65 protein-coding genes and 1 pseudogene (2 of these 66 cut by a window edge) are annotated in these 54,400 nt (G+C 61.4%); 47 read left to right on the top strand and 19 right to left on the bottom strand.

The annotated features are described in order from the left end of the window. From JYG32_RS20465 to JYG32_RS20455, 3 genes are all read right to left on the bottom strand, one after another. A protein-coding gene (locus JYG32_RS20465) for a hypothetical protein (protein ID WP_213266742.1) crosses the window boundary here: on the bottom strand, window positions 1-130 show its beginning. It extends 305 nt beyond the left edge of the window; only the first 130 of its 435 coding nucleotides appear in the window; its start codon is at window positions 128-130; the stop codon falls past the left edge of the window. A gap of 45 nt (window positions 131-175) precedes the next feature. Then, a complete protein-coding gene (locus tag JYG32_RS20460) occupies window positions 176-1,360 on the bottom strand; it encodes a hypothetical protein (RefSeq protein WP_213266741.1) in 1,185 nt (394 codons plus the stop codon). A 128-nt stretch (window positions 1,361-1,488) separates the two neighbouring features. Further along, window positions 1,489-2,316: a hypothetical protein gene (locus tag JYG32_RS20455; RefSeq protein ID WP_213266740.1), complete on the bottom strand. Its 828-nt coding sequence runs from the start codon at window positions 2,314-2,316 to the stop codon at window positions 1,489-1,491. Window positions 2,317-2,974: 658 nt separating this feature from the next. Between JYG32_RS20455 and JYG32_RS20450 the strand changes: the two genes are divergently transcribed. Continuing rightward, window positions 2,975-3,784, top strand: a complete 810-nt coding sequence (locus tag JYG32_RS20450) for a hypothetical protein (protein WP_213266739.1) — start codon at window positions 2,975-2,977, stop codon at window positions 3,782-3,784. A gap of 431 nt (window positions 3,785-4,215) precedes the next feature. Here the strand turns inward: JYG32_RS20450 and JYG32_RS20445 are convergent, their stop codons facing one another. After that, window positions 4,216-4,554 (bottom strand): DUF3693 domain-containing protein, encoded by a 339-nt coding sequence (locus tag JYG32_RS20445; protein ID WP_122169584.1) that lies wholly within the window; start codon window positions 4,552-4,554, stop codon window positions 4,216-4,218. Between the two features lie 388 nt (window positions 4,555-4,942). Here JYG32_RS20445 and JYG32_RS20440 point away from each other — a divergent pair, with 388 nt between their 5' ends. The 13 genes from JYG32_RS20440 to JYG32_RS20380 all read left to right on the top strand — a co-directional run bounded on the left by JYG32_RS20440 (window position 4,943) and on the right by JYG32_RS20380 (window position 12,688). Then, window positions 4,943-5,641 (top strand): hypothetical protein, encoded by a 699-nt coding sequence (locus JYG32_RS20440; RefSeq protein WP_249744838.1) that lies wholly within the window; start codon window positions 4,943-4,945, stop codon window positions 5,639-5,641. 210 nt (window positions 5,642-5,851) lie between these two features. Next, complete coding sequence (locus JYG32_RS20435) at window positions 5,852-6,031, top strand: hypothetical protein (protein ID WP_213266738.1); 180 nt, start codon at window positions 5,852-5,854, stop codon at window positions 6,029-6,031. Next, window positions 6,028-6,258 (top strand): hypothetical protein, encoded by a 231-nt coding sequence (locus tag JYG32_RS20430; protein ID WP_213266737.1) that lies wholly within the window; start codon window positions 6,028-6,030, stop codon window positions 6,256-6,258. Before JYG32_RS20435 ends, JYG32_RS20430 begins: the two co-directional genes overlap by 4 nt. Next, window positions 6,255-7,160: a DNA adenine methylase gene (locus JYG32_RS20425; RefSeq protein ID WP_213266736.1), complete on the top strand. Its 906-nt coding sequence runs from the start codon at window positions 6,255-6,257 to the stop codon at window positions 7,158-7,160. The genes JYG32_RS20430 and JYG32_RS20425 overlap by 4 nt, the downstream gene beginning before the upstream one ends. Before the next feature lies 1 nt (window position 7,161). Further along, the gene (locus JYG32_RS20420; RefSeq protein WP_213266735.1) at window positions 7,162-7,377 is read left to right on the top strand and encodes a hypothetical protein; all 216 of its coding nucleotides are present in this window, start codon (window positions 7,162-7,164) and stop codon (window positions 7,375-7,377) included. 18 nt (window positions 7,378-7,395) lie between these two features. Next, window positions 7,396-7,539, top strand: a complete 144-nt coding sequence (locus tag JYG32_RS20415; RefSeq protein WP_213266734.1) for a hypothetical protein — start codon at window positions 7,396-7,398, stop codon at window positions 7,537-7,539. A 10-nt stretch (window positions 7,540-7,549) separates the two neighbouring features. Next, window positions 7,550-8,497 carry a DNA cytosine methyltransferase gene (locus JYG32_RS20410; RefSeq protein ID WP_213266733.1) on the top strand — a complete coding sequence of 316 codons (948 nt, stop codon included), beginning with the start codon at window positions 7,550-7,552 and terminating at the stop codon, window positions 8,495-8,497. Window positions 8,498-8,959: 462 nt separating this feature from the next. Next, complete coding sequence (locus JYG32_RS20405) at window positions 8,960-10,411, top strand: replication endonuclease (protein ID WP_349631820.1); 1,452 nt, start codon at window positions 8,960-8,962, stop codon at window positions 10,409-10,411. Then, window positions 10,408-10,686, top strand: coding sequence for an ogr/Delta-like zinc finger family protein (locus JYG32_RS20400; RefSeq protein ID WP_213266731.1), 279 nt, complete (start codon window positions 10,408-10,410; stop codon window positions 10,684-10,686). The genes JYG32_RS20405 and JYG32_RS20400 overlap by 4 nt, the downstream gene beginning before the upstream one ends. 1 nt (window position 10,687) lies before the next feature. Beyond that, entirely contained in the window at window positions 10,688-10,969 is a 282-nt protein-coding gene (locus tag JYG32_RS20395; protein WP_213266730.1) for an ogr/Delta-like zinc finger family protein, read from the top strand. Next, window positions 10,966-11,892: a ParB/RepB/Spo0J family partition protein gene (locus JYG32_RS20390; RefSeq protein WP_213266729.1), complete on the top strand. Its 927-nt coding sequence runs from the start codon at window positions 10,966-10,968 to the stop codon at window positions 11,890-11,892. The genes JYG32_RS20395 and JYG32_RS20390 overlap by 4 nt, the downstream gene beginning before the upstream one ends. Continuing rightward, window positions 11,889-12,407, top strand: a complete 519-nt coding sequence (locus JYG32_RS20385) for a hypothetical protein (RefSeq protein ID WP_213266728.1) — start codon at window positions 11,889-11,891, stop codon at window positions 12,405-12,407. Before JYG32_RS20390 ends, JYG32_RS20385 begins: the two co-directional genes overlap by 4 nt. Window positions 12,408-12,418: 11 nt before the next feature. Next, window positions 12,419-12,688 carry a hypothetical protein gene (locus tag JYG32_RS20380; protein ID WP_213266727.1) on the top strand — a complete coding sequence of 90 codons (270 nt, stop codon included), beginning with the start codon at window positions 12,419-12,421 and terminating at the stop codon, window positions 12,686-12,688. Window positions 12,689-12,691: 3 nt separating this feature from the next. Here JYG32_RS20380 and JYG32_RS20375 read toward each other — a convergent pair whose 3' ends face one another. After that, window positions 12,692-13,081, bottom strand: a complete 390-nt coding sequence (locus JYG32_RS20375; RefSeq protein ID WP_213266726.1) for a type II toxin-antitoxin system HicB family antitoxin — start codon at window positions 13,079-13,081, stop codon at window positions 12,692-12,694. Then, window positions 13,078-13,332, bottom strand: a complete 255-nt coding sequence (locus tag JYG32_RS20370) for a type II toxin-antitoxin system HicA family toxin (RefSeq protein ID WP_015875749.1) — start codon at window positions 13,330-13,332, stop codon at window positions 13,078-13,080. The genes JYG32_RS20375 and JYG32_RS20370 overlap by 4 nt, the downstream gene beginning before the upstream one ends. A 492-nt stretch (window positions 13,333-13,824) precedes the next feature. On the opposite strand from JYG32_RS20370, the gene JYG32_RS20365 reads away from it, so the two are divergent. Next, the gene (locus JYG32_RS20365; protein ID WP_213266725.1) at window positions 13,825-14,769 is read left to right on the top strand and encodes a DUF5677 domain-containing protein; all 945 of its coding nucleotides are present in this window, start codon (window positions 13,825-13,827) and stop codon (window positions 14,767-14,769) included. A gap of 19 nt (window positions 14,770-14,788) precedes the next feature. On the opposite strand, the gene JYG32_RS20360 is transcribed toward JYG32_RS20365, so the two are convergent. Together JYG32_RS20360 and JYG32_RS20355 are read right to left on the bottom strand one after the other, a co-directional pair. Continuing rightward, window positions 14,789-15,850 carry a phage portal protein gene (locus JYG32_RS20360; protein WP_213266724.1) on the bottom strand — a complete coding sequence of 354 codons (1,062 nt, stop codon included), beginning with the start codon at window positions 15,848-15,850 and terminating at the stop codon, window positions 14,789-14,791. Beyond that, complete coding sequence (locus JYG32_RS20355) at window positions 15,850-17,667, bottom strand: terminase large subunit domain-containing protein (RefSeq protein ID WP_249744836.1); 1,818 nt, start codon at window positions 17,665-17,667, stop codon at window positions 15,850-15,852. The genes JYG32_RS20360 and JYG32_RS20355 overlap by 1 nt, the downstream gene beginning before the upstream one ends. Before the next feature lie 154 nt (window positions 17,668-17,821). On the opposite strand from JYG32_RS20355, the gene JYG32_RS20350 reads away from it, so the two are divergent. From JYG32_RS20350 to JYG32_RS20220, 28 genes are all read left to right on the top strand, one after another. After that, window positions 17,822-18,688, top strand: coding sequence for a GPO family capsid scaffolding protein (locus JYG32_RS20350; protein WP_213266723.1), 867 nt, complete (start codon window positions 17,822-17,824; stop codon window positions 18,686-18,688). 45 nt (window positions 18,689-18,733) lie between these two features. Next, window positions 18,734-19,771, top strand: a complete 1,038-nt coding sequence (locus JYG32_RS20345) for a phage major capsid protein, P2 family (protein WP_213266722.1) — start codon at window positions 18,734-18,736, stop codon at window positions 19,769-19,771. Window positions 19,772-19,780: 9 nt separating this feature from the next. Beyond that, the gene (gpM, locus tag JYG32_RS20340; protein WP_213266721.1) at window positions 19,781-20,479 is read left to right on the top strand and encodes a phage terminase small subunit; all 699 of its coding nucleotides are present in this window, start codon (window positions 19,781-19,783) and stop codon (window positions 20,477-20,479) included. A 95-nt stretch (window positions 20,480-20,574) separates the two neighbouring features. Continuing rightward, window positions 20,575-21,075 (top strand): head completion/stabilization protein, encoded by a 501-nt coding sequence (locus JYG32_RS20335; protein ID WP_213266720.1) that lies wholly within the window; start codon window positions 20,575-20,577, stop codon window positions 21,073-21,075. Beyond that, window positions 21,075-21,281: a tail protein X gene (locus JYG32_RS20330; RefSeq protein ID WP_060336527.1), complete on the top strand. Its 207-nt coding sequence runs from the start codon at window positions 21,075-21,077 to the stop codon at window positions 21,279-21,281. Before JYG32_RS20335 ends, JYG32_RS20330 begins: the two co-directional genes overlap by 1 nt. 7 nt (window positions 21,282-21,288) lie before the next feature. Continuing rightward, window positions 21,289-21,732 (top strand): hypothetical protein, encoded by a 444-nt coding sequence (locus JYG32_RS20325; RefSeq protein WP_213266719.1) that lies wholly within the window; start codon window positions 21,289-21,291, stop codon window positions 21,730-21,732. After that, window positions 21,720-22,124 (top strand): phage holin family protein, encoded by a 405-nt coding sequence (locus tag JYG32_RS20320; protein WP_015875760.1) that lies wholly within the window; start codon window positions 21,720-21,722, stop codon window positions 22,122-22,124. Before JYG32_RS20325 ends, JYG32_RS20320 begins: the two co-directional genes overlap by 13 nt. Window positions 22,125-22,159: 35 nt before the next feature. Continuing rightward, the gene (locus tag JYG32_RS20315; protein WP_213266718.1) at window positions 22,160-22,609 is read left to right on the top strand and encodes a D-Ala-D-Ala carboxypeptidase family metallohydrolase; all 450 of its coding nucleotides are present in this window, start codon (window positions 22,160-22,162) and stop codon (window positions 22,607-22,609) included. Further along, on the top strand, window positions 22,606-23,046 hold the full coding sequence (locus JYG32_RS38990) for a protein lysB (protein ID WP_249744835.1): 441 nt from the start codon (window positions 22,606-22,608) through the stop codon (window positions 23,044-23,046). The genes JYG32_RS20315 and JYG32_RS38990 overlap by 4 nt, the downstream gene beginning before the upstream one ends. Next, window positions 22,934-23,176 carry an Rz1-like lysis system protein LysC gene (gene lysC / locus JYG32_RS20310; RefSeq protein WP_249744834.1) on the top strand — a complete coding sequence of 81 codons (243 nt, stop codon included), beginning with the start codon at window positions 22,934-22,936 and terminating at the stop codon, window positions 23,174-23,176. The genes JYG32_RS38990 and lysC overlap by 113 nt, the downstream gene beginning before the upstream one ends. Then, a complete protein-coding gene (locus JYG32_RS20305; protein ID WP_213266716.1) occupies window positions 23,173-23,649 on the top strand; it encodes a phage tail protein in 477 nt (158 codons plus the stop codon). The genes lysC and JYG32_RS20305 overlap by 4 nt, the downstream gene beginning before the upstream one ends. Continuing rightward, window positions 23,646-24,119, top strand: a complete 474-nt coding sequence (locus JYG32_RS20300; RefSeq protein WP_213266715.1) for a phage virion morphogenesis protein — start codon at window positions 23,646-23,648, stop codon at window positions 24,117-24,119. The genes JYG32_RS20305 and JYG32_RS20300 overlap by 4 nt, the downstream gene beginning before the upstream one ends. Window positions 24,120-24,251: 132 nt before the next feature. Next, entirely contained in the window at window positions 24,252-24,968 is a 717-nt protein-coding gene (locus JYG32_RS20295) for a phage baseplate assembly protein V (protein WP_213266714.1), read from the top strand. Beyond that, window positions 24,968-25,342 (top strand): GPW/gp25 family protein, encoded by a 375-nt coding sequence (locus JYG32_RS20290; protein WP_213266713.1) that lies wholly within the window; start codon window positions 24,968-24,970, stop codon window positions 25,340-25,342. The genes JYG32_RS20295 and JYG32_RS20290 overlap by 1 nt, the downstream gene beginning before the upstream one ends. Continuing rightward, the gene (locus JYG32_RS20285; protein WP_213266712.1) at window positions 25,339-26,247 is read left to right on the top strand and encodes a baseplate assembly protein; all 909 of its coding nucleotides are present in this window, start codon (window positions 25,339-25,341) and stop codon (window positions 26,245-26,247) included. The genes JYG32_RS20290 and JYG32_RS20285 overlap by 4 nt, the downstream gene beginning before the upstream one ends. Beyond that, entirely contained in the window at window positions 26,237-26,782 is a 546-nt protein-coding gene (locus JYG32_RS20280) for a phage tail protein I (protein WP_213266711.1), read from the top strand. The genes JYG32_RS20285 and JYG32_RS20280 overlap by 11 nt, the downstream gene beginning before the upstream one ends. Window position 26,783: 1 nt before the next feature. Beyond that, window positions 26,784-30,221 (top strand): phage tail protein, encoded by a 3,438-nt coding sequence (locus JYG32_RS20275; protein ID WP_213266710.1) that lies wholly within the window; start codon window positions 26,784-26,786, stop codon window positions 30,219-30,221. Between the two features lie 11 nt (window positions 30,222-30,232). After that, a complete protein-coding gene (locus JYG32_RS20270; RefSeq protein WP_249744833.1) occupies window positions 30,233-30,643 on the top strand; it encodes a tail fiber assembly protein in 411 nt (136 codons plus the stop codon). Between the two features lie 50 nt (window positions 30,644-30,693). Beyond that, on the top strand, window positions 30,694-31,026 hold the full coding sequence (locus JYG32_RS20265) for a hypothetical protein (RefSeq protein ID WP_119337303.1): 333 nt from the start codon (window positions 30,694-30,696) through the stop codon (window positions 31,024-31,026). Window positions 31,027-31,093: 67 nt separating this feature from the next. Continuing rightward, window positions 31,094-32,281 carry a phage tail sheath protein gene (locus tag JYG32_RS20260; RefSeq protein WP_213266708.1) on the top strand — a complete coding sequence of 396 codons (1,188 nt, stop codon included), beginning with the start codon at window positions 31,094-31,096 and terminating at the stop codon, window positions 32,279-32,281. Window positions 32,282-32,336: 55 nt separating this feature from the next. After that, window positions 32,337-32,846 (top strand): phage major tail tube protein, encoded by a 510-nt coding sequence (locus JYG32_RS20255; RefSeq protein WP_213266707.1) that lies wholly within the window; start codon window positions 32,337-32,339, stop codon window positions 32,844-32,846. Between the two features lie 52 nt (window positions 32,847-32,898). Then, window positions 32,899-33,204, top strand: a complete 306-nt coding sequence (locus tag JYG32_RS20250; RefSeq protein ID WP_015875774.1) for a phage tail assembly protein — start codon at window positions 32,899-32,901, stop codon at window positions 33,202-33,204. Window positions 33,205-33,215: 11 nt separating this feature from the next. Beyond that, window positions 33,216-33,332, top strand: coding sequence for a GpE family phage tail protein (locus JYG32_RS20245; protein ID WP_213266706.1), 117 nt, complete (start codon window positions 33,216-33,218; stop codon window positions 33,330-33,332). Continuing rightward, window positions 33,325-36,240 (top strand): phage tail tape measure protein, encoded by a 2,916-nt coding sequence (locus JYG32_RS20240; RefSeq protein ID WP_213266705.1) that lies wholly within the window; start codon window positions 33,325-33,327, stop codon window positions 36,238-36,240. Before JYG32_RS20245 ends, JYG32_RS20240 begins: the two co-directional genes overlap by 8 nt. Before the next feature lie 7 nt (window positions 36,241-36,247). After that, entirely contained in the window at window positions 36,248-36,754 is a 507-nt protein-coding gene (locus JYG32_RS20235) for a phage tail protein (RefSeq protein WP_213266704.1), read from the top strand. Window positions 36,755-36,758: 4 nt separating this feature from the next. Beyond that, complete coding sequence (locus tag JYG32_RS20230; RefSeq protein ID WP_213267431.1) at window positions 36,759-37,844, top strand: phage late control D family protein; 1,086 nt, start codon at window positions 36,759-36,761, stop codon at window positions 37,842-37,844. A 331-nt stretch (window positions 37,845-38,175) separates the two neighbouring features. Further along, window positions 38,176-39,078: an MBL fold metallo-hydrolase gene (locus JYG32_RS20225; RefSeq protein WP_213266703.1), complete on the top strand. Its 903-nt coding sequence runs from the start codon at window positions 38,176-38,178 to the stop codon at window positions 39,076-39,078. Between the two features lie 33 nt (window positions 39,079-39,111). Further along, window positions 39,112-40,209, top strand: coding sequence for a patatin-like phospholipase family protein (locus tag JYG32_RS20220; protein ID WP_213266702.1), 1,098 nt, complete (start codon window positions 39,112-39,114; stop codon window positions 40,207-40,209). 101 nt (window positions 40,210-40,310) lie between these two features. Here the strand turns inward: JYG32_RS20220 and JYG32_RS20215 are convergent, their stop codons facing one another. The 5 genes from JYG32_RS20215 to JYG32_RS20195 form a co-directional block, all read right to left on the bottom strand. Beyond that, window positions 40,311-40,604, bottom strand: coding sequence for a hypothetical protein (locus tag JYG32_RS20215; protein ID WP_249744832.1), 294 nt, complete (start codon window positions 40,602-40,604; stop codon window positions 40,311-40,313). Window positions 40,605-40,648: 44 nt separating this feature from the next. Then, window positions 40,649-41,269, bottom strand: a complete 621-nt coding sequence (locus tag JYG32_RS20210) for a type VI secretion system amidase effector protein Tae4 (protein ID WP_213266700.1) — start codon at window positions 41,267-41,269, stop codon at window positions 40,649-40,651. Between the two features lie 3 nt (window positions 41,270-41,272). Further along, a complete protein-coding gene (locus JYG32_RS20205) occupies window positions 41,273-41,827 on the bottom strand; it encodes a PAAR domain-containing protein (protein ID WP_213266699.1) in 555 nt (184 codons plus the stop codon). Between the two features lie 104 nt (window positions 41,828-41,931). Continuing rightward, window positions 41,932-42,255 carry a hypothetical protein gene (locus JYG32_RS20200; RefSeq protein ID WP_249744831.1) on the bottom strand — a complete coding sequence of 108 codons (324 nt, stop codon included), beginning with the start codon at window positions 42,253-42,255 and terminating at the stop codon, window positions 41,932-41,934. 94 nt (window positions 42,256-42,349) lie between these two features. After that, window positions 42,350-42,874 (bottom strand): IS21 family transposase, encoded by a 525-nt coding sequence (locus tag JYG32_RS20195; protein WP_213266698.1) that lies wholly within the window; start codon window positions 42,872-42,874, stop codon window positions 42,350-42,352. A gap of 230 nt (window positions 42,875-43,104) precedes the next feature. Between JYG32_RS20195 and JYG32_RS20190 the strand changes: the two genes are divergently transcribed. After that, a complete protein-coding gene (locus tag JYG32_RS20190) occupies window positions 43,105-44,589 on the top strand; it encodes an ISNCY family transposase (RefSeq protein ID WP_213264851.1) in 1,485 nt (494 codons plus the stop codon). A gap of 642 nt (window positions 44,590-45,231) precedes the next feature. Here JYG32_RS20190 and JYG32_RS20185 read toward each other — a convergent pair. The 3 genes from JYG32_RS20185 to JYG32_RS20175 all read right to left on the bottom strand — a co-directional run bounded on the left by JYG32_RS20185 (window position 45,232) and on the right by JYG32_RS20175 (window position 48,070). Further along, complete coding sequence (locus tag JYG32_RS20185) at window positions 45,232-46,101, bottom strand: S66 peptidase family protein (RefSeq protein WP_213266697.1); 870 nt, start codon at window positions 46,099-46,101, stop codon at window positions 45,232-45,234. 60 nt (window positions 46,102-46,161) lie between these two features. Next, window positions 46,162-46,437 carry a hypothetical protein gene (locus tag JYG32_RS20180; protein WP_174381363.1) on the bottom strand — a complete coding sequence of 92 codons (276 nt, stop codon included), beginning with the start codon at window positions 46,435-46,437 and terminating at the stop codon, window positions 46,162-46,164. Window positions 46,438-47,026: 589 nt separating this feature from the next. Then, on the bottom strand, window positions 47,027-48,070 hold the full coding sequence (locus JYG32_RS20175; protein ID WP_213266696.1) for an IS110 family transposase: 1,044 nt from the start codon (window positions 48,068-48,070) through the stop codon (window positions 47,027-47,029). Between the two features lie 144 nt (window positions 48,071-48,214). Here JYG32_RS20175 and JYG32_RS20170 point away from each other — a divergent pair. Further along, window positions 48,215-49,041 (top strand): annotated as a pseudogene (locus JYG32_RS20170) (ISNCY family transposase); the annotation flags it as partial. Between the two features lie 264 nt (window positions 49,042-49,305). Here JYG32_RS20170 and JYG32_RS20165 read toward each other — a convergent pair. The 3 genes from JYG32_RS20165 to JYG32_RS20155 all read right to left on the bottom strand — a co-directional run bounded on the left by JYG32_RS20165 (window position 49,306) and on the right by JYG32_RS20155 (window position 53,013). Beyond that, window positions 49,306-51,006 (bottom strand): MAC/perforin domain-containing protein, encoded by a 1,701-nt coding sequence (locus tag JYG32_RS20165; protein WP_213266695.1) that lies wholly within the window; start codon window positions 51,004-51,006, stop codon window positions 49,306-49,308. A 311-nt stretch (window positions 51,007-51,317) separates the two neighbouring features. Beyond that, complete coding sequence (locus JYG32_RS20160) at window positions 51,318-52,292, bottom strand: AraC family transcriptional regulator (protein ID WP_213266694.1); 975 nt, start codon at window positions 52,290-52,292, stop codon at window positions 51,318-51,320. 247 nt (window positions 52,293-52,539) lie between these two features. Further along, window positions 52,540-53,013 carry a hypothetical protein gene (locus tag JYG32_RS20155; protein ID WP_213266693.1) on the bottom strand — a complete coding sequence of 158 codons (474 nt, stop codon included), beginning with the start codon at window positions 53,011-53,013 and terminating at the stop codon, window positions 52,540-52,542. Between the two features lie 294 nt (window positions 53,014-53,307). Between JYG32_RS20155 and JYG32_RS20150 the strand changes: the two genes are divergently transcribed. Then, window positions 53,308-53,745 carry a hypothetical protein gene (locus JYG32_RS20150; RefSeq protein ID WP_249744830.1) on the top strand — a complete coding sequence of 146 codons (438 nt, stop codon included), beginning with the start codon at window positions 53,308-53,310 and terminating at the stop codon, window positions 53,743-53,745. A 344-nt stretch (window positions 53,746-54,089) separates the two neighbouring features. Next, window positions 54,090-54,400 carry the 5' portion of a cation:proton antiporter gene (locus JYG32_RS20145; protein WP_213266692.1) on the top strand. The gene runs 934 nt beyond the window's last position, so the window shows 311 of its 1,245 coding nt (coding positions 1-311); it begins with the start codon at window positions 54,090-54,092; the stop codon falls past the right edge of the window.

The following is a 54,400-nucleotide window of genomic DNA, read 5'->3' as shown; positions in this document are numbered from 1 at the left end:
TGTGTTCGATCGAGTGCAGCGGCTCCGCCGCGAGCGCGAAGGTGGGGGTGAACGAATCGATCGGCGTGATCGTTTTGGTCTGGTTGTTTGCCGTATAGGACACGGCCAGCCGGGTGTTCCAGTCGGGCATGTTGGGCTCCTCTTCGGGTAGGAAGCGCGGTAGCGAAGCGGTCGGTCAGAAACTCGGCGCCAGCGTGACGCGGAGCTGATGTACCGCCGGGCCATAGGTGATCGACACGAACACGTCGACGGTCCGGTTCGCGCGCGCCGTCACGACCAGCGAGCTGTCGGTCGCGCTCCAGGCCGATTCCGGCGTCATCAGGATGTTCAGCACGGGGATCGTGGTCGAGTAGTCGTCGATCACGGCGGCGTTGAGCAGCGGCCCGAGGATCGAATCGATGCGCACCTTGACCTGCGTGAGGCCCGCCTTGGTGATGCGCGAATCGCCGATCAAACCGATCAGCCCAGCCTTGAGCCGAAAGTCGATGTCGTCGAGCACGCGCACGATGTCAATGTAGAGCTGGCTGGCGTCGGTGGTGTAGCAGCGGCCCTCGCCGAAGTAGAAGCCGCCGCCGACGATCAGCGAGGGCTGGATGATCGGCACGATGCCGGCCTCCGAGAGCCCCTTGATCTCGCTCGGCCCGTACTGGCTGGCAGTCGGCACGCTGACGCCGCGCACCTGCTTGAGCACCATCGAGACCTGCGGCGCATAGCCGGCAATTGCGCCGGTGGCAGCCGAGGCGACGTCGACCGTCGCGCCGCGCGCGGCCACGAGCACCATGCGGCTGGAGTCGCTCTTTAGCGGCGTGGCTGTGGCGTCGACGTCATGGACGTAAGTCGGCGACTTGACGGTCACCGGATTGACCATCGCCACGCCGAGCCGCTTCTGGCCTTGCGACGACATGGTCTCGACGTGCGCCTTGAGCGCCAGCAGGTTGGTCGGCGGATTCCCGCCGCCGGCCGCCACGCCGACGTCGGTCTCGTTGGCGAGGCAGACGAAGTCGACGTCGTCGGCGGCTTCGAGCGACGCCAGCGCGCCGGCGTAGTCGGTGCCGTTCACCTTGACGCCGTAAATTTTGGAGGGAGCCGGGTTTTGCAGCATCGCGAGCTTGAGCGACGTCGAAAGCGTCGTATCGGCCACGCTGCCATCGGCATTGATCTTCGCGAAGTGCTGCGACACGTCGGACGCCGTGTCGACAACGGTAGGCATGTCGAATGCCGCATCGCCGCCGTCTGCTCCGGCGGGGGTCTTGCCGACGATGGCGATCACGCCAGGCGAGCGCTGCGCGATGGGCATCAACGCAGACGTATCGATGTTGACCAGGATGAAGGGAAACGCCGCAGGGACGGTTGCTGACATAAGTTGCTCCTTTGATGCCAGTTCTGAACACGAAACGGGCGATCCGTGCAGGCCAGGGAAAATTTCGTAATGCCAGGTTTAGGCCGGGTTTAGATCGCTAGTGACCACTCAATCGATGAGCCTGGTCCTCAGACGACGGCGAGGCCGATGCCCTGGAGCACCAGCCAGCCCGCGGCCGCCGTGCGCCGCGCGGTTCGCGCGGCATCGGCCGCCATGCCTGCGGCGGCGCCCGGCCAGCCGGTGTCGTCGAACGCCGCGGCCGGCACGATCCACGTGATCGGCAGCGGCTCGCGAACCGGCAGCTTCGTGTCCACCGCGCGCGTGAGCCCCATCGGCCCGAGCTGCTGACGAACGATTTTTGATTCCGTGAGCAAGTCGCCGACCGAAAAGCCCACGTCCCGGATCAGCAGCGCGCTGCCGATCGGCAGCGGCGCGGGTAGCGACGAGACGTCGTTCGGCGGCGAAAAAGTGATCTGCAGGGGATTGGCGTAGACCACGCCGCGCAAGTTCGTGATCAGGTCGCCCACTGACGACGCACCGTTTTCGCGCAGCCACTGGTCGAGCAGATCGCCGGTCATCAGATCGGGCTGGGCGAACGCCGCGCGCAGATGCGTCAACAGGCGCGTGCGCCGCTCGTTCTCGAGTGCGGCCGGATCGACAGGCAGCGCGCCGAGCGCGGTCACGATCTCCGCATCGATCTGTCCTGCATCGACGACGTTGCCGCGTGCGGCGCTCACATGTCCGGTAGGCGGTGTCGAGCGAGCGATGATCGCGCCGCGCCAGAATGCGTCCACGCGGATCGAGCTCTCGCCGAACCCCGACAGCGTGAATTGCGAGTCGGTGCGCTCGCCCGTTGTCGCGCGTCCCCAGTAGCCTTCGAGGGTGGCGATGCGCGGGACTGCGAGGCCGAGCTGGATATCGTCGAAGACCGCGCTGTACGGTCCTTGAATGAGCATCGTACTGGTGTCGTAAACCGTCGATGCAATTTGCGCGAGGCTGTCGCTGTCGAAAACGCCATTGCGCGCCGCCGGGTCAGCGAGCCTGATGAGGATCGTATCGACGAAGTTCACGCTGGCATCCTTTCTTCGCTAGCCTGCAGACAATCGTGGCACTACGATGAAAACAGACAGCACTGTTTTGAATTGAAATTCAAAAGGCTTTGCCGTGCATTGAGCGTAGACGATGGCTGAATCTTGTCAAGAAACGGCGTGATGGCGCATTGCCCATTCCCCAAGTCATGACATGCCACGCGTACGAATCTCTCGTTGGAAATTATTTAAGCATTTCAGTATCGAATGTTTATTCACCTGCGAATGCATCATGCTCTCCGGCGCCGACGGCTCGCTTGACTACACTGATTGCGTCGATCTCGAAAACGGGCTGCGCCGCTCGCCACGCAAGGTACCTGTCCAACGCGCAGCCGGATATCCGGGAGAAATCCATGCCAGCCGTAGATCAGCTATGGGGTACTTTTGCCGTCGACGACCATTTGCGGAAAAGAGCATTCGTGGCGGAAGCACTTCTATTCGATCATTTGATCGTGCCAGTTCCAGCCTTGGATGAGAAACAGGCATTCACGAATTGGGAGAAAAAATTTGGAATCCGAAGCATGCGATGGAAACCGTTGAAGTGTTAGGCGACCTTGTAACCCCGATTTCGTGGGATAAGGAACTAAGAGACCGATATCGCGAACGTTATGGGCGTTCGTTACTAAACGAACATGCGGCCTTTGACATCGGAAATACCAGGCAGATGCCCAAGGATGGCTTCGCAAAGCATGCGACACGGGTACTGCTGGCGGATCGCGCGAGCGACGAGGCGGATGAAGCGTACTACCGCCGGATCAAATCCATCGACCTCGATCCTGCGGCGACCGTTGAAATCGTCGCCGGCTATGGATCGTACGGACAGCTTCAGGCCGACGCTCCGCTGGAAACGACTGGCGATTTTTCAGATGGCGCGGAGGGCGCAACGCTGTTGTTCAGCTGGGAGTTCGTCGTTCCCGAGGAATCCGGGCTCAGTTGTCGCGTGCTTCTTGAACGTGCCGTCAAGCTCGCTGAAAGAAAGGATTTTATCGAGAGCCGCCGGGAGTTTCACGAATGGCGGCGCAAGCTGATTGCGAATCACGTAGGCCCGGAGAAAGCACGATCGGAAATGCTGCGATGTCTGATCGAATTCAACGACATTGTCGATAAGTCCCGTACGCGCTCGCGAGTGCTCACCGCGCTACAGGTGGGCGCCGCTGCCGTGCCACTGGCCGACTTCGCCATTCCGGGGCTCGGAATAGGGAGCGCGGTAATGCTGGCTCTGGGCGCGTTTGTGTTCGACAAAACTGTTCCCGACCTGCGTCCCGGCAGCCGCGAAAGAATTGCGGCTTTGGTGCATGACAGCCGGGAGGCGTTCGGATGGCCGCGCACGGGCTAGCCAGATTGCGCAATCGGTTATAGATCGTTTTTTCCAGGTTGTCCCAGGTGTGCCACGGAACGGATTGCGTCGGTCCGTGGTGGGCAACCATTTATGTAATCCTGTATGGGTGTAGCGTATTAGTGAATGCATTGCTGATATTGGGTAGGGGGTGTGACGCGGAGAATACAGTGTTGCGTTTTTTTGAAACCGCTTCTCACTAAAAATTGCATATACGCTGCCGTGCCAGCCTTCGGAGTGGTGGCTAGCTGCAGCAGGGTTATAAGGGTTCTTGCGGCCGCCACAAGATCGCTCGAACATTCGAGATACTCGCCCAGACGACAGACGTCACCAGGAACAAATTTATGCAAACCGGCGCATCAAGGGGTGGCGAGCGAGGATGATTTTCAATTTTACATAACGTGAAGAAGGGTCGCTAACTAAAGCTGGCGTTACACCTGTGGGACCAAAGCCCCACAAGCGTTAGCGGGTAGCGCCAGCCACCGAAAACCCTGAAGGCCCTTGGAAAAAACTTCCAAAGCATGCACCCAAATTGCCTTCGTGCGATCGTCGCGCGAGCTTTCGGCGTGCGCAGCGGCGATCACTTCGAACGGATCGACGCCCAGAATTTCCGCGACGCGGATCGCCGTTTTTTCATCGAACACTGATTGCTGGTTGCGGTACTTGCTGACCGCACCACGCGTCACGCCCAGCACTTTCGCTGCGGCGTAGTCGGAGGGAAGGTCGAGGCGGGCTTTCACCGCGTCGAGCCAATCGACTGTCGTTTTCATAGACAACCCCTATCAAATCAAATCAACCCGGCGTCAAAGGTACTGCGACGCTTCAACAGATGCAACAGTCTCCGAAGATGATACGTATCAGCTATTGACACGTTTCATTAGATGAGACTATTCTCCGACCCGTCACCCCGGCACCGGTTCTCAACCCCGCCGGTCTTGAGCTAGCTACTCAGGCGCCGGGGTGATGTTTCTCGCTGCATCCGTTCAAGGGGTTGAATAGGGGAAGTCAAATGCACGTTTCGCTGCAACAAACGCTTACACCTTCGGCGCCGATGCGCCAATCGCTCACGCCGCATTTCCGTGCGTGGATGGATGCAATGATTGCTTTGGTCCGCAAATGGACTGAATTCAACGGCGCTCCGTGCGCAGGGTGGGTGGCATGAAAACCATCGTCAACGAACTGCGCGCCGAGTTGAGCTCCGCACACGTCATCATCCGCAACGCGCTCGGCGTCGCAACGTTCGACCAGAAAATTGAGTGGGGCAACGCGAACGAGCGGGATGGTGTGATCGGCGAGGGCGTTACTTGCGCTCACGAGCGCCATACGGCAATCGCTTCCGGCGTCGGGCTCGCGCTGTTGACCGAACTGGAGCGCGCCGATCGGATCATTGCCAACGTTGCCGCGCTCTTGTCGGCGCATCAACGCGAACTGCTGCTGATTGCGAATCGGCAGGATGGCGTCAACGTCTCTTTCGGTCAGCAGTTCCGGCAAATCGAGCGCGCCGTGCTGCTTAGGCGCGCAGTGGAAGTCGATTTGCGCGATCTGCTGCGTATCAATGGGGCGGCCGATCAGGCGCAAGTCGCGCCCGATTACGCGGGCCGGGGGTGGGTGCGGCGGATACGTACACGCCGCGACAGGGTGCGTGATTTCGAGGCAGCGTTGCTGTTGTTGCAGTCAGGTTACGTCGGGGAAGACCTTGTGCGGGTTGTCGAGCAGTTCCCCAATGACGCCGTCCATTATCTGAACACTGAACATCGGCGACTCCTTCGCAAGCTCGTTGCCGACTGCCTTGAGCGCCTCGATCAATTGATCGAGGCTGGCCTGATCGGTCACGGGGTTGCGGAGAAAGACCGGTAGAACACGGCTGATGACTTGACCAGTCATGAATAGACCGGCATTGGTGTATTGCTGCACGTCGCCAATTGTTGCCGGGGTGTTGGAAGAAACTTTTCTGTTCATGTCTGCCCTCTGTCCTTGCGGTGCGGTTGCCGATATGCGGGGCGTAAGTATAGCCCGCGCCGGAAGCCGATTTTCCTGATAGTGCGAACACCAACTGCGGGTGAGTAAATGGCAACTGTCTATAGCATTCCTAATCATCGTGACGCGGAAACGCTCGCTATTCGGCGGGTGATTCGCGCGAGCAACGCGGAGCAAATGGCACGTCGTCGCGCAACTGACGAGGCAGACCGTCAGGCGATGACGCTGCGCAACGTCGAGCGTGCTTTCGCGATCGTGAGGTCGGTATGACGCTCGCGGAGATTCAAGCAGTGGCACCGCGCCAGGTCGAGCCCGGTATCGTTGAAAGCGGACCCTACTACGAGCGCGGATCGAGGGGCGGCTACTTCGCGGTGCGCGGCTCGGAATTTCACTGGTACGAGGAACGCGGCGCCGCCCCGGCATGCTGCATGTCGCGCGATGACGCGCTGCGCGCAGCGCGTGAAAGCCGTCGAACGATCTACGCGGAGGCTGCGTGACCGTAACGGCTCCCCTGATCAGCTACTTCGGCAGCAAGTTTCGCGTCGCGCCGTGGGTGCTCTCGCACCTGCCGCCGCACGAAATCTACGTCGAACCGTTCGGTGGCTCGGCCGCCGTTCTTCTGCAAAAGCCGCGAAGCCGTATCGAGATTTACAACGATCTGGACGGCGAAATCGTGAACCTGTTCCGTGTGGTGCGTGATGACGCGCTGCGGGCGCATTTGATCGATGCATTGAATGCGACGCCATACGCTCGGGCCGAGTTCGAGGCAGCGTGGCAGGTTGCAGACGAGCCAATCGAGCGCGCGCGCCGCTTGTGCATTCGTGCGCAGATGGGTTTCGGCGCGACTGGCTCGACGCGCCCGCTGCATTCGCCGATCGGCTTCGCCGCCGACGTTTGGTCTGATGGGCCGGGCCAGTGGTTGCGGTACCCGGCGCGCCTCGCGGCAGTCGGCGCCCGCCTGCGCGGAACCATGATCGAGCATATGCCCGCCGTTGAGTTGATCGCGAAGTACGACGCGCCGGGTGTCCTGTTCTACGTCGATCCGCCGTATCTGCCGGAAGTACGCAACAGCGTGTCGCGTGGCCTTGGGCGCGACTACCGATGCGAAATGTCCCCCTTCGAACACGCCGATCTGCTGGCGATGCTTGCGAACCTGCGCGGTATGGCAGTCGTCAGCGGCTACGCGTCGGGAATGTATGAGCGCGCATTGGCTGGTTGGGCGCGCTTCACCCGAAAGACGCGTGCGAACGGGCAGGCGGGCACCGTCCCGCGCGAAGAAGTGATTTGGGTTTCGCCTTCGGCATGCCTTGCGGCTGGCATTGACCCGCGCACGTCGGCATGCGTCGGCGAGGATGCGGACGAAATGCCGCTCTTTGCAGCGGCCGCCACACGGACTTGACATGGATCAGGTCCGCGACGACACCCCGGTTTCGACGCGCGAACTGCTGATCGAGGATTTGGCCGATTTCGGCATCGGCGCCGGAGCGCTGGCCGCCGCGCCGAGTCTGTCGAGCCCGCCGCGCACCGCGCAATCCGACGAAGCAGAAGCCGACGCAATGCGCGTTCTCCGTCCGCTACTGCGCGACCTGTCGAAACGACGCTTTCTCTTCCGTTGATCACTGGAGATTCACACGATGAAACGAACGCACGAGAAAAAGCCGATGCCGCTGTGGGCCATTTGGCTGATCACGATCGTTGGCGTGCTTGCGTGGTGCGGCGCGCACCCCGACGAAGGTGCGGAACCGGCGTGGCCGATCAAGTCGACGCATCGGGCGTGAGGCACCGCGAATGACGGCGTATTACAACGAGCACGAACCATACGCAGCGCAGTGGCTGCGCAACCTGATCGCCGCCGGGCACATCGCCCCTGGTGACGTCGATGAACGGAGCATTGAGGATGTCCGACCTGATGACCTTAGAGGATACGAGCAGTGCCATTTCTTCGCAGGAATCGGTGTCTGGTCGTACGCCCTTCGCCGTGCCGGATGGCCCGACGATCGACCTGTTTGGACCGGTTCCTGTCCGTGCCAACCTTTCTCCCAGGCAGGCAAGGGAGCTGGGTTTGATGACGAGCGGCACTTGTGGCCTGCGTGGCACTGGCTCATCGGCGAGTGCCGACCTGCAATCATCTTTGGAGAGCAGGTTGCAAGCTCGGCTGTCGAGCCTTGGATCGACCTTGTACACGCGGACATGGAAGCGCTGGACATCGCCTTCGGGTGTGTCCCGTTTCCGTCTGCGGGCGTCGGCTCCCCGCACATCCGTGACCGAATGTTCTGGCTGGCCTACGCCCACCAGCACCGATTTCAAGGGGGCGCCTTCGAAGCCGTATTCGGAGCGCGGCGGCGGCAAGAAGGGCATGCGCTTGGACGCTGCGGCGCACCACTGGCTGTCCGGTTGGCCGACGCCGATGGCGGGAACTCCTGCGCAGAACGGCAACAGCATGGCAGGGAACAACGACTTCTCACGCAAGACGGAAGCGCTCTGCGGGAAGCCGATCAAGGGGCACGGAATCGAACTGCCGGAGATTGCGCCGCAGCCGGCCCGACTAACGGTCTCTGGCGCGATGCTGACTGGCTCCTCTGCCGGGATGGACGGTGGCGGCCGGTTGAACCCGGCACATTCCCGCTGGTTGATGGGGCTCCCTCGCGAGTGGGACGACTGCGCGCCTACGGCAACGCGATCAACGCCGAAGCGGCAACGCAATTCATCCTCGCTGCGCGCGAGTGCCTGGAGTAAGCAGTAATGTGGATTTACGCGCACGACGCGGCAAGCAGCGTTCCGGCACTCGCCGAAGCGAACAAGGCAAAAAAGCGCCTTCCCGTGAAGTGGATGCGCCGCGCGCTCGAACAAGCGCGCGAAGCCGGGCGCGAAAGCGCACGAGCATATCGTCGGCGAACCGGGTTCGACGCGTCGCACATGTTCGATCTGGCCGCCGCCGCTAACTCGCTGCGTGACTTTCTCGAAGATCATGCGCCAGACGGCATGCCGGTGTCGCCTGATGCGACCGATCATGAAATTTGCATGAAGGCCCGCCGCATCGCGTCCGATGTGACGATGCGCGCGTACGGGCTGGAACTGGCCGATGCGATCGTCGTCGCGCGCGCGACGTGCGGCGCATACAACGTCGAGATGCCGAATTTCGAGCACCCGGCCGATCAGGTCGCGCGCGTGAAGTGCGAACTGTGGTGGCGTCGCCAGTTGCGGAAGATGCACATTCGGAGCCTGGAACACTCGAACATTCGCCTGCACTTCGTCCACCTGAAAGCGGAACCGTACGCGAGCGATGAAGCCGTTCGGCGACGCATCGCGCAGAACCGGCGCAACGCGCGCACGCTCGAAGCGGTGACGATGGAGAACGAGGACGGGCAGCGCTTCACGCTCGCCGAACTGGCGTCGAAGGGCATTTCGAACAAGGCATTGAAGCGCGGCGAACTGTTCACGCGCTTGCGTGGACTGGAAGAACTGGCCGACGGTGCGCGGTATCGCGGCGTCATGTTCACGCTGACTTGCCCGAGCCGGTTCCACGCGGTCAAGCAGACCGGTAGCTGGTTCAAGCCGAACCCGCACTATGCGGGCGTCACCCCCCGCGACGGGCAAGCGTATTTGCGTAAGGTGTGGCAACGCATCCGCGCCGAGTTGAGCCGCGAGGGCGTGACCTACTTTGGCATGCGCGTTGCGGAGCCGCATCACGACGGCTCGCCGCATTGGCACGGTCTGGTGTTCTCGAACGACATCAAGCGGTTCTGCGAAGTCATGCGCAAACACGGGCTGCGCGATTCTGGCAACGAACCGGGTGCGCGCGAGCATCGCGTGCGCTTCGAACTGATCGACAAGGCGAAAGGCTCGGCGGTCGGATACATCGCCAAATACATTTCCAAGAACATCGACGGTCACGCGGTCGGCGACCACAAGACGACTGAAGGCTACGTGGTGCAGTCGGATTTTTGGGACGACGACGAAATCACGCCGTCGGCTCGCGTTGAGACATGGGCCGCGTTGTGGGGCATCAGACAGTTCCAACAGTTCGGCGGTGCGCCGGTCGGTGTGTGGCGTGAGCTGCGCCGCGTCAAAGAGGACGATTTGCCCGCGATCGAAGAATCGGCGCGCATCGTTGCCGCGTGGACGGCAGCGCAGAAGCGCGACGACAAACCCGCCGATTGGGCCGCGTACTCGCGCGCGATGGGCGGTATCGCGGGCGAAGCCCGCATGGTCTATATCCGCCACACGATCGAGCACCGCGAAGGCCGATATGGCATCGCGCCGGTGCGCGTGCCGCACGGTGTCGAGGCTATCGGCGTCGCGAGCATCGTTGATGGGCTTTGCTCGTACACCCGCGAAACGGAGATTTTTGTGCCGTCGACGCGTCACGTGTGGCGGGTGGTTCGGCGCGGCGGCGCAGCCGCCCGCCCTTGGACTGGTGTCAATAACTGTACGCAGGAGCCCGAGCGGGTCGAGGCGCCAGAGGCGACCGTCGACGCATGGCTCGAATACGCAGAGTCCTTCTGCATCGATTCGCCCGCAGATCCGGGCCGCACACGCCGCGAAGGCGCACGCGCGTGCGTTGCGCACGACGTATCCGACTGGCTGGCCGACTACGAACAGGCCGACGCCACGCTGAACCTGCAACCCAACCATTCGGGAGCCGTATGAACGCCAGCTATCGCGATCCGCACGACATGTCGATCCAGTGTCCCGCCTGCGACGGGAAGATCGAGGCGCGTCATTCTGAGCCGATGAGCGACACGATGCGCCGCTTGTATTTCTGGTGCCCGGATTGCGGGTTCCGCGCGCCCGCGTCGGTCGAAATCCTGTATTCGCTTTCGCCGTCGGCCGCGCCACGTGACGGGCTCGATATTCCGATCGTCCGTGCAGGCCCGCTGCTCGGCACGGTCAATTCCCGCACGTCGAAGCGGATCGGGCTGTGACATGCGGTGGACGATGCCTTGTCCGCATTGCGGGGCGCGCGGCATAGCGCGCGCGATGCTGCGCACGTCGGAACTATGTTGGAACGTGGATTTCCAGTGCGACAACGTGCTGTGCGGTCACACGTACCGAACGGCGCTCACGATGACGCCCGCTGAACAGCCGGTGCGCCGTGCCGAGCGTCGGGGGTCGCTTTCGCTTTTTGATGACTCGCCAGACGGCGGGTCGGTTTCTGATGATGGCGACATTCCGTCGCCGGGGTACTTGAAAGGGGATGAACGATGAATGCTGCAACGAACGTACAGGCCGAAATGGAACTGGTGCCGGGCAACGTGAAAGAGATCGTGAAGCCGTTCCGGCAGGGCACGGCCGACGTCTACATGGTTTCGCTCGACGCGATCCGCGTCCGGCCCGAGTTCAATGAAGCGCGCGAAGCTGACCCGGAGTACCCGACGGCCGTTCGGGAAATCGCGGATTCGATCAAGGCGAACGGCTTCTTTCGTCACAAGCCGATCAAGGTCGCGGCAGCGGCCGACGGCTATCTGTACGTATCCGACGGTCATACGCGGTGGGATGCCGTGTTGCTCGCGAATCGCGAGGGCGCAGGCATCGAAGCGGTGCCGGTGATCAACGAGGTGCGCGGCACCACCGAAGAAGATCGGATTTTCGGCCTGATTCTCGATAACTCTGGCCGCCGCCTGACGCTGCTCGGCGAGGCGATGGTGATCAAACGCCTGATCGGCCGCGGAATCGATGAGAAGGAAATCGCGCGACGCTTGACGCGCAACGTCGCCTCGATTCGAAACGCGCTCACGCTCGTGGCCGCGCCGAAGCCGATCAAGGAAATGGTCACGTCGGGGGCAGTCTCGGCGACGAGCGCGGTCAAGGTCATGAAGGAACAGGGCGCGAATGCGGTTGCTCACCTGCAAGCGGCGAAAGAGGTTGCGACGGCGGCCGGTAAGACGAAGGTCACGCCCAAGGCGTTGAAAGCGGTCGGCGGCCAGAAACAAACAGCCAGGTCAAACGATGCTGATCTGCTCGACTGGCTTCAGGCGCAAGGCAACGTCGCGATCAGCAAAATGCACGTGGCGGGTGAACAGCCGGTGTTCCGGGTCGGCATGCTCGATCTGCTGGAAAAGCCGGTGTCCGGCGAGGGGGCCGACCTGCGCGCGGCGATCGTGAACGCACGTGAGCGAGGCACGAAATGACGGCGCTCGCGGCGATGACCGCCGCCGATCTGCGGGCATTGGCTGACGCTGAGGAACCGCGCTTCGCTCAATATTGGGCATCGGGTGTGTGGTTCCACGCTGGAGATAGCAGCGGCTGGCGCGGCATCGGGTGGGCCGTGTGGATGGAGTGCGCCGCGCGCGCGTGGACGCCGCCGAGCGCGGTATCGTCGACCGCATGGGGGGTGACCGACGGCCGCGCGCTCGTGCATCTTGCCTATGACGAAGATGAGGCGCGCTCGTGGGCCGTCGACGCGCGGGCGGAACACCGTAACCGCAACATACTGCCCCTGGTGTACAGCGTCGTGCGTCTCTCAGTGCAGGCGCCTGATGTTGCGATTGATCCGCTGTGGGATTTTGCGGAATCGGTAGCGAGCGACCCGGACGAGCATGCGGACACGCGTGCGCGTGCTCGTGAAGCAATGTCTCGCGCTGCCGTTTCTAAGCGGGCACCTGTTGAAGCGGCAACGCCGCATGTGCGATTTCAGGGGGAGTGATGCAAGACGCCATGACCTATCCCGTCTTTGCCATGCAGGAACAGCGCGGCGATATCAAGATGGTGGAATTCGACTGCGCCAGTAAGGGGCTTACCATTGTGATGGAAAACGGCGACCGACACCGGCTCGAACAGCGGTACAGCGCGACGCATACCGGCTTTGGTAACGGCTACGGTGGGGCGTTCATCGCGCTCGCGGCGTTGCTGCTCGCTCAACATGAGCGCATTACGGCTCTCGAGCGAGCGGCGGCCGCCGAATCGCCCGTCGCGGGTACCATCTAACGTTCAGGCAGTCTGCGCCGGGGCGCGCTCGTCGCTCGCGTAACCGGCGCGTTCCAAAACTTCACGGGCCGCACGCCCCAAAACTTCCTCCGACCATTGGTTGATGCTTTCGTCCGACAGGGCGGCGGCGATGCCGACGCGCGCATGCACGGCCGGATCAATGCGCAGCATCAACTTGCCGGACGCGGGCTTTTGCGGCTCGCGCCCCGCGCGCTTGCAGTCGTCAAGGTAGTGATCGACGGCCGCATGAAAGTCTCGCGACAGTTCGTCCACCGTCTCGCCGTGGAAACTGATCTTGTCGTCCACGCCGAGCACGTGGCCGACGAAAATGTTATCGCGCCCGTCGAAATCGATCCGGGCGAAATACCCCTTGTAAGACATGGCGTTGTTCATGGCTTGATTCCCATTTCGATAAACCAGTCGCGCAGATCCTCCACCTGATACCGCTTCGCCTCTTTGCCCGGGTGCGGGCGGTGATGATAGCGGCGCGTGCCGTTCAGTTCGAAGGCGATGCGCGACCCGGCGCCTTCGTGGATTTCGCCGCCGAGTGCGGCGACGAGCGATTCAATATCGGAAAACACGATCCCGCCCAATGTGGGCTTGGTGAAGATCGCGGCGAGGGTGCGGGCGTGTTTCGATTTCATGCCTAGATGATATCAGAAAGTGATATCAACGTGCAATCAAAAAGTGATATCACGGCCTGAAGCCGGCGCCCCGCGCTCGGCGCGATTTCCGGGCTTCTGAGCGGTTCGGCGCTTAATGCGTCCCGACCCCTCGGCCGGGTCGTCGGCGTGCCAGTGGCGGGCCGGACGCGGCTCGGCGGGGCGCCTGCCGCACGGTGCGAGGGGGTGGGGTGGCCCGCGTCGCGGCGCCCGGATAGCGCAGTCCCCTCCGCGCCTGCCCGCTGCAAAAAAAGGGCAATTTCAGACGCAAAACCCCGGCCCGGCGCAAGCCCATGCGGGGCGGGTTCCGGCGATTTTCGGCGCATTTTCCGAGACGCAACCAGACGCAGCGAGCGATTCGCTAGACGCGTGGTCAGGGTGGCTCAATTCCAGATACGGAAGGCGTTAATATGGCCGATTGACTGGTGCAGTTACCAACCGACAATTTCCTCTAAAACTTGCGAGGTCCACTAAGTGAGCACACAAGAACATGCGACCGCCGCTGCCGGTGCCGAATCCTCCATCGAAAATGCAATCCCTCGACCGAGCACAAACAACACGGATCACCCGGAAGCCACAAGAGCAGACTATGTAGCGGCATTAAACCGGTTTGACGCAGCGATCTGTGAAGCGATAGCGGTAAGTCAAGCTACATCGGCGAGATTTGTTGCCGCACACCTTGGCTATGGGACGAAACTGTTCGCACGTCTCTGCGCGCACGGAATTGCCTTGATTCGGGCCGTCCCTCTTACGCGATGGGTGAGAAGCGATCATGAGGATTGGGATTTTTCTTGTGCCGCCCCGCACGTCAGAGCGATTTTGGAGGGGTATTTGTATTTCGCATACATCATTGAGACTCCGGTATCTGATGTTGAGTGGTCGGCAAAAATAAATATCATGCATCTGAATGATTGCATGAGGCGAGTAAAGTTATTCAAAAATTTGGAAAATGAAACTGAAGTATCGGCCTTAAGCGCACAGGCAGACGAAATTCGCGAACGCCTAGCGAAAAATGCATATTTTCAGTTGATGCCGGAAGCCAAGAAGAAAAAATTTCTCGCAGGCGAATACTTGATGATCGATTCGCGAGACGAGCGACTCAACAAATTGGGTATCGACGCCAAGACCTTCGCAGTTATCTGGGATCTTCTTTCCCAAAATACACATGTATTGACTTTCTCATTCTATCGAATGGAGCCGAATGGTCGAGGAACCGGACTTGAAAACCTTACCGATCGAAGCTACCTGACTCGCTTCTTGAATATCGCAGCAGAAACAGTCGAGGAGGCAACCAATTTGATGGTTGGTGCGTTCCCGGATGCAACAGAGGTTCGGAAGGGCACAAAATCCGGCTTTTCACCTGGGCCGCGCTCAAACGAGATGGCAAAGAAGGTGGCGCAACGTCAAAAGGGCAAATAGACGCTCGGTTCGAATGGAGTTACGTTGGAACTGCAACGCCTGCCGCTGCCGGCACCACGTAATCCGTGAATCGTACGATTTCCTCGCCCGCCCACTCGTTGATTTTGAGGAATTGCTGTTGCAGCGGCAGGATTTCGTTCCGCCCGAACACGCGCGCGGCGGTGTCGGCGGCGCCGAACCCGCCCGTGTTGCTCGGGACGATCCCAAGCAACTGCGGCGGAACGCGATGGGCCGCGAGCGTGTCGTCGCGCGTCACGTTCTTGATATCGAAAAACTGGTCTTTCGCTGCAACCTCTGAAATCGGGATCAGTTGCACTGCGCCTTTTTCGCCGCCGCTGTTTCGCGCGGCCGAATGCAGAAACAGGTTCCGGAAATTGCCGATGCCTTTCGAGTCGCGCAACGCCTTCCGGATCGCGTCCACGTCGTCGGGGTCCATGTTCGGGTCGTTGAGGTACAGGATGAACCCGGCGTGCGAGCCATTGGCGTAGTAGCGGCGTCGGAACAGGGTGGCCGACTCGTTGAGCCACGCGGATTGCAGCGATGCGATGTATTCGGGCATCCCGTACACCTCCTGATTCACGTCCGGCTCCATCAACTGGAAAATCGAACCGGTGTCGAACTGGTGCCGGTTGAGAAAGCCGTCGATGAACACGAAATTGACCAGATCCGTCTTTCGCCGGGTGTATTTCGCAGGGGAAGGGCGATATCGGAGCGCTCCACCGACGCGGTTGCGCTCGCGTTCGAGGTAGGCGTCGCCGAAAACCAGAAAATCGAGCGCGAGGCGGCGGAACGCATCGCGCGAAAACTTCGGATGCTCGATGAACGTCGAGGCGAGCACGTTCCGTTTGAAGTACAGCGCGGACGCGTGATGCGTGCCTGCGCGAAGCGATTTCGCGAGCCCGGCACGGCTGATCGGTGGCTCGAAATAGTCCTCGATCGCCCACAGTTCGGCGTAGTCGAGAATGTCGGCGCCGTCGATCGCGGCGACTGCATCGCCGAACGTGAAAGCTTCGATTGATGACAGCGGCGCGCGCGTTGCAACGTCGCGCGCGTCGGTGGTCGGAACGAGGGCGGTACTCATCAGTAAATCTCCACGGTGCTGCGCGCGCGGCTGGCACCTTCGAGGGGTTCGTTATCGAGCGCGTGAAGGCAGGCCCATGCGAGGTCAGCGTGGCCGATTTCTTCGTTACGCGCGGCGGTGTAGGTCATCTTTGTGCCGCTCGGCGTCATGGCTCGGCGGATGGACAGGAACGATTGCGCGAGGTCGGTCATACCCGCGTCGAATTCCAGGCGCTTTTTCCCGATCACCGACATGCCTTTCAGGACAAGGCGGTTTTTCACTTCGGGCGAATACTGGATCGGGACGACGCGCGGGAAGAACTGACGCACAAGCTGGTGCACACCGTGGCCGATGCCGGTCGTATCGATCGCGATATAGGTCACGTGGTAGCGCTGCGTCAGTTCGCGGATTTTCTCGGCCTGCGTTTCGAAGTCGATGCCCTTCCAACGATGCCGTTCGAGCACGCGGAATTTTCCGTTCGGCTGCTCGGGCGGGGCGATGACAACGCACCCGGCCGAATCGCCAGTGAGGGCAGGGTCGTAGCCGATCCATACCGGTTTCCAGCCGAACGGCCGATCGAGCAATGGCTTTACGTCCGTCCACACGTCCCATGAATCGACCATGCACGCCTGTACGAGCCGGAACGCGAACACCGAACTGGTGTCGTCCACGAACTGGCACATGTACAGGTTTTCGAAATCGGCGGGGCTGTTCGTTGAGCGCAAGTCCTCCAGATCCAGTTTCGTGAACCCGGCCGCGACCGCATCCTCGGCGGTGACGATCTGCCTCCATTGCCCGTCGCCGCACTGGCGGCCGGGTGCAAGCGACGTGTGGGAAATGTCGATCTCGACGCGCTCGTCGTCGGCCCGGTCGCGATTGAAGTGCGCGCCAGTCCAGAAGGGATAGGCTTCATGCGTCGTCGTGGACGGCGTTGAGAAGTGCGTCATCCGCAAATGCGAATGCGTCGCCATCCCCATCGCGACCTTGTTGAGCGTCGCAAAGTTGCTGACCCAGAAATACTCATCGAAATACAGGTCGCCGTTGTAGCTTTGGGCCGTGCGTGAACTGGTGCCGAGAAAGATCAACTCCGCACCGTTCGACAAACGCATCGGATCGCCGGTTAGCTCAACCTGCGCAGCGTTCCACGCGAATTTCTGGATATACGAGCGGAACACGTGCGCCTGTGCGCGGCTCGCCGACAGAAAAATCTGATTCGTGCCGGTTTCCAGCGCGCGCACGAGCGCCTCGTGCGCGAAATAGAACGTGGCTCCGATCTGTCGTGACTTCAGGATGTTGCGGCGGCGCAGGTGTCGATTCTCGAACCACGTGTTTTGGTGGCCGATCAGTTGTTCGCGCATCGCGTCCTTCAGACGCTGTTCCTGCTCGGCCGTGATGACGTTGCGATTCGATTTGCGCGACGACGATCGCGACGATGCGCTCGTCTTGCCTTCGTTCGCCGGGCCGCTCTCGCTCCCGCTACCTTCGGCCCGCTCGGCGCGCACCTGTATGCGCTGCTGGCGCTCCATTTCTCGGCCGAGCAAATCCAGTTCTTTGAAGTCCTTCCCGTCCTTGTTTTCCTTCGCGATCAACACGCGCTGTCGCTGCACGAGCGCATCGATAACCTTGTCGGTTGACGTTGCCTTGTCCCATCCCTCGCGCTGTTTCCACGTCTCCACCGTTGACCGCGGCTCGCCGACGTACTCGGCGATGGCGGCAACTTTCCATCCGCTCCAAAACAGATCACGCGCGACGCGGCGCGTGGCGAAGCTCGTCACGTTCGTTGCGGATACATCGTTCGATTCCGGGAAATCGGCGAAGGGGTTTGCAGGTTTGACCATGCGTCGAGCGTATCGCGCGCGCGAGCGTGAAATCGACCGTCCGAATCTGTACCCGGCCTGTCACACGGGAGCGTGCATTGAAGCGTTGGCGGTGCTCACGCACGATGGTGTTCACGCTCGATAAGCGGACAGGAATCAACAGGGAGAAAACACAATGAAGTTTGTGCGGGTGGCAACGGAGGGCGCGACGACAGACGGTCGCGACATCACGCGACAACAGATCGAGGAAATGGCGAGCACGTACGACCCGGCGAAGTACGGCGCGCGCGTATTCCTCGAACACTACCGGGGAACCATGCCGGATGGTCCGTTCCGCGCGTATGGCGACGTCCGGGCCGTCGAGGCACGCGAGGTCGAGGACGGCAAGCTTGCGCTGTTCGCACAGATCGATCCGACGGACGATCTCAAGGCAATGGTGAAGGCTCGCCAGAAGGTCTATACGAGCGTCGAGATTGCGCCGGATTTCGCAAAGACGGGCAAGGCATACCTGTTCGGCATCGGCGTGACGGACAGTCCCGCAAGTCTCGGAACCGAAATCCTCACGTTCTCGCGGCAACACCCGGACCACTTCAAGTCCCGCAAGGGGGCACCGGAGAATCTGTTTTCGATTGGTGTCGAGGTCGACGCGGCATCGCTCATCGGCGACGAACCCGTTGATCCTGCCGCGTCGTCTACGTCGATTGCGTCGGCCGTGGTGGCGAAGTTCGCCGAAATGTTCGGCTTCTCGCCGAAGTCCCCGGCACCGGCCGCCGACGCATCGAAGGGCGGCGCCGCGAAGGCAGGCGAGTTTGCGCAAGGCGATTCGACGAACGCCGACCTGATCACGCGGCTGTCGTTCCACAGTGCGTCGCAACAGGTCGTGATCGATGGTCTGACACGCGATATCGCGGCGTTGAAGGCCGACCGCGAGAAAGACCGCGAAGCGTTCAACACTCTGAGCAAGCAACTCGAAAGCGAACCGGGCTCGGGCGCGCGACCGAGCGCCAAGGGCGGCGCTGATTGGGAAGCGACTGACTGCTGACGGCGGCCGGGCTCACTCACCACACATCGAATCACCGGAGAACACATGAACCCGATTACCCGGCGCGCGCTGACGCGCTACATGGACAACATCGCGAAGCTGAACGGCGTCGCGAGCGTTGCGGAAAAATTCGCGGTCGCGCCGAGCGTCCAACAAACGCTCGAAAAGCGTATTCAAGAATCGGCGGCGTTCCTGCAAAGCATCAACGTACAGGGCGTCACCGAACAGATGGGCGAAAAACTCGGTCTGCTGATCGGCGCGCCGATTGCGAGCACGACGGACACCTCGAAGACGGATCGAACCACTGTCGATCTGACCGACATGGACCCGAACGCGTATGTCTGCACGCAGACGAATTTCGACACGCATTTGAAGTACAGCAAGCTCGACGCGTGGGCGCAGTTCCCGAATTTCCAGACGATGGTGCGAGACGTGAACGCGCAGCAACAAGCGCTCGACCGGATTCGTATCGGCTTCAATGGTGTTGGCCGGGCCGCAACGTCCGATCGCACGAAGAACCCGAATCTCGAAGACGTGAACAAGGGCTGGCTGCAGAAGTACCGCGATCAGGGCAAGGATCGTGTGATCAGCGAAGGAAAGAAGGGCTCGGGCAAGCTGGTGATCGGCGGCGCCGATGGCGATTACAAGAACCTCGACGCGCTCGTGTACGAGGCGACGAATTCACTGATCGAGCCGTGGTATGCGGAAAGTCCGGAACTGGTCGTGCTGTGCGGCCGCGATACGCTCCTGGACAAGTATTTCCCGATTCTCGATCGCGACAACCCGCCGACCGAATCGCTCGCGGCCGGACTGGTCATCAGCCAGAAGCGCATCGGCAATCTGCGAGCTATGCAGGTGCCTTTCATGCCGCGCGGCAAGCTGTTCATCACCATCCCGAAAAACCTGTCGATCTACTGGCAAATCAGCGGCCGTCGACGCGCCGTGATCGACAACCCGAAGCGCGATCAAGTCGAGTTCTTCGAATCGAGCAACGAAGCGTATGTGGTCGAGGATTTCGGCGCCGGTTGCCTGATCGAGAACGTCGAGTTCGCGGGTGCGCCTGCACCCGTGGGCGGTCAGTAAGGTGCGGCGATGACGCGACATACCCCGATCACTCGGCATTTGATGCGCGTCGCCGCGTCGGCCGCGTTCGTCGCCGAACCCGGCGACACGCGCGGCGAGGTCGCGGCGAGCACGCAACGCGGGCAGGACAGGGCGTACGAAATGATGCGCGCGAAGCTCGCGACGGATCAGCGGCGATTGAAGGAAACGCAATCCGTCGAGCGGAAGGTCGAAATCAAGCGCGAAATCCTGCCCGACTATGTGCCGTACATCAGCGAAGTGCTGGAACGCGACGCAGGCGGTCAGGATGACGTGGTGACAACGATCATGCTGTGGCGGCTCGACGCCGGCGACATGGGCGAGGCGATGGATATTGCCCGATACGCGATCCGCCACGGGTTGACCATGCCCGCACATTTCGACCGCACGCTACCGGCGACGGTGGCGGAAGGGTTCGCCGACACGGCTGACGTGCCGTCGGACCTGCTGGCCGAAGTGATCGATCTGACCGCGCCTTTCGATATGGTCGATCAGATCCGCGCGAAGCTGTTCAAGGCGTACGGCGTGGCGCTGACTGCGATCGACCCGGATTCCGCGCTTGCCGCGTTTCGCCGCGCGTTCGAGCTGAACGACAAGATCGGCGTGAAGCGCGATATCGCGCGGCTCGAAACGCTGCTGTCCGGCAAAGAACCTGCACCCGGCCCCGATGGTGAGGGCACGGATGCGTAACGCGTCCCTCGCGACGTGGCGGCACGCGTGCCGGGCGGCAGGCATCGCGCCTTGCCAAGCGGCACGCGTCCACCGCCACCCTGAACGGTGCCGCGATGAATGATTTCGTCTCTACCGCGCCCGTTCCGGCCGCGACCGCACCGAAACCGGCCGATCCTGCTGTCGCCCCGATCATCCCGGGCGACGGATGGTTTCCGGAAATCGATCTGCGCGTCGCCCGTGAGGTGATGCGCCTGCAAGACGGCACGATCACCGATTCGCGATTTCGCGATGCGTTGGTCGAGGGCATCGCGCATACCCGCGACGTGCTCGCCGAGTGGCGCGCGGATCGTGAACGCGAAGGTGCGGCCGATCTGGCGGCAACCCTGAGCGGCGAGGTGGACGGCGTGAATGTGCAGGTGTCGCGCTTTCGCCGGGCCGTGTGCGCATGGGCGCTCGCGTGGCTGGTTGAGCGCTATCGCGGTTACGACACGTCGGCCAGTGGTGCGCGCCGAGCGGAGGCGCTGGATTGCCTGCCGGAAGACGCGCGGCGTGACGCGTATTGGGCCGTCTCGGACATCATGCGCCGCCGACGCGTCACGGTGGACCTGATCTGATGAAGGCACGCGCACAACAAAACGAAACCGTCGACGCGCTCTGCTGGCGTTGGTACGGCCGCACCGATGGCGTGGTCGAGGCGGTGTTAGAGGCGAACCCGGGCTTGGCCGATATCGGCCTGTTTCTTCCGCTCGGGTTCGAGGTCGAAATGCCGGACCCGACGGGGATCGCGGGAACGGCGCCGCTGGTTCAGCTATTCGATTGAGGTTCGTATGCGAAAAGACCCCGGTTTTCACGATCACGGCGCGCGCGCTGTCGCGTTCCGCGCGCTGTATGCGGTGCTCGCGCTAGTGGTCGTCACGCGCAGCGTGTCGGCACCGTACGCGCTCGCGGACATGATGATGCGGCGGGAGGGTTTGCCAGGCGCAATCCTGACGCTCGCCATGATCGGAATTGCAATGGTGCAGGTCGCCGATGTGCTGCTGAACGGCGTCCTGCCGCAACGTTGCGCGTGCGTATGGCTCGTGCGGCACCGCCACGGGCTCTACGTGGGCGCGGCGTTCTGCTATCTCGTGCCGCCCTTCGTGTTTGCGCCAATCCTCGGCGACGCGTGGGGTGCTTATCTGCTGTATGTCGGAATGGCCGTTACCAGTCTGGTGCTGGCGTTCCACGATCAATTCGAAAAACGTCATCGGAGGGCTGCGTGCAAAACCTGATTCGGTATCGGTGGGTCTGGCTGGCGGTGGTGTGGCCGCCGTCCGCGTGGGCGGCAACGGTCACGTTCGGCGACGATCTGTCGAGCATCCCGCTCGCGGCCGTGACGCTGTGCCTGTTCCTGTCGTTCATTGGCGGCCTCGCGAGCACGTTGCAGAAGCTTGCGGCCGACGTGGCGCCGGTTCGCTCGATCGGGCTGGAAATCGCCAAGGATCTGGTGGTGTCGCTCGTGGCCGGGCTGCTGGCGTTCTTCGCGTCCGAATGGATGAATTTTCAAGCGGTGCTTGAGGCGGGCGTTATCACGCTCGCCGGGTACGGCGGTTCGCGGGTGCTCGATCGGGCGCTCGATCGCGCGTTGCGCGAAGTGGATCGCGGGGCAGACGCGGGCAGATAAGGCGCGCTCCGCATGCAGGCAATCAGGGAGGCACTATGCAGTTGACGGACCATTTCACACTCGAAGAACTGACCGCGAGCGACGTAGCGCGCACGCGGCATATCGACAACTCGCCGTCGGCCGCGACAGTCGAAAACCTGCGGCGTCTGGCGCAGACGCTGGAACAGGCCCGCGTGCTGCTCGGCGGCAAGCCGATGCAGATCACTTCGGGCTATCGCTGCCCGGCACTGAATCGCGCGGTGGGCGGCGTCGCCAATAGCGCGCACCTTGCCGGGATCGCGGCCGATTTCGTTTGCCCGAAGTTCGGCGCACCGCTTGACGTCGTGCGCAAGCTGGCGGCGTCGAATCTCGCGTTCGATCAGCTCATTCACGAGGGCGGCCGGTGGGTGCATATCGGCCTCGCGGCCGACGGCGTGAAGCCCCGTCGGCAGGTGCTGACCGCTCATTTCAGTGGCGAATCGGCGTCGTACACGGTGGGCGCATGAATCCGCTCGTCGCGAAGCTGCTGGCGATCGGCGCGGCTGCGCTCGCCGCATGGGGCGGCGTTCGCTATATCCAATCGCTCCATGCGGACGTTGCGGCCGCACAGCAGGCCGCACGCGCTGCGCGCGATCAGGTGACGGCGCGCGATCAGACGATTGCGCGACTCGCCGCAAGCGCGCAGTCAAACGCCGAACTACAACGGCGGCTCGACACAACGCGCACGCAGATCAGCACGGCGCAGGCGCGCATCGAAGCCGCAACCCGGAGAATCCTGAATGAAACGCCCGAATCTCGCGCATGGGCTGATACTGTCCTGCCTGCTGACGTTGCCCGCCTGCAAACAAGCCCCGATCTCACCGGCGCCTGTGATTACCTTCAGCGCGTGCCAGCCGGTGACGCGGTGCGCGCTGCCTGCGATGGCGCCGCAAACGAACCGTGACATGAATGCAGCGCTGCTGATGACGAAGGCCGCATGGGCGCAGTGTGCGGCGACGGTCGATGCGATCGCCGAGTGCCAGGCGCGCGCCGAGCGCGCGGCTACGGTCGCAGATCCGGACGGCGCACGGTGAAAAAGCTCGATTCGTTGCGTGCCGCGATCACGGGCGCCGTTGCGTACCTGCCCGAAAACCCCGATCGGCTGCTCGTGTTCGTTGATGAGGGCGTGGTCGAATCGAACGCGTCGCCTGCGCCGTCGTACGTGATTCGCTACGTGGCGCGCATTGTGCTTCTCGATTTCGCCGGATCGACGTTCGCGCTCATGGGCGACATTACCGAATGGGCGAAGCGCAATCAGCCGGATATCGTGCAGAACCCGGACACCCGGCAGAACGGGATCACGTTCGAAGCGGACGTGTTGAACAATGGCGCCGTCGACCTGTCGATTCGCGTCCCCCTGACCGAAAACGTCGTCGTGACGGTGGCGCCGGACGGTACCCGGTCGTATGCGTCCGTGGAAGACAGCGCACCCGGTAATGTCGATGTGGACTCGGCCGCATGGCTGCTCGACCCGGTTGAAACAATCCTCGTGGCGCGCAGACGGTGACGGACGATCTAACCGCACTCGATTCGTGGGTGGGCGAACTGCTCGCGAAGCTCACGCCCGCGCAACGGCGCGGCGTGCTGCGCGCCATCGTGCGCGACCTGCGGCGCAGCCAGTCGGCCCGTGTCGCGAAGCAAACGAACCCCGACGGGACGCCGTTCGAGCCACGAAAGCGTGCGTCGGGCAAACGCCCGCCTGCGCGCGCCAGTGCGGGCCGGATCAGGCGGCAGGCCATGTTCATGAAGCTGCGCACGACGCGGTTTATGACGGTCGCGGCGACAGCCGACGGCGGCACGGTCGGATTCGCCGGGCGTGTCGCGCAGATTGCAGCCGTCCACCAACACGGCGAGCGCGCCCCGGTGGCGCCGGGCGGGCCGGAATACCGGTATCCCCGTCGCGTGCTGCTCGGCTTCACTGAGCCCGAGCGCGGCATGATTCGCGACCACTACCTCAAACACCTTTCCTCCCGCTGACGCTCGGTCGCGCGCGGCCGTCGCGTATCCCTCGCTGATTTTGTACCCGGCCTGAGCCGTGGCGCCGTCGCTCGCCTGTCGATCGCGCGCGCGGCACGATGGCGTATCGATTGATACAGCGGCGAGGCACACGTGGGACAGGCACAGGCGAACGAAGCACAGCGACAACAGCGGAACGGCATTCTGCGCGGCCGCGTGGTTGCGCTCGATCTGGCCGATCCGACCGCGCCCCGGTGCCGCGTTGCCGTCGGCGACCCTGACACCGACGGCGAAGGGCTCACGACGAACTGGCTCCCGTGGAAAGCCACGCGTGCGGGCAAGGTCCGCACATGGAGCGCGCCGAGCATCGGCGAGCCGGTGGTGATCGACTGCCCGGGCGGTGATCCGTCGCAAGGCGTGGTGTCCGGCGCCGAGTATGCCGACGACTATCCCGCACCGAGCACGAGCCCGAGCGAGCACATGATCGTGTTCGCCGACGGCGGCCGGATCGTCTACGACGACGCGAGCCACGCGCTCACGGTTGCGTTGCCTGCGGGTGCCACGATCCATTTCGCTGCGCCCGCGTCCGTGCTGATCGAAACGCAGGACGCGACCGTCAAGGCCGAAACCGTCACGCTCGATGCAAAGCAAACGACGTGTAAGGGTGCGTTCACGGTCGAAGGTCCGTTCAAGTTCCTGAGTGGTGCGACCGGAGAATCGGGTGAGGGTGGGGCGGGTCCGGTTATGCAGATTCGTGGCTCGGCCCATTTCACGGACGACGTAAAGGCTGGCGACATCAGCCTCAGATTCCACCCGCACCGGGCGCAGGGAGAATTCGCGCTCGTGTCGTCGCCGCTCGCGGGGGCGTGATGATCGGCATGAACGCACAGACCGGGCGATACGTTGAAGGCGTCGATCACCTGCGCCAGTCGATCGCCATCATCTTTTCGACGCCGTTGCGCACGCGCGTTAAGCGGCGCTTGTTCGGCTCGGACCTGCCGGACCAGATCGACGCACCCGGCAATCAAGGCGTGCTCACGCAGGTGTACGCGGCCGTCGCAACCGCGTTGATGCGGTGGGAACCTCGGCTGACGCTCACGCGTGTCTCGATCGATCAGGACGCGATCACGTCCGGCCAATTCGCGGCCGGGACGTTGCCGGTAATCGTGGAAGGCTATACGACGGTTCGCGGTGCGTCCGTCGATTTTCAAACGTCGGTTGCCGTTGAGGGTATCGGCGCATGAGTACCCCGATCGATCTGTCGCGCCTGCCCGCACCCGATGTTGTCGAGGAAATCGATTTTGAGGCAATGCTCGCAGAGCGCAAGGCCGGGCTCCTGTCGCTCGTGCCAGAGGATCGGCGCGCGGAAGTGGCCGCCGCGCTCGAACTGGAATCGGAACCAATCATGATCCTCCTGCAAGAAAGCGTGTACCGCGAAATGTACCTGCGGCAACGCGTGAACGACGCAGCGCGTGCGGTCATGCTGGCGTTCGCAATGGACGGCGATCTGGATCAACTGGCCGCGCTGCTCGGCGTCAAGCGTCTGGAAATCACGCCAGCAGATCCGGAAGCGGGTACCCCAGCCGTCATGGAAGAAAACAGCGATCTGCGCTATCGCACGCAGTTGGCGCCGCAAGGATATTCCGTCGCGGGTCCGGAGGGCGCATATCGTTCGCACGCGCTTGCGGCTCATGGCTCGGTGCTCGACGCATCGGCAACGAGCCCGGCGCCCGGTGAGGTACTGGTGACGGTCTTGTCGCGCGACGGCGACGGCACGCCGTCCAAAGAAGTGATCGACGCCGTGACGGCGGCGCTTCGCGCGGACGACGTGCGCCCGCTCACTGACAAGGTGACGGTGCGTGGTGCAACGATCATCGGTTACGGGGTCGACGCGGTGCTGTTCACGTTCCCCGGGCCGGATTCGAGTGTCGTACTGAAAGAGGCTGACGCGAAGCTCGCGGCCTACGTCTATGAAACGCACCGCATCGGCCGCGAGGTCACGTTGTCCGGCATCTACGCTGCGTTGCACGTGAACGGTGTCGAGCGCGTCAAGTTGAATGCGCCGACCGCTGACGTTGAGATTTCCGCAACGCAGGCACCGTACTGCCGGGCGGTCAAGATCACCCCGGGAGGCGTCTATGGCGGGTGATCTGCTGCCGCCGAATGCGTCGCCGCTACTGCGCGCGATCGCGGCCGCGAATGCGCGGCTTGGCGAGGTGCCGGTGCCGATTCGTGACCTGATGAACCCGGACACGATCCGGCTCGATCTGCTGCCGTGGCTCGCGTGGCACCTGGGCGTTGTGACGTGGAAAGACGACTGGCCCGAGCGCATCAAGCGCGCCCGTGTGAAGGCCGCTATCCCGATCGCGCGCAAGAACGGCACGGCCGCGGCTGTCCGCGAAGTGGTCGAAAGCTTCGGCGGAAACATCGCTTTGCGGGAATGGTTCGAGCAAGAACCGCCCGGCAAGCCGTACACATTCGACATGGTGATGACGGTCGCGGCGCAGGACGGCAACCCGCCGACCGCATCGTATATCGCCGACATTCTCGCGGAAGTCGATCGCGCGAAGCCCGTGCGCGCCCACTACACCTTCACGCAGGGCTTTTCCCTTAGTGGCTCGATCGGTATTGGTGCAGGCGGACAGGCCGCGCTCTATCGTCGTCTGACGTTGACGGAACAATGACATGGCAGGGAATTTCATTCGAGTAACCGATGCCGGGCGCGCTGCGTTGGTCGCGCAGGGCAACACGGGTACGAACGAGCATCGCGTGACAGAAGTCGGTCTGTGTACGGCGGCGTTCGTGTTCGACCCGGCGATGACGGTCATGCCGAACGAGCGCAAGCGCGTGAACACGTTCGGCGGCAAAAACGTTTCGAAAGACACAATCCACGTCACGATTCAGGACACGACGAGCGATCAATATTCGTTGTACGGATACGGGCTCTATCTGGAAAACGGCGTGCTGGTGGCGGTGTACGTGCAAAGTACCCCGATCATGGAGAAGTCGCCCGCCGCTTACCTGATGCTGGCGTCCGACATGCAGTTTGTGTCGATCGACGCGACGAAACTCGTTTTCGGCGACGCATCGTTTCTGAATCCGCCTGCATCGGAAACGGTGCAGGGTGTCATCGAGCTGGCGACACAGGAGGAGGTCAACGAGGGCAAGGATGCGCTGCGCGCGCTGACGCCTAAGACTGCTGCCGGATGGTATGCGCCCCTCATTCGCCCGAAGTTCACGGGACCGGTGAGCGTCACGTCGGCGCCGACCGATCAGGACGCGCAGCTTGCGATCGCGGCATCCTCTGGAGCGCTGAACCGCGATGCGAAGCTGCGTTTTCATGGCACGTTCGCGGCGGGCACTGCTGACACCAATGCACGACTCGTCGCGACGGTCCGCGCGGGTTACGACGCCGGGACGTGGGGCCGGGAATACCTGGACTTCTGGATCAACCGCACGCCCAATGACTCGAACAGCGACGCGAACCAGATCCGCGCGATGCGGATCACTTACGGCGGACGGGTCGTCGTCGGCAATCGGAACGACGACGGCGCGACGCAATTTCAGGTTGCGGGTGACGGCACGTTCTCCGGCGGCGTCACCTCGTCGGGGCTCGACGCTGGCGGCGCCAATATTCGATTGCAGAACGGCCGTGATGTGATCCTTCGAAATGACGGATCAGATTTCTATCTGATGCTGACCGATTCGAGCGGCGCCTCGGCATCGTGGAACGGCTACCGACCGCTTACCGTGAACATGGGCACAGGGGCTGTGACACTCGACGCAAAGGGCGGCTCCGGGACGTATGTCGGCGGCCAACTGGCCGTCAAGGGCATGCTCAACGTCAGCAATGGTGCGAACGAGGCGCGCATGCTGCTCGGCCCGAGCGGCGGATACTTCTTCGGCACCGGGAACAGTGCCGGGTTCTACCTCCCGTCCACGGGGGCGATGTTCGCATTTGACTTCGCGAAAAAGAACCTGACCGTGGTCGGAAACGAGGTGTGGAACACGAGCAATCTACCGAATCCGGCACAGACGACGGGGTTCACGATGGCCGGGCAGATTCTTGCGGCTGAAGGCACGGTAGACAAGCCCGGCATTTCGTTCGTGAACGACGGCGCACCGGACACGGGTTTCTTCCACGTCGCGGACGGCGTGTTTGCGGTCGCCAACAATGCGAAGGAAACGATGCGGTTTGTCGCTGGCGCGACAAACCGTGTGCTGATCGGCGGAACACCCGATGACTTCTACAGCGCACTTCAAGTCGGCGGCGCCGCGTCATTCACGGGCGCGGCTCCCGGCAACGGGCTTGCCGCAATGGGGTCCGGCGTGTTGCTTGGGAACAATGCCGGGGGCACGATCATCTTCAAGTCCGCCACGTCCGGCGCAGACATGAAGGTGTGGGATTTCAAGGCAGGCGACGGCATCTTTCAGGGTCGAGCCGTCACGGATGGATGGACGTCCGGCGTCCCGTGGATCAACGTAGCTCGACAGGCCAACAGCAACGCGATTCAGACCGTTGCGCTCGCGCCCAATAACGGCCGCGTACTGATGGGGCCGACGGCCGATGACGGCTCGAACACGGCGCAGGTGTCTGGCAGTGTGCGCGCTGCGAACTACTTCATCAACGGGCAAGGCGTCGGTGATTCCGGGCTGATTGGCATCTACAAGGGTGCCAACGGGCCGAATATCGGTTTCTACGGCAGTTCCACAATCGGCGCGGGTGCGCTCACGTTCAGCGCGGGCGGGACCGAACGCGCGCGTGTCACGGCAACCGGTAAGTTGGTGGTCGGTGCAACCGGCGAGGACGGCAGTAGCGCACTGGTCCAGGCGAATGGCCCGATCAAGGCGTCGAGCGGGGTTGGTGCGCTGGTCGCTTCAAACGGCTCCGGCACGGGTCAGACGTCGATCATCCTGCGACGTGAGGGCGGCGCCGCTGATCAGAAGCAGTGGGAATTCCTGCAGGGTGGTGACGGGACATTTGCCCTTCGCACGGTCAACGACAATTACTCGGCATCCATGAACGCGATGTGGATCACTCGCGGCAACGGCTCTGCCGTTGGAAACATGGTGCTGATGCAGAGTGGTGGACGCGTATTGATCGGCGGGGCGGCCGACGACGGCTCCATTCTCAACGCGGCAGGTCTTGTTCGCGGGCTCGGGTTCGCTGTCGATGGCGGTTCGTCGTGGGCCACCATCTATTTCAAGAACAGCACGAAGACGCGCTTCGCGGTTGGCAAAACGGATACCGACGATTTTGCAATGACCGCGTGGGCCGATGACGGCACCACTCAGTCCAAGGTGCTGGACGTTGCCCGTAGCACGCAGGTTGTTTCGCTCGCCAAGCGCCCGACATGGGCGGGTGGGCTGACGCCGTTCGATACCGGCAACTTCGATCCGAACTCGAAGATGAACAAGGCTGGTGACACGGCGACCGGCGACCTACGCGTCAAGCAACCAAACAACACGGATGCGCGCGGCTTCGTGCTCGCGCGAGCGGACGGCACCTCGCAGGCGTGGATTCACGGCACGATGAACGGCAACTATTCGGCGTGGGCGACCATGAAACCGGACGGTTCATGGCAGGCAAACCCGATCATCGTCTACAACGCCGACAACCGAGTTGTATTCAATTCGGATATCCATGTCACGACGAACTCGCGCTTCTACAGCCGGCCCACCTTGAACCGCGACGGCTGGCAGGCCGATATCGGCTTGCGCAATAACCGCCCCGGTTACGACTCGTGGACGTACCTTCGTGCGCGCGACGGCGGCGGCATGGAAATCATCAACAGTGCGTACAACGCTGTTTCGTGGTCCGTTGACGATTGGGGAACGATGTACATGCGCGGTACCCAGATTCTCAACACGGACGGGAATCTGAACCTGACGTGGCGCGGCCGCTACCTGAGCGCCGAAATTGACGATATCTGGGGAAACATCAACGCGCGAGCGAGTGCAGGCGCGCGCGTGCAGTGGGATTCCGGCGTGAACAACTTCGGCACCGTGGATCGCCTCAATGGCGCACTGCCGGCGCCGTGGGTCGTTTGCGGATTGAGCGGCCCGGGCAACGGGACGGCAAACGCGATCGTGGTCTACGGTGTAGTACTGAGGAACCAATGACGAAAAATTTCATGCTGCACGTCGAGCAAGCGGCCTTCATTCTGTCGAAGAAATTCCCGCAGCTTGTTCGCTGCAAGGATTATTGGGTCGCGCACCCTGTCGATGAGAAGTCATACGAGCAAACGAAATCGGCGTGGGTGCCGATCTGGCATCCGCGCGACATTCCGCAGCCGAGCCCGGCCGATCTGTTGAGTTGGTGGCCGGAGTTCGAAGCGGAATTCGAAGTGATCGACGCCGCCGCGCGTGTGCGGCGCGAGCGCGACGCGCTGCTTGCACAGGTCGATCCATTGGTCGAACAAGCGGCGGATGCTGGCAATGCCGACCGCGAAGCGGCGCTTCGAAAGTACCGCGCTGCATTGCGCGACGTGCCGCAGCAGGCCGGGTTCCCTCTGAATGTTGTATGGCCGGTTCTGCCTGTCTGAGCCGGAACGTTGTCGAACCATTTACTGAACCTTTTTCGGAGATTCCATCAATGACCCTCAAGAAAACGATCACCGTCGAACTGTCGGGCGCTCCCGCCAGCATTCACCGTATCGACTCGGTGACGATCAATTACGCGGCCAACAGTACGTCCGTGCAGATGTCGAGTTTCTATGACGACGCGGCACGCCGTGCCAATCGCACGCCGCTCGCAAACTCGATGCTGAGTGTCGAGGGCGTGCCGAAGGCCGGGAAAGATCCGAAGGCGTACGTGGAAGCCGCACTGGTGGCACCCGTTCCAGAGGGTGAGGACGGCGACGCCACGTTGAAGCAATACGCGCCGAACCGTTACGCGTTCTCGGGCGCCGAAATCATCGCCGACTGATCGGAACCGATGACGTGCGGTCCAGATCCGGGCCGCGTCAATCCAATATCAAGGGAGTAGAACAATCATGGCGCAGGACTATCACCACGGCGTAACCGTCGTTGAAGATAACACCGGCGTCCGTCCGATCACCACGATCTCGACGGCCGTTATCGGTGTCGTGTGTACCGGCGACGATGCCGACCCGATCACGTTCCCGCTGAACAAGCCGGTGCTGCTCACGAACGTGCAGGCCGCGCTCGGCAAGGCGGGCCGAAAGGGCACGCTGTACACGACGCTCGATGCGATCCAGAAACAGACCCGCCCGTACACCGTCGTGGTGCGCGTCCCGCAAGGCAAGGATTCGGCGGAAACCACGTCGAACATTGTCGGCACCGTGAACGCCGACGGCACGAAAACCGGGCTCAAGGCGCTTGAATCCGCGCCGTCCGTGGTGCAGGTGAAGCCGCGGATTCTGGCGGTGCCGGGGCTCGATACGCAGCCCGTCGCGAACGCGCTGGCATCCACCGGGCAACTGCTGCGTGCGATGGCGTACGTCGCGGCTCGCAACGAAACGGGTGAACTGGTCGCCACGCAGGAGGAGGCGGTGGCCTACCGGAAGAAGTTCGGTCAACGCGAAGTGATGGTGATCTGGCCGGATTTCGTCGCATGGGACGACGCAGCGTCGAAAGAGGTTGAAGTGCCCGCCGTCGCATATGCGGTCGGCCTGCGCGCAAAGATCGATCAACAAACCGGCTGGCACAAGACGCTCTCGAACGTCGCGGTGAACGGCGTCGAAGGGATCAGCAAGCCGGTTTCGTGGGATTTGCAGAACCCGGCGACCGATGCGGGTTTCCTCAACGAGAATCAGGTCACGACGCTGATCAATCGAAACGGCTTCCGGTTTTGGGGCTCGCGCACCGCGTCCGACGATCCGCTGTTCGCGTTCGAGAACTACGTGCGCACCGCGCAGGTGCTCGCCGATACGGTGGCCGAAGCGCAGATGGTCGTGATCGACGGTGTGATGGTCCCGGCGCTGCCGCGCGACGTGATCGAGGGCATCAACGCGAAGATGCGTGAACTGACGACGAAGGGCCGTTTGATCGGTGGCTCGGCGTGGTTCGACGCGGAACAGAACGGCGTTGTGGCGCTGAAAGACGGCAAGGCGGTGATCAATTACGACTACACGCCTGTGCCGCCGCTGGAAAACCTCACGCTGATCCAGAAGATCACCGATCAGTATCTGGCCGATTTCGCGTCGCAGGTGAACGCGTAACGCACCCGCCTGGACAACAGGTCCGGCTCCAACATAGGGAAGGGAGGATAGAAAAATGGGAATGCCGTCCAAACTGAAACACTTCAACGTGTTTCAAAACGGCGTGTCGTATATCGGCCAGACGGCGGAACTGACGCTGCCGAAGCTTACGCGCAAGATGGAGGAATGGCGCGGTGGCGGCATGGTGGCGCCGGTCAAATACGACTTCGGGCCGGAAGCGATGGAAATGGAATGGTCGCTCGGCGGACTCGACAAGAACATGTTGAGCCAGTGGGGCGCGGCGTCCGTCGATGGCGTGATGCTGCGCTTCGCAGGAGCGTACAAGAACGATAGCGACGACGAGTGGACCGCCGTCGAAGTCGTCGGGCGCGGTCGTTATTCCGAAATCGATTTTGGCACCGCGAAAGCGGGCGATGACACCACGACGAAAGGGACGCTGGCGCTGTCTTACTTCAAGCTTTCCATCAATGGCGAAACCGTGATCGAAATCGACGCGCAAAACTTCATCGAACTGGTGGGCGGCAAGGATGCGCTCACGCAGGTCCGCAAGATCATCGGCGTCTAAACGCAATGCGCGGCCTGTCCGCGCGCTGACATTCACCACACTGAGAAACGAAATGAAAGAACTGAACACCGAAAACACCCATACGCTCGATCAACCGATTCGTCAGGGCGACAACGAAATCAAGGCGATCACGCTGCGCAAGCCGGGTTCCGGCGAACTGCGCGGCGTGTCGCTGTCCGATCTCGTGAACCTCGACGTGTCGGCGCTGCACAAGGTGCTCCCGCGTATCACCACGCCGACGCTGACCGAAGCCGATGTGTCGAAGCTGGACCCCGCCGATCTGCTGCAACTGGCCGGGATCGTCAGCGGTTTTTTTATGACGAAGGCCATGCGTGCAAGCATGGGCTCCCCGACGTAGTAGAAGACGCGATGGCGGACGTGGCGGCGGTATTTGGCTGGACGCCCGCAGTCATGGACGCAATGACTGTTTCCGAACTGATGGAGTGGCGCGAGCGGGCGCGCATGCGATACGAACGGAATGAATAACGAACTGAAGCTGCGCGTCGTGTTCGATATGGTCGATCGGATGACGCGCCCGATTCGCCAAACGCTTGCCGGTAGCAAAAGCCTGTCGCGCGCGCTCGCCGAAACGAAGAAGCAACTTTCGGAACTGCAAAAGCAACAGAAAACCGTCGACGCGGTGAAGGCGGTCCGTACCGAAATGGGGCAGACCGCCACGAAGTTGAAGGCGGCACAGGAGAAGTTCGCCGGGCTGCAAGCGCAGATCAAGGCGACCGAAAATCCCACAGTGCGGATGCAGAACGCGATGCGGCGGGCGTCGGCGTCCGTCGTCGCGCTCACGCAGCAACAGGAAAAGCAGCGGACCCGGCTTGGCGAACTGAACGCGCGGATGCAGCAGGCCGGGCGCGGCACGCAAACGCTGACGGCATACGAGAAATCGTTGCAGTCGAGCATCGCGAAAACGAACGAGACGATCGCGGAACAGGGGCGCCGGTTGCAGGCGGTACATGGGCGCCGTGCGGCGCTCGCGCCCGCACGTGATCGCCTTCAGGCCGCGCGCGGTGCGGCGGCCGAAATGGCGGTGGGTGGATACGCTACGCGCGCTGTCGGTGGCCGTGTGCTCGGTGGGGTCGGTGCGGTGCTCGATGAATCGAAGCACGCGAAGCTCGAAGAGGTACGGATCCAAGCGCTCGGCGCTGGCGACCACAATACGGCGAAGGCGATCGATTTCGCGCGCAAACACAAATCCTATGGCGTCAGTACGACGGAAAACCTCACGCTCATGCGTGACGCCATGACGATCCTCAACGACGAGCATCACGCGGAAATGATTCTGCCGACGCTCTCGAAAATGAAGTTCGCGAACGATGCGCTGTTCGGCGCCGAGCAAGGCGGCGACAACGAACAGAAGTTCATCAACATGTTGAAGGCGATCGAACAGCGCGGCGGCACGAACGACGCCGCGACGTTCAATCGTGAAGCGAACATGGTGCAGAAGGTCATCACCGCGACCGGCGGGCGCGTCGGCGGCGACCAGTGGCAGGAATTCATCAAGACGGGCGGCACGGCTGCCAAGATGCTGCGTTCCGACGCGTTCTATTTCCAGATGGAGCCGTTGATTCAGGAAATGGGCGGCGACACGGTGGGTAGTGCGCTCATGTCGGGCTATCAGAACCTGATCGAAGGCCGGACGACGGTGCGCGCGACGCGCAAGCTCATGTCGCTCGGCCTGCTCAACAAAAAGAAAGTCGAGTTCGACAAGATCGGACGCGTGAAAGTATTCGCCGATGGCGCGCTGCTGAACACCGATCAGTTCAAGTCGTCGCCGTTCGAGTGGATGGAGCAAACCCTGCTGCCGTTGTTTGAGAAGAAGGGCATCACGAAGGAACGCGACGTTCTCAGTGCGATCAGTTCGATTTTCACGAACCGCCGAGCATCGAACCTGTTTGCCACGATGTTCCTGCAACGCAAGGCGATTCATAAGAGCGTTGCACTGAACGAGCACGCATACGATATCGATCAGGGTTTCAACGTCGGCCAGACGTTGCCGCAGGGCAAGGAAATCGACGCGTTGTCGAAGAAGGCGATTCTGGAAGAACAGCTAGGGTCGAAAATCCTCCCGCTGTATAACCGCGGACTCGAACTGACGGCAAACCTGATCGAGCGCGTGAGCGGGTGGACCGAGCGCAACGCGGGCACGGCGCGCGCACTCGCGATCGGCCTGGCGGCGCTCGGCGCGGTGCTCGTGGGCGGTGGTTCGCTGACGATCGGGCTCGCGGCAATTATCGGGCCGCTGGCGCTCACCCGTTACGGCATGGCAATGCTCGGTGTCCAGGGCGGATTGTTGCGCGGCACGTTGGGCATGTTGGGCGGCGCATTCCGCGCGTTCGGCGGTGCGATATTTGCCGTCGGCCGCCTCCTGCTGCTGAACCCGATCGGCCTTGCGATTACCGCTGTCGTCGCGGTGATCGCCGGGGCAGCGTACCTCATCTATCGGTACTGGAAACCGATCTCCGCTTTCTTCGCGAAGCTGTGGGACGGCATCAAGCGGACGGTGCAAACGGTCGGCGTCTGGATCGCCGACTACCTGATGAATTGGACCGTGATCGGCTTCATTGTCGATCATTGGGCCGATCTGAGGGCGATCACGCTCGCGATATGGGAACTGATCAAATCCGGCGTGCTGCGCGCGGCGCAGGCCGTCGCAGACTTCTTCATGAACTGGACGATCGTCGGCGCGATCGTGCGCCATTGGGACGACATCAAGGCAGCGACCGGCGCGGCGTGGGACTGGATCAAGCAAACGGCGATGGGTGCCGGTGGTGCGATTCTCGATTTCTTCATGAACTGGACCCTGCTCGGCGTGGTGGTTCGGCACTGGGACAGCATCATGTCGTACATGTCCGGGCTCGCGACTCGCTTTGTCGAAATCGGCGGCAACATCGTTGACGGACTCGTGAACGGCATCACGAACGGCATGAATACGCTGCGCACGGCGCTGCACAACGTCGGAGAAAGCGCGATCGGCTGGTTCAAGGAAAAGCTCGGCATTCATAGCCCGAGCCGCGTTTTCGCGGCGCTCGGCGGGTTCATCGGGCAGGGCGCGGCGCAAGGGATCGAGGCCGAGCGCGCGAGCGTGGCCAGTGCCGCCGCCCGGCTCGCCGGGGCCGCGTCGATCACGTTCGGCGCACTGACGGCGAACGCTGCGCCGTCGCCGCTCGAAATGCGGCCATTGATTGACACCCGGCCGCCGCTATCGGCCGCGAGCGCGGCGCCGTCGGCGCCCGTCGATAGCGGAACGCGGAATTACTACATCACGATCAACGTAGCGAATGGTGACAACGTGAAGGAATTCGAGGCGGCAGTGCGCCGCGTGATTGATCAGGTCGAGCGCGAGGATCGTCGCCGCGTCAGCTCGCGTTTGTCCGACTGAGGCCGCCATGCTGCTTTCTCTCGGACAGTTCGTTTTCGGCACGCTCACGGCGCCGTTCAGCGAAATGCAGCGGCGGCGCACGTGGAAGTTTGCGAGCAATTCGCGCGTGGGCGCGCGTGACGCGCGCCAGTTCGCCGGGCCGGGCGATGACACGTTCACCATGCAAGGCATGATCGCGACGGGCGTTCTCGGCACGCCTATCTCGATGGACCTGATTTCCGAAATGGCGAACACGGGTGATGCGTACGTGCTGGTGGACGGGCGCGGCATCGTCTACGGCGCATACACGATCGACGAGCTACACGAAACGCACTCGTATTTCACGATCCTCGGCGTGCCGCAGAAAATCGAATTCACGCTGACGATCACGCGCGTGGACGATCGCGCGCTCGCGGCCTCGGTTGACGGTGGCGCCGCCACGAGCGAACCGACGGGCGGATCACTCGATAAGGCGCCGCCCGGTGCGACGCCGCCATACGTCAAGCCGAAGAAGCCGAAGGCGAAGAAGGGGTAGGGCGATGGCGGATTTTGTGCAAGCGACCAAGCTCCCGGCGCGGCGACTCGTCCCATGCGCCGACTACCGCATCACGCTCGACGGGCGCGACCTGTCACGCTCGATCGCGCCGTACCTCGTCTATCTCACGTTGAGCGAATCGCGCGCCGACGAAGCCGATTCGCTCAATCTGGTGTTGGACGACACGCGCGGCGATCTCGAACTGCCGAAGCGCGGCGCCGAACTGAAACTGTCGATTGGGTGGGAGGGCGAAACGCTCGTGGACAAAGGCACGTTCACGATCGATGAGTTCGAGTTCCACGGTGCGCCTGACCAGATCACGGTGAGCGCCCGCTCGGCGTCGATGACGGATGCCATGCACGAGCGGCGCGATAAAAGCTGGCACGGCCAGACGATCGGCGATATCGTCAAGACGATTGCCGCCCGGCACAAGCTAACGCCTGCGCTCGGCGACGCGCTCGCGAAAATCCGAATCGCGCATATCGACCAGACGAGCGAAAGCGACATGTCATTTTTGACTCGGCTCGCGAAGCGGTACGACGCGGTGATGACGGTCAAGGATGGGCGCCTGCTGTTCATGCCGATCGGTGCGGGCACGAGCGCGAGCGGTAAGCCGCTGCCGACGCTCGAGATCCGGAAGGCGAAGGGCGATTCGTACCGCTATCACGTCTCGCAGCGCGAAAGCTACACGTCGGTGCGCGCGCGTTGGCACACGTCGAAGAAGGGCAAGCAAGAATCCGTGATCGTCGGCGGCGAAAACAACCGCAGCACAAAGCTGTTGCCGGAAATCTACAGTTCGCGCGCCGATGCGGAGGCGGCGGCCAAGGCTGAATACGCACGCACGCAGCGCGGACAGGCAACGTTTGATATGACGCTCGCGCTCGGTCGACCCGACGTGTACCCCGAAATGACCGTGAACGCGAAGGGCTTCAAACCGGATATCGATGCAACGCCGTGGCTGGTGAAGCGTGTCGTGTCTCGGATCGACGGCAACGGCGGTTTCACGTCATCACTCGAAATGGAGATGCGCGACGATCCGACGACGAGTCGGCACAGGACGCATTTCCGGAAAGGGGGGAAATCGGCGTAAGTATGACCTCTCCGGGTTGATGGTCGAGCCGACGGATACGGCTAAGCACATTTTCGCGCGAGGCGCAATAGCAATTGTCAAGCCCACTACACCGGAGGTTGCAAAATTTCCTCATGTGGTGCATTGACCGCTAACGGAACGCCACATACAGTATGCGTACCCTTTGCGCGAGAGGGATAGCAGCCGTCCAAGCGGACGCTGCGTGACACTAAATTCAGATCGCAGGCAGCGGAAACACGTCTCGATGGAGTACAGCTATTGGTAGCTGTTTCTCCCCGAGTTCGGGTCGCCGCTCGATAACTAGACTTAGCATCTGACACCGGGGTTCCACATGTCTATCATCAAGAGCTTTTCCGTCGGAAACGGCGACATGTTCTATATCAGGCACAACAGCGATAATTTTACAATTATCGACTGCAATCTTACTGATGAGAACAAGGACGAGATTATCGCTGAACTGAAAAAGGAATCAGCCAGCAAGGGCATAACTCGCTTCATTTGTACCCATCCAGATCAGGATCACTTTGGGGGTATAGAAATGCTCGATGATGAAATGAACATCCGGAATTTCTATGTTGTCAATAATCAGGCAATAAAGGATAATGATTCTGACTCATTCAAACGCTATTGCGAGCTTCGAGATGATACCGATAAGGCGTTTTACATTTACAAAGGCTGCGCGCGAAAATGGATGAACAAAACCGACGAGACGCGCGGCTCGTCTGGTATTAGCGTCCTGTGGCCGGATACCAATAATTCTGACTTTAAGCTGGCGTTGGCAGCCTGCGAAGCGGGCGAGTCGTATAACAATACGTCGGCCGTCATCCGATACTCGCTTGAAAACGGAGCAAGCGTGATGTGGTTGGGAGACCTCGAAACAGATTTCATGGAAAAGATCGAGGAACACATCAAGCTTGAAAAAACCACGATCGTTTTTGCTTCACATCATGGTCGTGATTCGGGGAAAATTCCTGACTCATGGCTTGAGAAGCTAGATCCACAGATCATCGTAATTGGCGAAGCTCCTTCACGGCACTTGCACTACTACACGGGGTACCGGAAAATTACCCAAAACCGCGCCGGTGACATCATCATGGAGTGCGTGGAAGGGAAGGTGCACTTTTACGTTTCAAATCCGGAATACGAAGGGCCGGATAACTTAAAAGACGAATCGATGACCAGCTTTTTGAACTATATCGGTAGTCTCGACGTAGAAACGGAATACACGCTCTGATCACGTCAGATGTAATGCCTGCCGGGATAGTCCATGAACAGAAGTCTTGTCGCGCCGGATCAAATTGAAATCGCGCTGGCGCTCTCGGGTGGGGGCGCGCGCGCTATGGCTTTCCATCTTGGTGTGCTGCGGTACTTGGCGGAGCGGGGTATGTTGGAGCGCGTATCGCGGGTTTCGACGGTCTCCGGCGGCAGCTTGCTCGTGGGCCTCATGTTTAGCCGGTGCAACATGCACTGGCCGTCGTCCGCAGGCTTCATTGAGCAGGTGTATGAGCCTCTTCGTATGCAGTTGAGTCGACGTAGCCTTGCCTTCGAGGCGATATGCAAACTGGTGGTTCCACACAACTGGCGCTACATATTGTCTCGTGCGAATCTGATCGCGAAATCGCTAAGGGGCTGGGGCGTTACACATTGCCTCAAAGACTTGCCAGTCCGTCCGGAATGGTCGATCAACGGGACGACTGCGGAGACGGGGCGAAGGTTCCGATTTAAGCGCGACTCCATCGGAGACTGGAGATCCGGGTATGCTTACGGCGGAGAGTTCGCACTAGCCAGTGCGATGGCGGTGTCGGCGGCGTTTCCGGGATTGATCGGTCCGCTCTCCATCAAGGCTCGGGCATTCTCATGGATGCGCCGTAAGGAATGGGATGCCAGCAAGCCACCGGAACCTGTCTCGTTGCCCTTTAGGAACCTGCATCTTTATGATGGAGGCGTCTACGACAACTTAGGGCTTGAACCGTATTTCGATGTAGGCAAACAGCAGCCCAAAATTACTGATACCGTCATTTACGTTTCGGATGCAGGTGCCCCACTTGCCGATGGGCCAGCATCTTTCTTCAGCTTGTTTCGGGCGAAGCGCCTCGCCGACATCATGTCGGAGCAGTCGCGGACATTGCGGGTGCGTTCGTTTGTTAATTATCTCGAACGATCAAGCAACGCTGGCGCCTACACCTACATTGCGAGGCAGATTCAAGACGGAAACCAAGAAAATGCAAAACTCGCACGCGGTTTCCCGACAAATCTTTCACGAATGAAGGTTGAGGTTTTTGATGCGATTGCCGGTCACGGATACGCTCTTGCGCAAGACATCGAGCGCCAATATGGCTTGCTCAAAAGTTTGAAAGGGCACTGATTGAGTAACGCCAACGACGTCAACAAGCGACATCGTTGGGAATTCACAACGGAGCCAGGAAAAACCCGCACGTGCGGGCTTTTTTGTTGGGCTGGGTCGCGTCAGATATGCAGAAGTCGAACCCCGACGAACCATAGTACCCATTGCACGATCACGGCGCCGGCAACGTACGCGACGACGATATGCGCCGGTCGCCGACGGGAAAACACGAAAAATCCAAGGGCGGCGAACAGGATCGGCGGACCGAACAAGTAGACGAACAGATCGATCGTGGCGTGTGTCGTTGCGGCGCATGCGTCGACGCCGCCGCCACACGTCCCGGCCGGTGGCGTACACCAATTTTTGATAACCGTGCACAGGCGAGAATCGACCGCAGACCACGCGATCACGCTCACGAGCCCCGCAATCGCAAATCCGATCGTTCCCAATAGGCGCCGCATTATTTGATTTCCCAGAAAAGAATTTGCTTCGAATTCCGAAGGTCAGACCATCCGAACGATGTTCCTGCCGCGAACGACTGCAAACCGAGCACCCGGCTAAATGTCGCGACCGCATCGGGGGCGCTGCTCACGGTCAGGCGCGAGCCGTTCCACAGATCGATGTGCCCGCCGCTGGCGTTCGCGGCGGCTTCGCCGTCACGGGACCAGTAGCGCGAGAACTGGATTATGCCGGTGCGTCCCTTCACCTTCGATTCCCAATCGGCCCCGGTGATGTTTTCCGCTTTCGGCAGTCCGGCGAACGGCTGATGTTCCAACCATTCTCCGAGTTCGTCCGCGCGCGTCGCCGTAGGCTTTCCATCGAGGATGATTCGACCGATGGTCGGCGAGCCGGACATGGGCTTAACCGTTTTCTGCGAAAACGACTTCATGCCAACACCGACGCGGTGCAAGGTCACGCTCATGCGAATGGCGCATTGGTTCGTGTAATCAGGATTGTCGTACGGGTCGCCGGAAGGGTAGGCGTCCCAAAGTTCTTTGAATGTGATCGCCTTCACGGGGATTTCTTTCTGCGAGCCCGTTTGCGTGTTCGTGTCGATCTTGGTCGGTTTCGTGTGCGGCATCGATCATTCCCCGTGGTGCTTGGCGAGCGCGTCGTCGCCCCAATGAACGGTATAGGAACCCGGGTCGTCCCCGGTGTAGACGCGCGGCAATGTCCCGCTCGCGTCCAGGCGGCCGAAATGCACGCGGCCGTCGGCAGTTTCGATGTAGTACGGCAAGCCTTCGACCTGATGCTCGGTGGCTTTGACCTGCTCATCGAATGCACCTTTCTTGACCGATGCAACGCCTCCTGTGGCGGTCAGGCTCGACACAACCTTGCCTTGCCCTTCGATCATGTCGTCGCACCACGATTCGCCGCCCAGCCCGGCGATGATTTTCGGTGGCTTCGGGCAGCCGCACAGCACGATATCCTGATCGAGCGCGCATTCTCCCGACATGCTCATGCGGTACGGGCCGCCAGATTTCGCGATGACGCCTGTCGCCTTGCATGCAGCGCAGAAAGCCGGACCGCCGATTAACGCGATCTGATGTCCGTACATGGTGATGGGTGGTCCGCCGTGCGGCAGGACGTTGCCGCCGCTGGACAGCGTGTCCCCGACGACTGCGATTTTTCGCAACATGTGTGCGCCCCTCGAAAATGCGGCCTCGGCGCGTGGCGCGTCGGCCTCTCTCAGTTTTGTTCGGACGATTCGACGGGATTCTACCAATCCCGACCGGCAGGGGGTCACAACAACCACGTGTAGCAACGTCCCGCGCGGTCGGCTTCGTCCTGCGCCGCGTGCCACATGGAAAACAGGGCGACGGCGCATGGGAACGTCACGGGCGTTCCGTTGCTGTCGTTCCACCCGAATTCGGTGTTCCAGTAGCACGAGAAATAGCCGCCCATCGGTATGGTGACGCCGCGCGCGTCGAAGTAGAGGCGTGTGCGTACCATCGCGCGGAAATCTGCGTCGTGGCGCGGTGTCCCGCCGTCGAAGGTCATGATCGCGGCGCGCTCTTCGAAGAATTCCAACACGTTCTCGTCGTCGTCGCGCTGCATGATGCTCATACCGATGCTGTATGGATATACAGTATTTCGGGTGCGTCGGCTGGTGTCAACGCCGCGATTGGGCGCCCGGGGTGGTATAGCCGTTGGGCGCCGTTTATGGGGGAACGTAGGCAGGTGGCCCGATGCCGGTCCACAGTGGGCCGGAGCGCCACGCACGCGGCAGATCCGGCACGAGCGTGCGCCACTTGGCAAGCACGGCCGCGAACGTGCCTTCGCGTTTCGCTCGGCGGATTTTGTCGACCACGTTCCAGCCGCGAATGTAGTGCGTGAGGCTTCGTTGGCTCGACAGGTAATGCGGGGCGTGGACGCCGACCCATGCCAGCATTTCATCGGGCGGCACGTCCGGGGCGTTCGGGTCCGGTTCGATGTTCGCGCGTACTGGCGACGGCGGCTCGCCGCGCGCACCGGGCGTCGCCGTCTCGTGTGCTGCGCGGTTGGATTCGAGCGCCAGCAGGCGCAGGACTTCGATTCGATGCCACGGGATCGGCGAGCGCCCGGTGACGTAGTTCCGGACGGTGCGGGTGCAACAGCGGAGCGTCTGAGCGATTCGAGCGATGGACAGGCCGTCAGTGAGCGCGAGAAAATCGGATAGCGCGCCGTGACGGAGGTCGGCATTCATAGGCGTTGCGGGAGGCGAAACTGTGTAAGCGATTGTAAGTATGTTTACAAACAGTTTCCTTCAACCTGACAGAAGTACCGGATTTGCTAGCGACCAGACTTTACATAACGTGAATTATCGAAGATTTGTGTGTAGTAGCTTTTTAGAAATGTCGTGTTCTAGCCATTTAGAAATGTCGCGTTTGGACCTCGGTAAGCTTGCCGGCTCCCCGTCAGATCATGGAGCCGGCGATGCACCGAACAGCACTGGTGACATTGAACATGCGAGAACTCGACCGTCTGAAGGTAATCCAGGCTGTAGTGGATTTGGGCCTGAGGCCTGGCCGCGCGGCCGAACGACTGGGCCTAACGGTCCGGCAGATCGAACGGCTAGTGATTCGGTACCGGGAGTCTGGTGCGGCTGGACTGATGTCGCGCAAACGTGGTCGTCCGGGGAACCGGCGATTGGACGAGGAACTGGCTCGGAGAGCGCTGACGATCATTCGCGAGCGCTACGCGGATTTTGGCCCGACGCTGGCCTGCGAGAAGTTGTCCGAGTGCCATGGCATCCAGTTGGCCAAGGAGACGGTCCGGAAGCTGATGACGGATGCCGGTTTGTGGGTGCCACGCCGGCAGCGGCCGCCGAAGGTCTATCAGCCGAGGGCCCGGCGCGCCTGCTTGGGTGAACTGATCCAGATCGACGGCAGCGATCATCGATGGTTCGAGGAACGGGCGCCGGCCTGCACGCTGCTGGTGTACGTCGACGACGCGACGAGTCGGTTGATGCATCTGCACTTCACGCAGACCGAATCGACCTTCAGCTACTTCGAAGCGACGCGGGCGTATCTGGAGCGTTACGGCAAACCTGGAGCGCTCTACAGCGACAAGTACAGCGTGTTCCGCAGCCCGACCGCGGGCAAGACCGGAAGCAGCGTGACGCAGTTTGGCCGGGCCATGTATGAGCTGAACATCGATACGTTTTGCGCGAACAGCAGCTCGGCCAAGGGCCGTGTCGAGCGAGCGCATCTGACCTTGCAAGACCGGCTCGTGAAGGAACTGCGGCTGCGCGGGATCAGCACGGTAGCCGAGGCCAATGCGTATGCGCCCTCCTTCATGGCAGCCTACAACACACGCTTCGCGAAGCCGCCGCGCAGCGACTTCAATGCGCATCGGCCACTGCGAGACGACGAGGATCTGGATACGTTATTGACGTGGCGTGAAACACGTCGGGTATCGAAATCGCTGACCGTGCTCCACGACCGAGTGCTTTACTTGCTGGACGACACGCCGGTCAACCGGAAGCTGATTCACCGCTACATCGATGTATGGGAGTACCCCGACGGGCGGATCGAAATCCGAGCCGATGGCAAGGTTCTGTCTTGCCGTCTTTACGACAAGCTGGCGGAAGTCGATCAAGGTGCAGTGATCGAGCAAAAGCGATTGAGTCACGTGCTACAAGTTTCGCAAGCGCTTCAGGCTCAGCGCGACAACCGTCGAACCTCCGGATCGCCGTCGCGAACCAATCAAGGTCAGGCCGTCCGCGGTTCAAAGCAACCCGTTGGCACGAAGAAGCAACGTGCATTTACGCAGGCCGACGTCGAGCAGGTAATCGTGGATCTCGCCGAACACCGACAGGCACAGAATCAACCTCGCAAACCTGGCCGACGGTCTGCGAAGACCAACGCAGTAAGCGTAAGCGCCCTGCCCGATCAGGACCAGCTCTTCGACACGGCGTGATCTGCAGCCCATGAGAAACAAATCCTGAACCCCTGAAAACACGACATTTCTATTTAGCTGGCGCCACGACATCTTGAAATGGCTACGACAGTTGGTAAGTTCTGGGCTGTTGCGTATTTGGTCGCATGGAAGCTCCAGATACCACATTGGTGAAACGTACTTATGGTAGGTTTGGCCGTTGCGTTCTGTCCTGGAATTGTTATGTTCGTTCAGATCGATGCCAACACTGTGCCCCCGACGCTCCGTGGCGTCGCGCTGGTCGACAGCAATCACATTCCGAGGTACTGGGCCGCAGCCTGGCTCGTGGTCGCTGGATCTCAATGGGCGACGTCCACGCAGACAATGCGGCTGCGGTACGTCGAGAACCTATACGATCATGCGGACCGTACGTTCAAGACGAATGCGTTGGACGACGCGTTGTCCGAACTAGATGACGCTCGGCTCGCAGACATTCTAGAGTCGTGGTTTGTGAGCCTGCGCAACCAGCCGGTCGTCATGCGCAGTAACGAGGATCGTTGGCAAACCAGGCTGGCGTTCGTGACGTCGGTGGTCAACTGGCTGTCGAAGTCTGCGGACACGAAGATGCAGCAGATCGAAGCGAGAATCCATCGGCTACGCGTTCCTGTCCTTCTAGATTCGACGCTACGCGACGAACCGGATCGCGCTGTTCTCGATGGCAGCCTGGTTGCCGTATTGCCAAGTGATGTTGCGGTGTTCATGTCCGATCGGCAGACCCGAGTAGATCGGCAGGCCGAAGCCGCCCAGCACGTCGACAAGCATCTGCTCGAGCGTGAAATCCGCGCCGTCCGGGATCGGGCAGCGCGTGAATTGCCCGAGCACGAACGCGCGGGCCCCGTCGAACGCGCCGCTCAGACGCAGTTGCGTCAGGCTGCGGTCGAGCCGGTAGCCGAATTCCGTCACGTCCTCCAGCAGTACGATCGCGTCGCGTGAGCGAAGCGACCAGCGTGTACCCGCGACGCTCGCGAGCACCGTCACGTTGCCGCCGCACAGACGTCCCCGCACCGCACCAGGGGCGCCGGACAAATGCCGCAGGCTCAGCGGGGCGCGTTTGCCACCGGTCAGCACGGCGCGCATGTCGGCACGCGTCGCGTCGTCGACCTTGGTCGCCAGGCTGTGGAATGTCGGACCATGCAACAAGCACACGCCGGGCCGGTCTGCAAGCGCGCAGAATAGCGACGTCGCGTCGGAAAAACCGACGATCGTCTTCGGCGTCGCGATCTCGTCGGGCAGGTGCTCGAGCAGATGCGCGCAACCGAATCCCCCTCGCGCGAGCCAGACGATATCGATTGACGGATCCATCAAGGCGCGCCGCAGATCGTCTGCGCGCTCCTCGGCGGTACCGGCGAAATAGCGGTACCGGCTGCCGAGATGTGCGCTCGTCGTGACCTTGAAGCCCCAGCTTTCGACGAGCGCGATGCCGCGCTCGATTCCTTGCGGATCGGGCACACCTGCGGGCGCGACGACGCCCACTGTCTTGCGTCTTGATTCCATTGAACGGATACCGTGAGGATAAGAACCCGCTGAATATACCTGATACCCCTCGCGAGCCGCTCACACCTGCGAGGCGACATTGAACGCGGGGAGATGCCATTCTCCGTCGTCCGCGAATCCGATTCGCTTCCAGCGCCGCTTGAGAATCACAGTCGATGCAAAATCGCCGACCGATCGATGCGGATCCCATTCGATTGACGAACCAAGCAGCACGTCGAGCGGGTGCACCTCGGAGCCGTCCGCGTTGCGGGCCCTTCCCAGCGTCAACGCGTCGGTCGGTACCGCGGCGATTGCATCGCTGTCGAATCCGCGAAACGACGACAGCGCACGCTTCATCTGCGTCAGAATTCGAGATCAACCTCCCAGCGGCGGGTGAAATGATCTAGTCAGCTTGTGATTGAATGCAACGTCGATGCTAAGCAGAGGAATTCTTGGAAACCGGACTGTTGCGCCCCTTACCAGTGATGATCGCAACAGATCGAGGTGGACCGACGTGCAACAGCCCCCCAGCTGAGAAATCCGATAATCTGTGCGCAACCCACCTGTACTACGCCTAGAAATATAAGAGAAGCGTAGAACCAAGCGACGCAACACGGTCCCTCAAGTACCAAGATACAATTTTCCTGGTTGTGGTGGCTAGATTGAAATGACCGTACATGGACGCCCCCGGCTTGCCAAGCATTCAGTTCATGACGACATGAAGGTAGATTGCAACCGTACATTCGGACTTTGGTTGCGGCGATGCCGCTGTCCCTGATCGGTTCCGCTGGTCGGTTCCCCGTCGCTTTGGCGCACTCGCAGGTGCTCGGACATTCTCGGGTTCTACCGACCACGGTCTGACCTGTTTGCCATCACGTCATGACTGCCTGAGCAATCGGTGGTTGGTTTTCCTGCCGTACTTCCTGTACCGAATCGGCCGGACTGGTTACGCAGCAGCACCAGCGGATGGATAACCGGCCCGGTATTCTCTGTCGTGCGCCCAGAGCGCCCATACGGTCCGGGCGATTTTGTTTGCCAACGCAACGGCGGCTACATTGTGGTTACGGCGGCGGATCAGCTCGTGCACCCAGCCCTCACAATTGCCTTTTCGTCTGGAAGCAAAAATCACCGAACGCGCGCAGTGAATCAGCAATGTTCGCAAATAGGAATCGCCTCGCTTGCTGATGCCCAGCAGGTTTTGTTTCCCGCCACTCGAGTGCTGTCGCGGCACCAATCCGAGCCACGCCGCAAGCTGCCGTCCGTTCTCGAAGTGTTTGGCGTCACCGATGGTGGCCACCAGCGCGGTGGCCGTAACTGGACCGATGCCAGGTATCTTTTCCAACTTTTTCGCCAGATCGCTATTGCGATGCCACGCCTTGATTTGAGCGTCGATCTCGGTCACTTGTTGGTGAAGCACCTTCAGATGGGCCATCAGGCGCAGAACCAGTTGCCGGAACACGCCGGGAAAATCGTTCGACGCATCTTCAATAACGTCGAATACCTGGATCATATGAGCCATGCCCTGCGGGATCGAATATCCGTATTCGCCGAGCAATCCACGGATCTGATTTGCCTGCGCCGTGCGAGCACAAACGAAACCCTGCCGTGCACGATGCAAGGCAAGCACTGCCTGTTGCTCAACGTTCTTGATAGGCACGAAGCGCATGTTGGGCCGTATCACCGCTTCGGAAATCGCTTCGAAAATCGCTTCAGCGTCGGCCGCATCGTTCTTGTTTGTCTTGACGTAGGGTTTGACGAACTGCGGTGCCATCAACCTGACGACATGTCCCATGCTCTGCAGCTTGCGAGCCCAAAAATGCGCACTGCTACAGGCTTCCATTCCGATCAGCGCTCTCGGAATGTTCGCAAAGAACGACGCCATCTGCTCTCGTTTGATCTGCTTTCTCAGCACCACCCTGCCGTGCTCGTTGACGCCATGCAGTTGGAAGACATTCTTTGCCAGATCGATGCCAATAACCGTAGCCGTCATGATGGAAGCTCCTGTTCGTGGACGTGGGGCACACACAACCCCGCTTTGGCACGACCGCGACGTTTCGGTTGGGGGCGTCCATCCCATTGCTTTTCGGGCCGCGTAAGCTGTCCGGCCGCCGGGTGTCCGGCGCCGGAGGCTGCGATGGCTGCAATGGAGCGGATTACGCTGACGATGCGCGAGCTGGACAGGTTCAAGGTCATTCAGGACGTAGCCGACGGCAAGCTCAAGCCATGGCGTGCGGCCGAACGGCTGGAGTTGACGACACGGCAGATTCGGCGGCTGGCCGCCCGGCTGCGTGAGCACGGCCCGGCGGGATTGGTGTCGGGACATCGAGCGAAGTCCGGCAACCGTCGTCTGGATCCAGGAGCCGCCAATCGGGCACTGTCGATCATCCGAGATCGCTACGCCAATTTTGGCCCGACACTGGCCTGCGAGAAGCTGTGGGAATGTCACGGCATTCGGTTGGCCAAGGAGACGGTCAGGAAGCTGATGACGGACGCCGGGCTCTGGATTCCGCGCCGGCAACGTCCGCCCAAGGTCTATCAGCCGCGAGCGCGCCGGACGTGCCTGGGCGAACTGATCCAGATCGACGGTAGCGAACAAACATCCGCGGTTCGAGGAACGGGCGCCCGCCTGCACGCTGCTGGTGTACGTCGACAACGCGACAAGCCGGCTGATGATGCTGCACTTCACGCAGACCGAATCGACCTTCAGCTACTTCGAGGCGACGCGAGCGTACATCGAACGGCACGGCAAACCTGGGGCGTTCTACAGCGACAAGGCCAGCGTGTTCCGCAACGTGAAGCCAGGCAAGACTGGTAACCGCGTGACACCGTTCGGCCGCGCGATGTACGAGCTGAACATCGACTCGTTCTGCGCGAACAGCAGATATCTGCAAGCAGCATGTCCAACGAGCAGTCGTGACGGCACGGATGGCGTTGGCAAAGAACACGGCCGCGGCTGGGTTGATCGAATGCGATCAGGTAACGACGTCCCTCTCAACAGGGATAGTTTCTTGGCAAGCCGCTGTCCGTCTCTCAAGAAGCCATGTCGCTCATAGAAGCGGTGACCATCCGATCGGTGGTCGCCGCTTCCGCGTTGCGGACGGCCGTCGCGAGGTGCTTACACCTTTGCTTCGCTAGTTACCGAAGCAAAGGTGTCAACTCGATGGCGCACGCCCTGCTCTGGTGGGCAGGTTTCGGTGACGACTTTGCTTCGCTCGACGTCTGGCGCTAGCAAGAGCCTTCTTCGACCCAGTCACCATTCCGGCAGATTCGCGCGGTGCCGTCGAAGCAGGTCAGGTCGCCATTGTTCCACCACTGCTGCCGACCGGTGTTCCAGTAACACATCCCTGCGGCCTGAGGCGCCGGCTCGGCATCGGTACGGCTCGAGCCATCGCCGCCCGCGGACGTGGCCGCCGTCGCGATCGTGTACTGGCGATTGCCCCCGGATGGCGGGATCAACGGTACGGACACATTGGTCAGGGTGTAGCCGCGCGAATGGCCCCCCGCGGCGGAGTTCGCCGTGAATTTTTCAATCGCCTGCCCCGGCTGCGTGCCGTGCTGGCCGACAAAGAGGTAGTTCACATTGTCGTCGTCCCCGTCGATGACGGTCGCCTGCTTCTTCCAGTTGGTCATGGCCGCGCCGTAGCTCGCGAGCCATGCCGCCATTTGCCCGGTTGGGAAGCCGGACGTGGCGTGGACGGCGTAGACGGTCAGTGCGACGATGTAGGCTTTATCGGAAAGACCTTGCACGGACGTATAGAGATGGCCCCACATCAGATCGTTCTGGTCCGGCAGTCCGCTGTACGCTGCCGCATCGACCACGAGCTGCAACGTATCCGGGTCGAACACGGCGATCTGCGCCCCGCCTTCCTTGTAACCGCCGGTTTGCGGTGGGAGATTACTGGGGATGGTGTGGCCGCGGACCTGAATGAGACCGCTGTAGGACGTCGGTTCGTTAAACCCGGTCCTGGAAAATTCGGCCTGAAGATACAGCCCTTGATTCAGGTAGTCGTTCAAGGCATCGCTTATCGCCTGCCCCACGGACCCGGAAAATAAGCGTGACAGGTCACTAAGCCGAAAGCCGATGATCGCGGGCACAGCCGGGATCGAGGCAACCCAGCTGCGATAGGCGCTCGTGAAGCTGTCTTCGTAACCGGGGCTCGGGTTCAACGCTTGCAGCAGGCTGGTGTCGCCACCCGAGGCAGCCCAGGAGGTTCGACGATTTTCGACCCATTTCCTTGTGAGCTGCTGCCACTTGAGACTGGACTGCGCCGCGGCGTCCACGAACAGGCTTTCGAATTCGAGGCCGAGGTTCGCCTCGATCTGCATGCGGTCGGACGAGTAACTCGTGTCGGCAGCCGTGAGGTAGTTGAACTCGCCGCCCAGCGTCACCTGATCGATGAAATGGGTTCCCCACTTGCGGAAGACGCGGAAGAACAGGTGCCGGTTGAGATTGTTGAAGTTTGTCTGTTTGGACATAGCGAGAACGTCCGGGTCGTCTGCGAAGTCCTTGCTGATGTTCGGCGCCGAAACCTCCTGGAGTAGCGCGCTCCAGGTCTCGAAGCGGCCCGAAGCCATGCAGTACCAGTAGGTGTTTTCGCTTCCGGATTCCGCGCTGAAGGACGCATTGAACTCGCCGGAGAAGCCTCGATACGATCCGCTCACACCGGCCTTGGCGTCGAAGGTGCCTTGAAACTCCTGGCGGGTCCGGGTCGCGACAACCTGCGCCGACTGGGTGTGGTCGCCGCTTCCTTCCGTAATCGTAACGTTGTTCGGCACCGAATATTCCTTCTTGGAGAAGGGGTCGGTAAAGGTCGAGCCATTGCCGCTCGGCGGCACGAGGATGGCCTTGGTGGCCGACGACACGTCGTACGAACCGAGAATGTCGAAACCGAATCCGAGCAATCCTACACCGGGTATTGTCTGCATCTCGCACCCCATAAAAAAGTGAACAGCGGGAAGAAACTCGCCCCGAGTCTAGAATGCGGTGCCTGTGACCTTCTTGATAAAACTTGCGGTTTTATATTTTTGTTTGGGCCACTCACGCGTTACTAATGGAGAAATAATTCGAATGGCATAGCCAAATGCGTGCGCCGGATCCGGCGGATTCAAAACGCATGTGATGACCGGTTGAACGGTGAGCCGCAGTCGTGACCTGCGGCATGTGCGACCCGTACTGCATGGCGGAGGGTGCAAGCACGCTGCCGGGGAGCGGAATGGCTCCCGGGATGTTTCAGCCTTTACGATCCGGTTCGCCGCAGAGGAAGTACGACGTCGAGATCGAGTGCCTCCCCGGCGTTTCGCCACGGCGGAGTGCGATAGAACTCGTAGCCACCGTTAGCATCGGCGACGAACTCCGCCGCGACGCTCGGCAGCCATACGAGGGAGAGGACTCGATAGGTCGTGAAGATTTCGCTGTACCGTGAACGATGGGCGAGCGAGACATACGTGCCTGCTGTGAAATCGAGCTTTGTCAGGGCCGAACGATGAACCTCTCCACCGGGATCTGCAATAGCGCAGTCGTAGCGAATGAACTGGTTGTCGGTAATTTCGGGGTTGTCCTGGATGATGCCGATGGGCTGCACGGCGTCGAGCGCAATACCGGCGCGCTCCAGTGTTTTCGCGAAATGCTGCCAATGCGAAGGTACGTTGGCGTAGGGTCCGTAGAAGCGCATGCCGAGCAGGGCCAACGCCGGCCGTTCTCGCACCCGCACCTCCCGGGCACGCTCGTAGTCGCCCGCCTGCGGTGTGCTCGAAGCGTGACGCGCATAGACGCGGTATTGCGTGGGCACCAGACCGAATTGTCGATGAAACGCCCGCACGAACGCTTCGTGGCTGGCGTAACCCGCGCGCAGCGCGACGTCCAGTACTCGGTCCTCGCCCATGCACAGGTTGAGCGCGGCACGGTCGAGTCTGACGCGCCGAAGATATGCAGCCGGCGATTCGCCCATCGCGTCCTTGAAGTATCGCTGGAAGTGAAATGGACTTAGGTCGACGTATCGCGCGACGTCTTCGAGCCGCACGGGTTCGGCCGGGCTGCGCTCCATGAGTCGGATCGCATGTGCGAGCCGCCAGTCGTCGATAGCGGACGGCAGTGGGCCACGAGGTTTGTGCGGCGTTTGCGGCCCCGCCGGCGGTCGCGCGTAAATCAGTTGGGTCTCTCTCTCAATCAGTTTTTGCGCAGCGTCGGCGTAAAGATTGAAGGGCTCGTCCATGCTTTGATCTTTTGATTTTTAATTAAGAGTAAGCGTAGTGGAAATGGCACGCTCACGCCAGCCGCTCGACGACTCTCGAGGTGCGGGACACTACGCAAAGTACATAAAGCCGGCTGCGAGCGTAGACGGTCTCTTGCCAACGGCACGCCCAGCGGCCCATCGATCATGAAACGCCGTCTAACCGGGACGAAACTGTTCACGGAAATGAGCCACAGGCGCCGCTTTCCGCGAGTGCCGAACGGCATCCTCAGGAAATTGAAAAGTCCCCCACTTTATTTCGCTCTCCGTGTTGATTTGCACGTAAGCACCTCGCACCCCAAGGGGTGAGCCAACGTAACGTACAATTTTTTCCGAAGACTGCGGCCGCCAAGGCTTCGATGAACTGCCAGATCATTGCGGCATCCGGCAAAGGCCATTCGGCCGGGTCGAACATCGTGTCCGCGTCTGCATCGGCCCGCACGAATTTAACCAAGCGCGACCCTGCAGTCGGAACGAAGCCGTTGTTCCACGCGGAGGCTGTCTGGCGAACGTAGTCCGGATCACTGCCGGCGTACGCCATCACGTCGGCGAAAAACACTATAAAACGCGTACCACCGAAGTCAATTCCTACCGCCTCAATCGACGGATCGATCGACAGCGGCTCGGTCACCTCGATCTCGTCCGCGTCCACCGGCGCAGGAAAGAGATGTGCCGACAGTTCGGGCGTGCGGTAGTTGATCATTTTTGGCGTCCCTTCTGCCGGTCTGTCGCGCTACCTTGCGCTCCGCGGCGGATGATCTCGCTCGCGGAGGACATGCTGTTGAAGTTCGTAGATTCTGCTAATGCCGTCCGTTAGAGCGCTAATCGTTTCCGTTGATTCCGCTAACGCAACCGGCGGTAGTTCTTGAACATGCTCGCCTCTCGATAGCGACTCATCGCGCGCAGCACAGCGTCGAAATGACCTGACCGACGAAAAATTGAAGCGGGGACGGTTTCAAGGAGGGGCGATGCATGCGACAGGACGCACGTCGAGGTCGTGCTGGTCAACCTTGCGTCGGTCGAACTGGTGGCCGCATTGCTCGGCGGCAAGGTGGATATCGCGGTGGTCGAGCAGGCGGCGAGCGAGCCGGGCGGTGAATGCTTGCGGACCGAGCGGCTCATGTGGGTGGGCGCCAGCGGTGGCAACGCCTACATGAAACGGCCGCTGGCGGTGTCGATCGTCAGCGACGCATGCGTATTCCGGCCGGCGCTGTTCGATGCGCCGACGAAGCGCGGTATCGCATGGCGAACCGTCTTCGAAAACGGCGATATCGAGGCGACGAAAGCGACGGTCCGGCTGGACATGGCCGTGACTGCATGGTTCGCGTCGACGGTGCCCGCCGATCTGCAGATCCTGCCATTGCCGGCAGGTCTGCCCGAATTGCCTGATTTTGCCGTGACGCTGCACTTGCCGCCGTCGGGCCCTCGCCACTGATCGACGAGATGGCGAATTTCATCCGCAACGGGTTCCGCTACGTGCCGTCCGCCTACGTCGACACGCTTTCGGACTCCGCGGAGCGCGCGGCCTGACCATCCGGGCGCACGTACCCGAACGGGCCGCGCTACCGCATTTTTCCGCCATGGCCTGCCTGTAGGTCCTTCCAGTATCGTCGCGCGTGATCGCGCTATAGGATCGATGCGAGATCCGACCGGACCGGCTGTCGCGCCGCCCGTTTGGCGGCGCGCGATCGTATCGCATCGCTTGCCGCCGTGTCCGATCGTCACCCGCTTGTCCGTCTTCCGCGTCTCTGCGTCGGACGCACTTTCCTGAGGCATTTCATGACTATTTGGCTGCTGCAACTCGTGCTCGTGATCGGACTCTGCAACGTCTGCGGCCGCGTTGCCGAACGACTCGGCCAGTGCGCGGTCGTCGGCGAGATCGCGGCCGGCCTGCTGCTCGGGCCTTCGCTGTTCGGCATCATCGCACCTGATTTCTACGATGTGCTGTTCGGCCCGCGTGCGCCGTCGGGGATGGCGCAAGTCGCCGAGGTCGGTCTGGTGTTGCTGATGTTTCAGGTCGGTCTGCACATGGAGTTCGGCGTCACGCTGCGCGGCAGCCGGTGGCGCGTGCCGGTTGCGATTGCGGCGGG

The sequence above is a fragment of the Burkholderia pyrrocinia genome, assembly GCF_018417535.1.
GTDB lineage: Bacteria > Pseudomonadota > Gammaproteobacteria > Burkholderiales > Burkholderiaceae > Burkholderia > Burkholderia pyrrocinia_E.
This window is presented reverse-complemented; position numbering and strand designations above follow the sequence as displayed.

What these genes read in the sequence shown, in the direction of transcription:
- JYG32_RS20165 (WP_213266695.1), bottom strand. Translation starts at nt 51,006, where the DNA reads ATGCAGACAATACCCGGTGTAGGATTGCTCGGATTCGGTTTCGACATT.
- JYG32_RS20235 (WP_213266704.1), top strand. Translation starts at nt 36,248, where the DNA reads ATGCTGCTTTCTCTCGGACAGTTCGTTTTCGGCACGCTCACGGCGCCG.
- JYG32_RS20185 (WP_213266697.1), bottom strand. Translation starts at nt 46,101, where the DNA reads ATGGAATCAAGACGCAAGACAGTGGGCGTCGTCGCGCCCGCAGGTGTG.
- JYG32_RS20275 (WP_213266710.1), top strand. Translation starts at nt 26,784, where the DNA reads ATGGCAGGGAATTTCATTCGAGTAACCGATGCCGGGCGCGCTGCGTTG.
- JYG32_RS20155 (WP_213266693.1), bottom strand. Translation starts at nt 53,013, where the DNA reads ATGATCAACTACCGCACGCCCGAACTGTCGGCACATCTCTTTCCTGCG.
- JYG32_RS20240 (WP_213266705.1), top strand. Translation starts at nt 33,325, where the DNA reads ATGAATAACGAACTGAAGCTGCGCGTCGTGTTCGATATGGTCGATCGG.
- JYG32_RS20280 (WP_213266711.1), top strand. Translation starts at nt 26,237, where the DNA reads ATGGCGGGTGATCTGCTGCCGCCGAATGCGTCGCCGCTACTGCGCGCG.
- JYG32_RS20260 (WP_213266708.1), top strand. Translation starts at nt 31,094, where the DNA reads ATGGCGCAGGACTATCACCACGGCGTAACCGTCGTTGAAGATAACACC.
- JYG32_RS20360 (WP_213266724.1), bottom strand. Translation starts at nt 15,850, where the DNA reads ATGAGTACCGCCCTCGTTCCGACCACCGACGCGCGCGACGTTGCAACG.
- JYG32_RS20285 (WP_213266712.1), top strand. Translation starts at nt 25,339, where the DNA reads ATGAGTACCCCGATCGATCTGTCGCGCCTGCCCGCACCCGATGTTGTC.
- JYG32_RS20220 (WP_213266702.1), top strand. Translation starts at nt 39,112, where the DNA reads ATGAACAGAAGTCTTGTCGCGCCGGATCAAATTGAAATCGCGCTGGCG.
- JYG32_RS20265 (WP_119337303.1), top strand. Translation starts at nt 30,694, where the DNA reads ATGACCCTCAAGAAAACGATCACCGTCGAACTGTCGGGCGCTCCCGCC.
- JYG32_RS20370 (WP_015875749.1), bottom strand. Translation starts at nt 13,332, where the DNA reads ATGAAATCGAAACACGCCCGCACCCTCGCCGCGATCTTCACCAAGCCC.
- JYG32_RS20355 (WP_249744836.1), bottom strand. Translation starts at nt 17,667, where the DNA reads ATGGTCAAACCTGCAAACCCCTTCGCCGATTTCCCGGAATCGAACGAT.
- JYG32_RS20390 (WP_213266729.1), top strand. Translation starts at nt 10,966, where the DNA reads ATGAATGCTGCAACGAACGTACAGGCCGAAATGGAACTGGTGCCGGGC.
- JYG32_RS20270 (WP_249744833.1), top strand. Translation starts at nt 30,233, where the DNA reads ATGCTGCACGTCGAGCAAGCGGCCTTCATTCTGTCGAAGAAATTCCCG.
- JYG32_RS20315 (WP_213266718.1), top strand. Translation starts at nt 22,160, where the DNA reads ATGCAGTTGACGGACCATTTCACACTCGAAGAACTGACCGCGAGCGAC.
- JYG32_RS20380 (WP_213266727.1), top strand. Translation starts at nt 12,419, where the DNA reads ATGACCTATCCCGTCTTTGCCATGCAGGAACAGCGCGGCGATATCAAG.
- JYG32_RS20400 (WP_213266731.1), top strand. Translation starts at nt 10,408, where the DNA reads ATGAACGCCAGCTATCGCGATCCGCACGACATGTCGATCCAGTGTCCC.
- JYG32_RS20210 (WP_213266700.1), bottom strand. Translation starts at nt 41,269, where the DNA reads ATGCCGCACACGAAACCGACCAAGATCGACACGAACACGCAAACGGGC.
- JYG32_RS20200 (WP_249744831.1), bottom strand. Translation starts at nt 42,255, where the DNA reads ATGAGCATCATGCAGCGCGACGACGACGAGAACGTGTTGGAATTCTTC.
- JYG32_RS38990 (WP_249744835.1), top strand. Translation starts at nt 22,606, where the DNA reads ATGAATCCGCTCGTCGCGAAGCTGCTGGCGATCGGCGCGGCTGCGCTC.
- JYG32_RS20250 (WP_015875774.1), top strand. Translation starts at nt 32,899, where the DNA reads ATGAAAGAACTGAACACCGAAAACACCCATACGCTCGATCAACCGATT.
- JYG32_RS20205 (WP_213266699.1), bottom strand. Translation starts at nt 41,827, where the DNA reads ATGTTGCGAAAAATCGCAGTCGTCGGGGACACGCTGTCCAGCGGCGGC.
- JYG32_RS20325 (WP_213266719.1), top strand. Translation starts at nt 21,289, where the DNA reads ATGCGAAAAGACCCCGGTTTTCACGATCACGGCGCGCGCGCTGTCGCG.
- JYG32_RS20175 (WP_213266696.1), bottom strand. Translation starts at nt 48,070, where the DNA reads ATGACGGCTACGGTTATTGGCATCGATCTGGCAAAGAATGTCTTCCAA.
- JYG32_RS20430 (WP_213266737.1), top strand. Translation starts at nt 6,028, where the DNA reads ATGACGCTCGCGGAGATTCAAGCAGTGGCACCGCGCCAGGTCGAGCCC.
- JYG32_RS20435 (WP_213266738.1), top strand. Translation starts at nt 5,852, where the DNA reads ATGGCAACTGTCTATAGCATTCCTAATCATCGTGACGCGGAAACGCTC.
- JYG32_RS20195 (WP_213266698.1), bottom strand. Translation starts at nt 42,874, where the DNA reads ATGAATGCCGACCTCCGTCACGGCGCGCTATCCGATTTTCTCGCGCTC.
- JYG32_RS20450 (WP_213266739.1), top strand. Translation starts at nt 2,975, where the DNA reads ATGGAAACCGTTGAAGTGTTAGGCGACCTTGTAACCCCGATTTCGTGG.
- JYG32_RS20350 (WP_213266723.1), top strand. Translation starts at nt 17,822, where the DNA reads ATGAAGTTTGTGCGGGTGGCAACGGAGGGCGCGACGACAGACGGTCGC.
- JYG32_RS20160 (WP_213266694.1), bottom strand. Translation starts at nt 52,292, where the DNA reads ATGGACGAGCCCTTCAATCTTTACGCCGACGCTGCGCAAAAACTGATT.
- JYG32_RS20455 (WP_213266740.1), bottom strand. Translation starts at nt 2,316, where the DNA reads ATGCTCATTCAAGGACCGTACAGCGCGGTCTTCGACGATATCCAGCTC.
- JYG32_RS20415 (WP_213266734.1), top strand. Translation starts at nt 7,396, where the DNA reads ATGAAACGAACGCACGAGAAAAAGCCGATGCCGCTGTGGGCCATTTGG.
- gpM (WP_213266721.1), top strand. Translation starts at nt 19,781, where the DNA reads ATGACGCGACATACCCCGATCACTCGGCATTTGATGCGCGTCGCCGCG.
- JYG32_RS20420 (WP_213266735.1), top strand. Translation starts at nt 7,162, where the DNA reads ATGGATCAGGTCCGCGACGACACCCCGGTTTCGACGCGCGAACTGCTG.
- JYG32_RS20225 (WP_213266703.1), top strand. Translation starts at nt 38,176, where the DNA reads ATGTCTATCATCAAGAGCTTTTCCGTCGGAAACGGCGACATGTTCTAT.
- JYG32_RS20255 (WP_213266707.1), top strand. Translation starts at nt 32,337, where the DNA reads ATGGGAATGCCGTCCAAACTGAAACACTTCAACGTGTTTCAAAACGGC.
- JYG32_RS20180 (WP_174381363.1), bottom strand. Translation starts at nt 46,437, where the DNA reads ATGAAGCGTGCGCTGTCGTCGTTTCGCGGATTCGACAGCGATGCAATC.
- JYG32_RS20385 (WP_213266728.1), top strand. Translation starts at nt 11,889, where the DNA reads ATGACGGCGCTCGCGGCGATGACCGCCGCCGATCTGCGGGCATTGGCT.
- JYG32_RS20345 (WP_213266722.1), top strand. Translation starts at nt 18,734, where the DNA reads ATGAACCCGATTACCCGGCGCGCGCTGACGCGCTACATGGACAACATC.
- JYG32_RS20440 (WP_249744838.1), top strand. Translation starts at nt 4,943, where the DNA reads ATGAAAACCATCGTCAACGAACTGCGCGCCGAGTTGAGCTCCGCACAC.
- JYG32_RS20245 (WP_213266706.1), top strand. Translation starts at nt 33,216, where the DNA reads ATGGCGGACGTGGCGGCGGTATTTGGCTGGACGCCCGCAGTCATGGAC.
- JYG32_RS20410 (WP_213266733.1), top strand. Translation starts at nt 7,550, where the DNA reads ATGACGGCGTATTACAACGAGCACGAACCATACGCAGCGCAGTGGCTG.
- JYG32_RS20290 (WP_213266713.1), top strand. Translation starts at nt 24,968, where the DNA reads ATGATCGGCATGAACGCACAGACCGGGCGATACGTTGAAGGCGTCGAT.
- JYG32_RS20375 (WP_213266726.1), bottom strand. Translation starts at nt 13,081, where the DNA reads ATGAACAACGCCATGTCTTACAAGGGGTATTTCGCCCGGATCGATTTC.
- JYG32_RS20395 (WP_213266730.1), top strand. Translation starts at nt 10,688, where the DNA reads ATGCGGTGGACGATGCCTTGTCCGCATTGCGGGGCGCGCGGCATAGCG.
- JYG32_RS20335 (WP_213266720.1), top strand. Translation starts at nt 20,575, where the DNA reads ATGAATGATTTCGTCTCTACCGCGCCCGTTCCGGCCGCGACCGCACCG.
- JYG32_RS20460 (WP_213266741.1), bottom strand. Translation starts at nt 1,360, where the DNA reads ATGTCAGCAACCGTCCCTGCGGCGTTTCCCTTCATCCTGGTCAACATC.
- JYG32_RS20330 (WP_060336527.1), top strand. Translation starts at nt 21,075, where the DNA reads ATGAAGGCACGCGCACAACAAAACGAAACCGTCGACGCGCTCTGCTGG.
- JYG32_RS20445 (WP_122169584.1), bottom strand. Translation starts at nt 4,554, where the DNA reads ATGAAAACGACAGTCGATTGGCTCGACGCGGTGAAAGCCCGCCTCGAC.
- JYG32_RS20230 (WP_213267431.1), top strand. Translation starts at nt 36,759, where the DNA reads ATGGCGGATTTTGTGCAAGCGACCAAGCTCCCGGCGCGGCGACTCGTC.
- JYG32_RS20190 (WP_213264851.1), top strand. Translation starts at nt 43,105, where the DNA reads ATGCACCGAACAGCACTGGTGACATTGAACATGCGAGAACTCGACCGT.